Below are 56,922 nucleotides of genomic sequence, written 5' to 3'. Positions count from 1 at the left end.
ACGCGCCCTTCACGCTGGACCGTTTCTATCGAGGCCTCATCATCGACGACAAAGGCCAGGGTGCGAACCCCCGGTTGCATTAGGGTTTGAAACAGAATGCTGATCACTTGTCCCTATTGCGGCCCGCGCGATGTCATCGAGTTCACCTACCAGGGCGACGGCAACCGTGAGCGGCCGCAGCCGGCCTCGCAGGATCTCGACGCCTGGAACGCCTATGTCTACGACCGGCTGAACCCGGCCGGCGACCACAATGAGATCTGGCAGCATTCGGGCGGCTGCCGCGCGCATCTGCGCGTCGTGCGCAACACCGTAACCCATGAAATCCTGAGCACGGCCTTTGCTCGCGGCGGACACAAATCCGCGGGCCACAGGACGGAGGGCAAGCCGTGAGCTCCCGCCGTACCGAGACCGGCGGCCGCATCGACCGGCTGCGCACCATCCGTTTCACCTTCGACGGCGCGCCCTATACAGGCCATGCCGGCGACACACTCGCCTCGGCGCTGCTCGCCAGCGGCGTCACGCTGTTCGGCCGCTCGTTCAAATACCACCGTCCGCGCGGCCTGCTCGCCGCCGGCGTCGAGGAGCCTAACGCCCTGGTGACGGTGCTGCGCGGCGATGTGCGCGAGCCTAATGTCCCGGCCACCATGGTCGAGATCTATGACGGGCTCGTCGCCGTCAGCCAGAACCGCTCTCCCTCGCTCGCCTGGGACATCAGCGCCATCAACCAGCTCGGCGGCAAGATCCTGTCGGCCGGCTTCTATTACAAAACCTTCATGGGGCCGGTGATCGGTCCGCTGAAGGGCACACGCTTCTGGATGTTCTGCGAGCATTTCATCCGCCGCGCCGCCGGCCTCGGCAGAGCGGGTGTCGCCCCCGACACCTCGCGCTACGAGCGCATGAACGCCTTCTGCGACGTGCTGGTCGTGGGTTCCGGCCCAGCCGGCCTGATGGCGGCGAAGGCCGCGGCAGACCAGGGCGCCCGCGTGATCCTGGCCGACCTCGAGGCACGCTTCGGCGGCTCGGCCAACTGGTCGGGCGAGACGATCGACGGCGCGCCGGCTGCCGAGTGGGCGGGGCGCATCGTCGGCCAGCTCGAAGGCAATGACAATGTCCGCCTCCTGCCGCGCACGACGGTCTGGGGCTATTACGACGGCAACACGCTGGCCGCGCTCGAACGGGTGACCGACCATAAGGAGGTTCCGGCCAAGGGCGAGCCGCGCCAGCGCTATTGGGCGATCCGCGCCAGGACGGTGGTTCTCGCCACCGGATCGTTCGAGCGTCCGCTGGTGTTTCCGGGCAACGACCGTCCGGGCGTCATGCTGGCGCACGCGGCCGAACGCTACGCCAATGAATATGGCGTGCTGCCCGGCGCGCGGATCGCTGTGTTCACCAACAACGACAGCGCCTATCGCTCGGCCGTTGCGCTGAAGAAGGCCGGCGCCGCTGTCGTCGCCATCGTCGATGTCCGAAGGGACGTGTCGAGCGAGATGAGCAGGCTGGCGAGCGAGGCAGAGGCTGAGTTGCTCGCCGGCCATGCCGTTGTTGCGACCGAAGGCGGCAAGGCGCTCACCGGCCTCAAGGTGCAGCGCTTCGACCTGACCAACGGGGCGCTCAGCGGCGACGAACGCAGCATCCATGCCGACTGCTTGGCTATGTCGGGCGGCTGGTCGCCGACCATCCATCTCGCCAGCCAGGCCGGCGCGAAAGCCGAATGGGATCCAGGCAGGCAGGCCTTCCTGCCGCCGCAGCCGACGCAACGCTGGATCGGCGCCGGCGCTTTCACCGGTAGTTTCTCGACCGCGGAAGCCATTGCCGAGGGCCGCGCGGCTGGCCTTCAGGCCGCAGGCGGAAGCGCATCCCCAGCGCCTCTGCCAGTCGTCGAGGCAGCTCCCGGCGACCCCGATCCGGCGCCGGTCTTCGAGATCAAGGCCAAGGGCAAGAGCTTCGTCGACTTCCAGCACGACGTGACCGCCGAGGACGTGCGGCTCGCGCATCGCGAGGGCTTCGTCTCGGTCGAGCATCTGAAGCGCTACACCACGCTCGGCATGGCGACCGACCAGGGCAAGAGCTCCAACGTGCCGGGCCTCGCCATCATGGCCGAAGCGCTCGGCAAGCCGATCCCGGAAGTCGGCACGACGCGCTTCCGGCCACCCTATACGGCGGTATCGATCGGCTCACTGGCGGCCGAGCGCTTCGGCGACTTGAAGCCCGAGCGGCTGACGCCGATGCATGACTGGCACATCGACAACGGCGCGACCATGTATTCGGCCGGCCTTTGGTATCGCCCGATGATCTACGGCCTCGCCGGCGAAACGGTCGAGCAGGCCTATGTGCGCGAGGCCAGGGCGACGCGCGAGAGCGCCGGTATCGTCGACGTCTCGACGCTCGGCAAGATCGCCGTTCAGGGCCCGGATGCGGCGGAATTCCTCGACCGCGTCTACACCAACATGTTTTCGACGCTCGCGGTCGGCAAGGCCCGCTACGGCCTGATGCTGCGCGAGGATGGGCTCGCCTTCGACGACGGCACCACGTGGCGGCTCGGCGAGCAGGAATTCCTGATGACTACCACCACCGCCAATGCCGGCAAGGTGATGCAGCATCTGGAATATTTCCTCGACGTCATCTGGCCGGAGCTGAAGGTCACCGTCACTTCGGTCACCGACGAATGGGCGGGTGCCGCGATCGGCGGTCCGAAGGCCCGAGCCATCCTTGCCGCCTGCGTTACCGGCACCGCCGTCGACAACGCGACGCTTCCCTTCATGGGCATCGTCCGTGGTGAGATCGCCGGCGTGCCGGTGATGATCTGCCGCCTTTCCTTCTCCGGCGAGATGGCTTTCGAGGTCTATTCCGGCGCCGGCTACGGCACGCGCGTCTGGGAGGCTCTGATCGAGGCCGGCAAGCCGTTCGGCCTGGTCACCTACGGGCTCGAGGCGCTGGGCACGATGCGCATCGAGAAGGGCCACGTCACCGGCGCGGAGATCGACGGCCGCACCACTGCGCGCGACCTCCATCTCGACTGGATGCTGTCGAAAAAGAAGCCCTTCATCGGCTCGGCCATGATGGACCGCGAAGGCCTGATCTCGCCGGAGCGGCTACAGCTTGTCGGCCTGATCTCGCTCGACAACCGCCCGTTCAACGGCGGCGCGCATATCGTCGAGGAATTGGACGAAGAGAACCCGCACGATTCGATCGGCCATATCACGGCCTGCTGCTATTCGCCGGCGCTCGGCAAATACATCGCGCTGGCGCTGGTGAAGGATGGCAAGGCGCGCCACGGTACGCGCGCCTTCGTCTCCGACCCGCTTCGCAGCCGGTTTGGACCGATCGAGATCGTTTCCAATCATTTCTACGATCCGGACGGGAGCCGCATGCATGGTTGAGCGCCAATCGCCGCTTGAGCCGGCCTATCACCCGGGCTCACATGGCAATTTCGAGCATGGCGTCGACGTCATCCTGTCCGAGACGCGACCAGGCTCGATCCTGCAGCTCGCGGCCTGGCCGGGTGAAGAGAAGCGGCTGATGTCCGGCATATACAAGGTTACAGGCCTTGCTCTGCCGGATGGCGCCGGGGGCGGCGTCACCAACGGCATGAAGTCGGCATTCGGCTTCGCACCGGGCAAATTCACCGTGGTCGACGAAACCGAGGGCTTGGCTTCCGCGTTCACGGGCGTGATCACTCCCTCCATCGGCACGCTTACCGACCTCTCGCATGGCCGCACCGCGATCCGTATCGCCGGGCCGAAAGCGGAGTGGGTGATGGCGAAATTCTTCGCCATCGACTTCGCCTTGCCAGCCTTTCCGCTGGGTGCCGGCCGCTCGACCAATCATCACGACGTCTTCGCACAGATCCAGCGCAGCGGCGCCGACCAGTTCGACATCTATGTGTTCCGTTCCTTCGCGCGCTCGTTCTGGAAGGCCTTGTGCCACGCCAGCGAGGAAGTCGGCTACGAGGTGCACTAACAGGTAAGGCTTCGGTCCGCGCCGGCACTATTCCGCGAACGTCACCCAGTCCTCGAGCGGCGCGCGGTCGGTGCGGAATTCATTCTCGGGCTTCGAGTTGTCCTCATAGCCAAGCGCCATGCCGCAGACGACGACTTCCTCGTCGGGAATGTTGAGCACTGGACGAATCTGCCGGTGGTAAGGCGCGAAGGCCGCCTGCGGACAGGTATGCAGCCCCCTGCCCCGCGCCGCGACCATGATGTTCTGAAGGAACATGCCGTAGTCGATCCATGATCCCTTGTTCAGCCGCCGGTCGACCGTGAAGATCATGCCGACCGGCGCGTCGAAGAAGATGAAGTTGCGGTCATGCTGCGCCCGCATCTTGTCGACTTCGCGCCGGCCGATGCCGATCGCGCCGTAGAGACCGAAGCCGTTGGCGCGGCGCCGGCTGAGATAAGGCTCGAAGAACTGGTCGGGATAGTAGCGGTACTCGTCCCATTCCGCCTTCTCGGCACGGATGCCGGAATCGAGGATCGCGTCGCTGATGCGCTGCTTGACCTCGCCCTTGGTCACATAGACCCGCCAGGGCTGCATGTTGGTGCCCGACGGCGCCCGCGCCGCCACCGCCAGGATATCGCGGATCGTGCTGTCGTCGACCATGTCGGGCAAAAAGGCGCGCACGGACCGGCGCGAGGTGATCGCCTCGTCGACGGTCGCCGCATCGAGCGCCATCCGGCTATTCTTATCCAGCATGGGCCGTCCCTTCAGGCATGGCCGGAATCCGGTTTCCGCAACGACCATCCGCAGACACAAAAACTAAACTGGTCCCGACCGGACGCCCCACCCGCCGTTCGTAGGCGAGCCTTTGCATCAACCGCCAAAATCACGCAAGCAAATCTTGTGTTTCATGAAAATCCACTTGATTTTTTCATGGGCTTGCTTTCTCATGAAAATCGTTCAGATTTTTTCACGCTCAATTTCGGACAGAGACGCGATTGGCCTCGACCGCTGTCAGATCGGAACAGGATAATGGCGAACGGCTGCTGGCCGGCGATATTCGCGCGCTGCGCAAGGCGCGCGGGCTGACGCTTGCCGAGATCGCTTTGAAACTCGGCCGCTCGGTCGGCTGGATCAGCCAGGTCGAGCGCGGCCTGTCGATCCCTTCGCTCGGCGACCTCAGGGCCTTCGCCGAGCTCTTCGGCGTGCCACTTAGCCTGTTCTTCAGCCATGATGTGCCTGCCGAGAAGGAGCGTGGCGTGGTTGTGCGCGCCGGCAGCCGCCGCTCGCTTGGCACAAGCGAATCGGGCCTCGTGGAGGAGCTTCTGTCGCCTGACCTCGGCGGTAGCTTCGAGATGTTGCGCTCGGTCTTCGCGCCAGGCGCGGAACTGAAGACCCAAGCGCGCCGTCCGACGGAAGAAGCGGGTTATGTCGCGTCGGGCACTTTCGAGATCGAGATCGGCGGTGTCTGGCACCAGCTTGGCGAAGGCGACAGCTTCCGTTTCGAAGGCAAGCCGTTTCGCTGGCGCAATCCAGGCGCCGAGCCGGCGGTCGTCATCTGGGTGGTTTCGCCGCCGGTGTATTGAGTTAAAGCTTGGGAGGAAGAAACATGGCCGGTTTGCCGAGCACGGCGCGCGTGGTGATCATCGGGGGCGGCGTCGTCGGCACCTCGTCGCTCTACCACCTCTGCAAGGCCGGCTGGACCGACTGCTTGCTGCTTGAAAAGAACGAGCTGACCTCCGGCTCGACCTGGCATGCCGCCGGCAACGTGCCGACCTTCTCCTCGTCCTGGTCGCTGATGAACATGCAGCGCTATTCGACCGAGCTCTACCGCGGCCTCGCGGAGGCGGTCGACTATCCGATGAACTACCATGTCACCGGCTCGCTGAGGCTCGCCCATACCAAGGAGCGCATGCAGGAGTTCCAGCGCGCCAGGGGCATGGGCCGCTACCAGGGCATGGACATCGACGTCGTCGGCCTCGAAGAGATCAAGCGCCGCTACCCCTTCATCGAGACGCATGACCTGAAGGGCGCGCTCTACGATCCGAGCGACGGCGACATCGACCCCGCGCAGTTGACGCAGGCCCTTGCCAAGGGTGCGCGCGACATGGGCGCGAAGATCATCCGCTTCTGCCCGGTCACCGGCGTCCGCCGCGAGAACGGCGAATGGGTGGTCACGACGCCGCAAGGCGAGATCCGTTGCGAGATCGTCATCAACGCCGCCGGCTACCGCGCCGCCGAAGTTGGAAAAATGTTCGGCCGCGAGGTGCCGATGATGGTGATGAGCCATCAGTACATTTTGTTCGAGGAAATCCCCGAGCTCGCCGCCTGGACCAAGGAACAGGGCCACAAGTTGCCGCTGCTGCGCGACGTCGACACGTCCTATTACCTGCGCCAGGAGAAGACCGGCATGAATCTCGGCCCCTATGAGCGCAATTGCCGCGCGCATTGGGCGACGCATAACGATCCGATGCCGGAGGATTTCTCCTTCCAGCTCTTCCCCGACGATCTCGACCGGCTGGAGCACTATCTTGCCGACGCCGTCGCCCGCGTGCCGATCCTGGGCACCGCCGGCCTTTCGAAAGTCATAAACGGGCCGATCCCCTACGCGCCGGACGGCAACCCGCTTATCGGGCCGATGCCCGGCGTGCCGAACGCCTTCGAGGCTTGCGTCTTCACCTTCGGCATCGCGCAAGGCGGCGGCGCCGGCAAGGTGCTGGCGGAATGGGTGACCGAGGGCCAGACCGAATGGGACATGTGGTCATGCGACCCGCGCCGCTTCACGTCCTTCGCCTCCGCGCCCGACTATTGCGTCGCCAAGGGCCTGGAAATTTACGGCAACGAATACGCCATCCAGTTCCCGCGTCATGCCTGGCCGGCCGGGCGCGATCGCAAGCACTCGCCGCTGCACGATCGCATCAAGGCGCTGGGCGGCCAGTTCGACGCCTATAACGGCTGGGAACGCGCCACCTGGTACGCGAAGCCCGGCGACGACATTTCGGAGGAAGCGACGCTGACCTTCCGCCGCGACGGGCCGTGGCAGCACCGCGTGCGTGAGGAATGCCTGGCCGTGCGCGATGCCGCCGGCATCCTCGACCTGCCCGGTTTCTCGCGTTTCAACCTCGAAGGCCCGGGGGCCGCCGACTGGCTGGCGCTGCAGGTCACAGGCCTGGTGCCGAAGCCCGGCCGGATCGGCCTCGTCTATTTCGCTGACGACAAGGGCCGCATCGTCACCGAAATGTCGGTCGTGCGCCACGGCGAAGACCAGATGACGCTGATCACCGCGGCGGTGGCGCAATGGCACGATTTCGAATGGCTGAAATCGCGGATGCCGGCCGATGCTGCCTTCACGCTGACCGACCGCACCGAGGAGTACTCGACGCAGATCCTCGCCGGCCCGAATTCACGCAATATACTGTCCGAGGTCTGCGACGCCGACCTGACCTTGCCCTGGCTGACTCATCAGGAGACGACCATTGCCGGACGCTGGGCGAAGCTGGTGCGCGTCTCCTTCGCCGGCGAGCTTGGCTGGGAAATCCACACCAAGGTCGCCGACACGACGACTGTCTTCGACGCCGTCTGGGCCGCCGGCCAGAAGCACGGCCTGAAACCCTTCGGCATGTATGCGCTGGATTCGCTGCGGCTCGAGAAAGGCTACCGCGCCTGGAAGGGCGATCTGTCGACCGACTATTCGGTCCTGCAGGGCGGGCTGGAGCGCTTCGTCAAATGGGACAAGCCTGACTTTCGCGGCAAGGCGGCTTTGCTCAGCGAAAAGCAGCAAGGCGTGAAGAAGCGCTTCGTCACGCTGGTCGTCGAAAATCCCGGCGATTGCGATGCGCCCTATATGTCGACGCTCTGGCATGACGGGAAAATCGTCGGCGAGACGACCTCAGGCTGCTGGGGCCATCGCGTCGGCAAATCGATCGCGCTCGGCATGCTGCGCTCCGATTTGACCGAGCCCGGCACGGCCATCGAGGTCGAGATCTTCGGCGACCGTTTCAAGGCGGTGGTGCAGAAGGACGAGCCGCTCTGGGATCCGAAGAACGAGAGGTTGAGAGCCTGATGCCAAAACCGTCAAAGCGCATTACCGGCATCGTGCCATCCGGCAAGGACGGCTGGGAAGTCCATTTCGCCGCCTGGACCCGCAAACAGGCTGGCGAGGACATCATCGTGCTCTCGGTCGGCGATCACGACTTCGACACGCCCTCTGAAACGATCGAGGCCTGCGTCCACGCCGTGCGCGGCAGCAACCACCACTACACGCCCTTGCCCGGCCTGCCGCGCCTGCGCAAGGCGATGGCGGCAGCTTCCACCGCCTGCACCGGCATCCTGACGGAACCGGACGAGATCATCGCCACGGCTGGTGGCCAGGGCGCGCTCTACGCTGCCGTGCAGGGTGTGCTCGATCCCGGCGATCACGCCATCGTCGTCGCGCCTTACTACGCCACCTACCCCAACACCTTCAGCGCCGCCGGCGCCAGCTTCACCGTGGTCGAGACGCCGGCCGAGGACGGCTTCCAACCGCACGCCGACAGGATCCGCGCGGCGCTCCGACCCAATACCCGCGCCATCCTGATCAACACGCCGAACAACCCGACCGGGGCTGTCTATTCGCGCGAACGGCTCGAGCAACTGGCCGAAATCTGCAAGGAACGCGATCTCTGGCTGCTGTCGGACGAGGTCTACTGGACGCTCGGCGGCGGCGAGCACATCTCGCCGCGCTCGCTGCCCGGCATGGCCGAGCGCACGCTGGTCATCAACTCGATGTCGAAAAGCCACGGCATGACCGGCTGGCGCATGGGCTGGCTCAGCGGCCCGAAAGCGATGATCGCGCTGATGACCGATCTCAACCTGGTGACGACCTACGGCCTGCCGGCCTTCATCTCGATCGCCTGCGCCGAGGCGCTCGAAAACCACTACGGCGTGAAGGAAATCGCCGAGCGCTACGCCGCGCGCCGCGCGGTCTTCCTTGACGCCATACGCGGCGTCAATGACGTCACCGTGCACGGCTCCGAAGGCGGCATGTACGTCATGCTCGACATCTCCGCCATCGAACCCGACGACGAGAAATTCGCCTGGGCGCTGCTCGACAAGGAAAAGGTCGGCGTCATGCCGGGATCGAGCTTCGGCGACGCTGCAGCCGGCCATATCCGCATCAGCCTCTGTCAGCCTGAATCCGTCCTTCAGGAAGCAGCGCTTCGCGTGCGCCGCTTCGCTTCCAGCTACCGCCGCGAGGCCGCATGACCAAGACCATTCCCACCAGGGCCCGCGCCGTCATCATCGGCGGCGGCGTCTCCGGCTGCTCGGTCGCCTATCATCTGGCCAAGCTCGGCTGGACCGACATCGTGCTGCTCGAGCGCAAGCAGCTCACCTGCGGCACGACCTGGCATGCCGCCGGCCTGATCGGCCAGTTGCGCGCCTCGCAGAACATGACGCGGCTGGCGAAATATTCGGCCGACCTCTACGTCAAGCTGGAAGCCGAAACCGATGTCGGCACCGGCATGCGCCAGGTCGGCTCGATCACCGTCGCGCTGACCGAGGAGCGCAAGCACGAGATCTACCGGCAGGCCTCGTTGGCGCGGGCCTTCGATGTCGACGTGCGCGAGATTTCGCCCGGCGAAGTCAAGGAGATGTATCCGCATCTCAACGTGTCCGACGTGGTCGGCGCCGTGCATCTGCCGCTCGACGGCCAGTGCGATCCGGCCAACATCGCCATGGCGCTGGCCAAGGGCGCGCGCCAGCGCGGCGCGGCCGTCATCGAGAACGTGAAGGTCACCAAGGTCCATACAAAAAAAGGCCGCGTCTCCGGCGTCTCCTGGGCGCAGGGCGAAGACCAGGGCACGATCGAGACCGATATCGTGGTCAACTGCGCCGGCATGTGGGCGCGCGAGCTCGGCCGCCAGAACGGCGTCACCATCCCGCTGCATGCCTGCGAGCATTTCTATCTCGTCACCGAGCCTATCCCCGGACTCTCCCGCCTGCCGGTGCTGCGCGTGCCGGACGAGTGCGCCTACTACAAGGAAGACGCCGGCAAGATGATGCTCGGCGCCTTCGAGCCATTGGCTAAGCCTTGGGGCATGGAGGGCATTCGCGAGGATTTCTGCTTCGACCAGTTGCCGGAGGACATGGATCATTTCGAGCCGATCCTCGAAATGGGCGTCAACCGCATGCCGATGCTGGGCACGGCCGGCATCCACACCTTCTTCAACGGACCCGAAAGCTTCACGCCGGACGACCGCTACTATCTCGGCGAAGCACCGGAACTCGCCGGCTACTGGATGGCGACCGGCTACAATTCGATCGGCATCGTTTCGTCCGGCGGCGCCGGCATGGCGCTGGCGCAGTGGATCAGTGACGGCGAGGCACCCTTCGACCTCTGGGAAGTCGACATCCGCCGCGCCCAGCCCTTCCAGAAGAACCGCCTCTACCTCAAGGAGCGCGTCTCCGAAACGCTCGGCCTGCTCTATGCCGACCATTTCCCTTACCGTCAGATGGCGACCTCGCGCGGCGTGCGCCGCTCGCCTCTGCATGAGCATCTGAAAGCCAGCGGCGCCGTGTTCGGCGAGGTGGCGGGCTGGGAGCGCGCCAACTGGTTCGCCCGCGAAGGCCAGGAGCGCGAATATCGCTATTCCTGGAAGCGGCAGAATTGGTTCGATAACCAGCGCGAAGAGCATCTGGCAGTCCGCAACGGTGTCGGCCTGTTCGACATGACCTCCTTCGGCAAGATCCGCGTCGAGGGCCGCGATGCCCGTGCCTTCCTGCAGCGGCTCTGCGCCAACGACATGGACGTGGAACCGGGCAGGATCGTCTACACGCAGATGCTCAACGCCAAGGGAGGCATCGAGAGCGACCTCACCGTGACGCGGCTCTCGGAGACGGGCTATTTCCTCGTCGAGCCGGGTGCCACCTTGCAGCGCGACCTCGCCTGGCTGCGGCGGCATGTCGCCGACGAGTTCGTCGTCATCACCGACGTGACCGCTTCCGAGGCCGTCATCTGCCTGATGGGACCGGACTCGCGAAAGCTGATCCAGAAGGTGAGCCCGAACGACTTCTCCAACGAGGCCAATCCGTTCGGCACATTCCAGGAGATCGAGATCGGAATGGGGCTGGCCCGCGCCCATCGCGTCACCTATGTCGGCGAATTGGGCTGGGAGCTCTATGTCTCGACCGAGCAGGCCGCGCATGTCTTCGAGGCGATCGCCGATGCCGGCGCCGATGTCGGACTGAAGCTCTGCGGCCTGCACACGCTCGATTCCTGCCGCATCGAAAAGGCCTTCCGCCATTTCGGCCACGACATCACCGACGAGGACAATGTGCTGGAGGCCGGCCTCGGCTTTGCCGTGAAGACGACCAAACGCGACTTCATCGGCCGCGATGCGGTGCTGCGGAAAAGAGAGGCCGGTTTGAGCCGCCGCCTGGTACAGTTTCGCCTCAAGGACCCGCAGCCCCTGCTCTTCCACAACGAGGCGATCCTGCGCGACGGCAGGATCGTCGGCCCGATCACCTCCGGCAATTACGGCCATCATCTCGGCGGCGCGATCGGCCTCGGCTATGTGCCGTGCAAGGGCGAAAGCGAGGCGGACATTCTGGCCTCGTCCTACGAGGTGGAGATCGCCGGTGAGCGCTTCGCCGCGGAAGCATCGCTGAAGCCGATGTACGACCCGAAGGCGGAACGGGTGAGGATGTAGCGCGGTTTTCCCCTTCTCCCCTTGTGGGAGAAGGTGTCGCCGAAGGCGACGGATGAGGGGTGTTCCAGGGAACGCCAGCGTCTCACTCCGCTGGAATACCCCTCATCCGTCTCGGCGCTGCGCGCCGATCCACCTTCTCCCACAAGGGGAGAAGGGAAGTCCGGCCCTCAAAACCTTTCCAGCCTCGCCCGCACCTTATCAAGGAACGCCGCCCGGCTCTTCGGCGTCGAGGAATCCATCAGATAGTGCGCCAGGAAGAATGTCCGGCAGCGCGTGGCGCAGAGCGCCCGAATGCCGCGCAGGATCGTCTTGCGGCCCGGCTGGCCGACGACGACGCTCCACCACGTCGGTGCGCCGCAGGTGGTGATGACGCCGACCTTGGTCACATGCCTCATCAGCGACGTGATCCGCCCTCCGCCGGCCGGCAGCTTGAAGGCGATTTCGGTTGCCCAGACCCGATCGAACCAGCCTTTCAGCATCGCCGGCAGGCCGTACCACCAGGTCGGGTACACGAACAGGATCGCTTCGGCCCACATAAGATGATCGAAATGCGGCTCGAGCGCCGGATCGTCCGGGGCGCGGTCGTTATAGGAACGCCGCTCCTCGCAGCTCATCACCGGATTGAAGTTCTCGGCATAGAGATCGAGCAGCCGCACATCCCAGCCTCTCCCCTTCAGCACCTCTATCGCCGTATCGCGGATCGCCGCGCAATAGCTCTCGGGAACAGGATGGCAATAGACCACCAGCGCGCGCATCAGAATTGGTCCATGCTGGCAGCCACCTTCGCCATGAAGGTCTTGCGCGTCTCGTCGGTCGAGAGGTTCATCGAATAGTGCGCGAGATAGGAGACGGGCGCGCCGGGCTTTATCGTGGCTCGCAGCATGCGCTTTACGACCCTGCGCGGCGGATCGCCCATCAGCATCGCCCGGAACCGGCTGCCGCCATAGGTGGTGACGGCGGCAAGCTTCCGGATATTGTGCAGCGTCGGCTGCACCTTGCCGTCGACCAGCCTGAACGATACGCCGGGCAGGAAGACGCGGTCGAAGAAACCTTTCAGGATCGCCGGATAGCCGTAGTTCCAGACCGGAAACGACAGCACCAGCGCTTCGGCCCTTTTGAGGCGGTCGACGTAACCGGCGACAGCATCGCCCGGCGCGCGCTGGTCGTGGTAGCCGAGCCGTTCGGCCCGCGTCATCCGCGGATCGAAGTCCTCAGCGTAGAGATCACAGTCGTCGATCGTATGTCCCGCCGCCGAGAGCCGCTCGACGATCATCCGGTGCAGGCCGGCATTGAAGCTGGTCTCCACCGGATGAGCGAAAAGCACGAGGACGTTCATCAACTCGCCTTTTGCAGCCCCTTGAACAGGAAGGACTTGCCGGAGCGATAGTCATAGCCTGGGTTCTCCCATGCGATCATCTTGCCGGGATTGAGCAGGCCTTGCGGATCGGTCTCACGCTTGAAGGTAAGCTGAACCTCGTCCGTCTGCTTCATGCCGCCCTCTTCGAGAGTGTAGCGGTGCGGGTTGAAGATCCAGCAGCCGTTGTCCTCATGGATGCGGATGATCTCGTCGAGCCGTTCCTCCGTGGTGAAGCGGACCAGCGGCAGGCCGGCGGCGCCGATGGCGCCATCGAAGCGGATGAATTCGAGATGCGCCGGCACCTCGTCGCCGAAGCGGTCGACCATCGCCTTGACATGAGCCAGATGATCCGGCGACGGGTAGCGCACCTGCAGATAGGTGATCGTCGGATCGACCCGGATCGCCCGCAGCGTCGTGTGGTTCCAGGTCAGTTCGTAGGCCGGCGGCAATCCCTTCAGGTCGGTCTCCTGGTCGGCCCTGAAGACAATTTCGCCTTTGCTGGCCCGGACAAACGCGACGAACGCATCCATCGCGTGCGGCGCGATCATGCAGACCACGATGCTCTGCTCGCGCCTGAAGAACTTCTGATGCCGCTTGAAATAGTCGTAAGGAATGGGCGCCGCGATCGACGTGATCAGCTTGGCCAATATGCCATCCTGGACGGCGAGATCGTTGCCGAAGCCGGCCGCGTCCATGAAATCGTCGAAGCCGACAATGACGTCGATCCAGTCGTAGGAGGCCGTCAACGGCATCTCGACCTCGGTGATGATGCCGTTGGTGCCGTAGGCGTGCATGACCTTGAGCACGTCCTCGCCGATCAGTTCCATGACGCGCGGCTCGGCCTCCATCGTCACGGTCCTGAGCCGGATGACGTTGCCGAGGTCGCGCAACCCGCCCCAGCGGATCGAGCCGACACCGCCTGAGCCGCCGGCGACGAAGCCGCCGATCGATGCCGTGTTGTAGGTGGACGGCGACATGCGCAGTTCCTGGCTGGAATGCGCGCGCGTCGCCTTGTCGATATCGGCCAGCACCGCGCCCGGTCCGGTCACGACGCGCCCTGGCGCGATCGCCTTTACCTCGTTCATCTCGGCGAGGTTGAGCACCACGCCGCCCGACAGCGGCATTGCCTGCCCGTAATTGCCGGTGCCACTGCCGCGCGGCGTCACCGGGATGCCATGCCGATGGCAGGCGGCGAGCACGCGGATCACTTCCTCCTCGTTCTTCGGCGTGACGATCAGGTCGCCGGTGATATGGTCGAGCTGCTGCTTCAGCACCGGGCTGTACCAGTAGAAGTCGCGGCTCTTCTGCTGGACGATGGCCGGATGGTCGTCGATCTTGAGTCCTTGAAGATCGCGCTGCAGCGCTGCGGTATCCATCATCCCACCATCAATTCGTCGAGTTCGGTATAGTCCGGCAGCCGGCATTCGATCGCCCTGCCCGCACGCACCACGATGCGATCCGATTCGGGCCGCGACAGCAATTCGGTCCAGCTCCGTCCCTTGAAGACGATGAAGTCGGCACTGCCGCCGGCCGCGAGCGTTCCGGCATCATCGAGCCGCATCACCTCGGCCGGCGTTGCCGCCACCGCCTTCGGCCAGTCGCCGACCGGGTGGTCGAAATGCAGGATGCGCGTCGCCATCCGGTAGACTTCGAGCATGTCGAGATCGCCATAGGCGTAGAATGGGTCGCGCGTGTTGTCGGAGGCGATACAGACCTTGATGCCGCGCGCTTTCATTTCGTGCAGCAGCGTCACGCCGCGCCAGCGCGGTGTCGTTCCATTATTGCGCCTGTCCTGCAGATAGAGGTTGCACATCGGCAGCGACACCACGGCGAGGCCCGCCTTCGCCACCTTGTCCAGCGTGTCGAGCACCTCGAGATCCGGCTGGCGCGAGAGCGAGCAGCAATGGCCGACGAGGATGTTGCCCTCGAAACCGTTCCATAGCGAGGCCTCGGCGATCTTCTTCAGCGAGATCGCCGCGACGTCATCGGTCTCGTCGGCATGGAAATCGAGGTCGAGCCCATGCTTGATCGCCTGCGCAAAAACCCGGTCGAGCAGTTTCTCCAGATCGGGCACCATGTAGGTGACGACGCCGAGCACACCCTTGGCCGCGGCGACGCGCTTTGCCAGCCGCTCGAACCAGGCCTTGTCGCGCACGCCTTCGATACCGAGCAGGCAGGCGGCCTGCAGGTCGATGCGGCCGCGCCATCTCTCGCGCACCGTCTCGAACACCGGCCAGGAGATCTCCTCCTGCGGCGGCACGCTGTCGAGATGCGTCCGCAGGGCCTTGGTGCCATGCGCGTAAGCGCAGCGCAGCGAGAAATCCATGCGGCGCGCGACGTCCTCCGCGCTCCAGCGCGCCGCACGGTCGGCGCCGGTGGCGTTGAGCGCACCCATGAAGGTGCCGTCGGGATTGGGTTTTCGAGGCCAGATGTGGCCCTTGTCGATATGGGTATGGCAGTCGACGAAACACGGCAGCACGATGCGGCCGCCGAGGTCGATCGCGTCGGCCGAGGCCTTCGATCCGCCATGCGCGACGATGCTGGCAATCTTGCCGTCGGCGACGGCGATGTCGGCGAGCGCGAAGCCGTCGCTGTCGAAGGTTGCGAAGAGGCCCGGCGTCAGCGACGCATGCAGCCGGACATTGCCAAGCCGGTATGACGCTGAGTCCGGAATCAACTGCTGCGCTCCTGGGTGACGGGACGAACCATCCTACCGCTCCTGCTTCAGCGCGCTCTCGTGCCAGCGGCGCAGGATGAGATGCGACACCAGCGACAGAACCAGGAAGATCAGTATGCCGGTGAGCGAGATCAGGATCAGCGCCGCGAACAGCCTGGGCGCATTGAGCCGGTAGCCGGCCTCGATGATGCGGGAGGCAAGCCCGGACGATTGCCCCTGCGCGCCGGCGACGAATTCGGCCACCACCGCGCCGATCAGCGACAGGCCGCCTGCGATCTTCAGCCCGCCGAGGAAATAGGGCATCGCCGCCGGCAGGCGCAGATAGCGTAGTTGCTGCCAGCGTGTCGCGCCGTTGAGCTTGAACAGGTCGCGCAGATTGCGGTCGACCGAATTCAGCCCGAGCGTGGTGTTGGAGAGGATCGGGAAGAAGGCCACGATCCAGGCGCAGAGCAGGAGCTTCGTCGTCTGGTTGTTGATGTAGATGTTGATCAGCGGGAAGATCGCGACGATCGGCGTCACCTGCAGCACGATGGCGAAGGGGAAGAACGACATCTCCACCCATTTCGACTGCGCGAACAGCACCGCCAGCCCGACACCGCCGATGACGGCAAGAAGCAGGCTGAGGAAGGTTATTTTTAGCGTTACCAGCAGTGAGGAAGACAGCAGCCCGGCATCGTCGTGCAGCGTCTGCAGCACCACGCCCGGACGCGGCAGGATGTATTGTGGGATCTCGTTCCAGACGCAGATGCGGTCCCACAGCCAGATTGCCAGCACCATGATCGCCAGCGGCAGCACCCATTTGCCGATCCGCTCCAGCCGCTCCTGGCGGACGCGGCGCGCCTCTTCGGGATCGAGCTTCAGCGCGGTGTCTTCAATGGCCGTCATGATGAGGTCCGGCAGTTGAGTTGATGGCATTCACCAGCACGTCCGAGGCTTGCCGGCAAAGCGCGGCGTAGTCGGGCGAAGTCCGGAACACCTCGTCGCGCGGATAAGGCGCGTCGATGGCGAGCTCGCCGAAGACACGACCCGGCCGCGCGGCCATGACGACGACGCGGCTCGACAGGAACACGCTTTCGAAGACGCTGTGGGTGACGAAGACGACGGTGAAGCGCTCGTCCTGCCAAAGCTCCAGAAGATCGTTGTTGAGCTTGAAGCGGGTAATTTCGTCGAGCGCGGCGAAGGGCTCGTCCATCAAGAGGATGCGCGGCTTCGTCACCATGGCCCGCGCGATCGAGACGCGCATCTTCATGCCGCCGGAAAGCTCGCGCGGCACGGCGTTCTCGAAACCATTGAGGTGGACGCGCGCCAGCATCTCCATCACAGCGGGTTCCGCCCTGGCACGCGACACGCCCTTCAGCCTGAGCGGCAGCCAGACATTGTCGAAGACGCTGGCCCAAGGCAGCAGTGTCGGCTCCTGGAAGACGAAGCCGATATTCGAGCGGTCGATCGAGCCGCGCCAGTCGAGCTGCCCGGAGGTCGGCGTCGACAGGCCGGCGATCAGCCGCAGCGCCGTCGACTTGCCGCAGCCGGACGGGCCGAGCAGGCTGAGGAAATCGCCCTCCCGGATCGCCAGGTTGACCTTGCTCAGCGCCGTCACCCCGTTGGAAAAGGCCTTGCCGACATTGCGTAAGGAAAGCAGCATCGGGCTCTCGCCCGATGCCGTTGCCTTCGCCACTTTCTCCTGGATCATGTCAGGCGGGCCGCCTTACTTCTTCAGCTCCAGCCCGACACTCTTGTTGATGAAGGCAAGCGTGTAGGCTTTCTTGATGTCGATGCCCGGCTGCGCGACCTTGGCCTTGACCATCTTGTCGTAGAACCCCTGGATGCGTGCATCGGTCATGGCGCCGATGCCGAGCTTTTCCGAATCGCCGGAATCGACAATGCCGAACTTCTTCAGCTGTTCGATCGAGAAGGCGATCTGCTCGTCCGTCATGTCCGGATTGTCCTTCTTGATCATCTCGTTGGCGGCCTTGTTGTCACCGTAGAGATAATTGTACCAGCCCTTGGCCGAGCCATCGACGAAGCACTGGACGACCTCGGGCCGCTTGTCGATCGTGTCCTGCATCACCTCGATGGTCGTCGCGTAAGTATCCCAGCCGTTGTCGGCAAGCAGGAACTGGTTCGGCACGAACCCACCCTGCTTCTGCACCGCGAAGGGCTCAGACGTCACATAGCCCTGCTGGATCGACTTCTTGTTGGCGATGAAGGGCGCCGGATTGAAGGTGTAGGGCACGCGCTTGGCAGCGTCGAAGCCGAGATCGGTCACCATCCACTGGAAGAAGGTCTGCGCGCCCTCGTCGCCGAGGATATACTGGTCGGCGTTCTTCAGGTCCTCCCACTTGTCCAGCCCCTGCCCCGGCTGGGACATGATGACCTGCGGGTCCTTCTGGAAGTCGGCCGCCACAACGCGCATCGGGATGCCCTGCTGCACCGCATCGAAGGCCGAGAGCAGGTTGCCACCCATGTAGAAATCGATCTTGCCGGCAAGCAGCATCGGCCGGCCGCTGACCTGCGGCCCGCCCTGCATGATGGTGACGTCGAGGCCGCAAGCGGCGTAGGTGCCGTCGGCGATCGCCTGATAGTAGCCGCCATGTTCCGGCTCGGCCAGCCAGTTGGTGCCGAAGGTGACTTTCTCGTTGGCCGCCGCGCCCAGCGTGCTAGCCGCAAGCAGCGCGACAGCGCCCGCCAGGATCTTTTCTTTTCCGTACATAAACATCACCCTCTCTTGGCTCCGGCGCGCTGCGCGCTGGGCTCGACACCATTGGTTCAAGAAGCAAGACACATGCCACCGCCTGGGCCGCCTGCTTGCGCGGCAGTCATTGCCGAGACCGGACGGGTCATGCTGTACGGAAGGCATCGTGCCTATTTTTTGGACGCCTGTCCATAATCGCCCGGCCGGCATGCACCGCATCTTGAAGGTTTCGTCAATCCAGCCTTAGTCTGCCCGCGGACAGGAGAATGCCATGCTCAAATACCTTGCCCCCCAATCGATCAAGCCGCCCTTTGCCCGCTACAGCCACGGCGTCGAAATTCCGGCGGGAAAGCGCATTGTCCTGTGTTCGGGGCAGTTGGGCATCGGTCCGGACGACGCCGTCCCCGAGGATGCCGGCGCGCAGACGGAGCTGTGCTTCAAGAACATCGCCGCGATTCTTAGCGAAGCCGGGCTGACGCTGAACGATGTCGTGCGCATCAACGCCTTCGTCACCGATCGCGCGCATCTGCAGGCCTATATGGACGTTCGCAATCGCCTGTTTTCCGATCCGGCGCCGGCCTCGACGCTGATGATCGTCTCCGGCTTCGCCCGCCCGGAATTCAAGGTCGAGGTGGAGGTTTTGGCGGCAGGCTGACTGTTGCCCGGAACGGCCGGGCGCTTTAGACCTCCAGGCCGAGCAGCAGACCATCGGGAGACGAAAGTGACGACAAGACGTGTGTGGTGGGGCGATTACCGGACGACCGAATATGCCTCGATCGACGCGGAGGCGACCATCGCCGTTCTGCCGGTCGCGGCGATCGAGCAGCATGGCCCCCACCTTCCGGTCTCGACCGACACTTCGATCATGATGGGCATGCTGGAGACGGTGATCGCGCGCCTGCCCGATGACCTCGACATCCGTATCCTGCCTGTACAGGCGGTGGGCAAATCGAACGAGCACCTGCATGCGCCGGGGACGCTGACCCTGCCGGCTACCACCCTGGTCGACGCCTGGACCGAGCTTGGCCTGTCGATCGCCCGCGCCGGCGTCAGGAAGCTGATCGTCGTCAACTCGCATGGCGGCAACGAGGAGATCATGGGCATCATCACGCGCGAATTGCGCGTGCGCGCAAAGATGCTGGCGGTCAAGACGAGCTGGCAGCGCTTCGGTCGGCCGGCCGGCATGTATACCGAGCTCGAAGACCGTCACGGCATCCACGGCGGCGATGTCGAGACCTCGCTGATGCTGCACTTCCGGCCGGATCTGGTCGACATGGGCAAGGCCGACAAGTTCGTCTCGAACGTCGGCCGCGCCGAAAAGGAATTCACTCTGCTGCGCCACACCGGAACGCATGCCTTCGCCTGGATCGCCAGCGACCTCAACCCGAACGGCGTGGTCGGCGACGCCAGCATCGCAACAGCCGACAAGGGCAGGCTGACCGCCGAGCATCAGGCCGACGGCTTCATCAGCCTGGTCAGGGATGTGCGTAAGGCAAAGCTAACCGACTGGCTGTCGTAGCTGAAAGCGCCGGCTCAATCTTCAATGGTGAGCTCGAACGGCGTCCCTTCAAAGGCATCCGCGCCGCGCCCGATCGCTTCGATCGCCGCGATCATGCGGCCGTCCCGTCCGAGCAGCATATCCGCGACGGCGATAAGCCGCGGATTGGGCGTCGCTGACGGCGAGAGAAAACGCAGCGTCTTGGCCAGCTCCGCCTCGTCACGCTTGGGCGCTAGCGCCGCCGCGATAATATAGGCCGATGCTGTCGAGCGGCTGATGCCGGCATAGCAGTGCACGACCATCGGCCTTGCCCGGTCCCAGCGATAGGCAAAGTCGAGCAAGGCGCGAACATGCTCTTCGCCCGGCATGGTCATGCCTTCCTGCGCGACGGCGATGTCGTGCATGATGAGATGCAGGTGGTTTTCCGCCAGGATCGAAGCCGGGCGGGTAACCTCGGTGCCTGCCGCAAGCAGCGAGAGCAGCCGCTCGGCGCCGGTTCTGGCTACCGTCTCCTCGATCTTCGACAGCGGACAGACATGGATCATCGCACGATCTCCTTCGGCACATCGTCGCGCCGCGAGGCCCAGGCGGCAAGCGCGCCTTCAAGGCGCTGCCATTCCGCCTCGTTGCCAGGCAATCCTGCCCGCAAGGCTTGTGGCCGGTCGGCAAAATGACGGAGCAGGATGCCGCGTTCGCCAAGCGCCGAAAACAGCCCTGAAGCATCGGGGAAAGACAAATAGCGGAACAAACTGGTGCCGCCAGCGACCGGAACGTCGAATCCACCGAGCAGCCCATCGAGGCGCTCGGCATCGGCTGCCAGACGCCTTCGCATGTCGTCCTGCCACCTGGTGTCTGCCAATGCGCGGATACCGTATTCGAGCGCAGGTCCGGCGACGGCCCAGGGGCCGAGCTGCGCATCCAGCCGCTCCACCATCAGCTTGCCGGCCAGCGCGAACCCGAGCCTCACGCCGGCGAGGCCGAAGAATTTGCCGAAAGAGCGCAGGACCACGACGCCTCCTTCGCCGACATCGCCGGCCAGGCTTTGCTCGGTTGGACCGACATCCATGAAGGCTTCGTCGACGACCAGCAGGCCGCCCTTGGCGCTAAGGCGCGCGGCGAGATCGAGCAGGCGATCCCGCTCGACTACTCGCCCGTCCGGGTTGTTCGGGTTGACCAGCACCGCAAGGTCCGCATCCGCCAGGGCATCGAAATTGTCCACCTCCGCCACCGCATGGCCCGCGATCGCAGTGGCCCGAGCGTGCTCGGCATAGGTAGGACCGAGCACCAGCGCTTTGCCGGGCTTCACCAGCGAAGCGACGCGCGGCAGGAGGATCTGCGTGCCGGGCGCGGGCGCGACATGCGCCGCCGATGGCGCCCCGTAGGCGGTGGCGGCGATTTCGGTCAATTCGCGCAGTCGTTCGGATTCCGGCAATCGCCACAGAGCGGTGGCGGGCAATTCGAAAAGCGGGTAGGAGTGCGGATTGATACCTGTCGAGAGGTCGACGAAAGGCCGTGGCGCGTGGGGGAAGAGCGCGCTCGCCCGGCCAAGGGATCCGCCGTGATCCACCGCAGCAATCGCTCCATCAAGAAGCTTCATGTCGATCCTGATCGCTTTCCTGTCACTTGCCGTTGAACGTACCCTTGGCTATCCGGAATGGCTGTTCAACGCCATCGGCCATCCGGTAACCTGGATCGGCAGGCTGATATCCTTTCTCGATCGCAGGCTCAACCGCGCAACCGATTCCGACGAATTGCGTCGCCGCCGCGGCGTCCAGGCTTTGTTGATCATCGTGCTCGTGCCGGCCGCCATCGGCCTGACGCTGCATGTCCTGCTCTGGCTGATCTTCCCGTCCGGCCTCGTCATTGCCGCTATCCTCGCCTCCTCGCTGCTGTCGCAGAAGAGCCTTGCCGAGCATGTCGAGGACGTCGCCGACGCGCTGGAGACCGGCGGCCTGACGCTTGGCCGCATCGCCGTCTCGCGCATCGTCGGCCGCGATCCCGAAAAGCTCGACAAGGCGGGAGTCGCCCGCGCCGCGATCGAAAGCCTGGCAGAGAATTTCTCCGACGGCATCGTCGCGCCCGCTTTCTGGACCGGCATCGGCGGGCTGGCCGGCGGCGTGGCCTACAAGGCCGCCAACACCGCCGATTCGATGATCGGCCATCGCACGCCGAAACACGAGGCTTTCGGCCGCGCCGCAGCGCTATTCGATGACAGGATCAACCTGCCGGCATCGCGCCTCACCGGCATGCTGATCGTGCTGGCAGCCTTCCTGGTCAAAGGCGCCGATCCCCGCAATGCCTGGCAGGTGATGCGCCGCGACGCGAAGAAGCATCGTTCGCCCAATGCCGGCTGGCCCGAGGCCGCCATGGCCGGCGCCCTGGGCTTGTCCCTGGCCGGGCCGCGCAGCTATGGCGGCGAGATCGTCGAGGACGCCTTCATGGGCGAAGGCGGCCGTCGCGAGGCCGAAAGCACAGATATAAGGCAAGCGCTGAAGCTTTACCGCGTCGCCGATTGGCTGCTGATTGCCCTGTTCGGCATCCTGTCAGCGATCGTGATTTACCTGACCATCTTGATCGCCGGCTAAGGTGTGTTGAGGTTCAGGTCAGGCCGTTCGCAGGCCGGCATCACCTGAATATCGACACACCTTAGAATTCAATTCCCTGCTGCGCCTTCACGCCTGCCGAGAAGTGGTGCTTGGTCAGCCCCATCTCGGTGACGAGATCGGCCGCTTCGACCAGCAGCGGCTTGGCGTTGCGGCCGGTGACGATGACATGCAGACCCTCGCGGCGCGCCTTCAGCGCCGCAACCACCTTTTCCAGATCGAGATAGTCGTAGCGCAAAGCGATGTTGAGCTCGTCGAGCACGACGAGGCTGATCGAGGGATCGGCCATCAGTTCCAGCGCCTTGGCCCAGGCAGCCTCGGCGGCGGCGATGTCGCGCTTCAGGTCCTGCGTCTCCCAGGTGAACCCCTCGCCCATCGCATGCCAGACGACGCGGTCGCCGAAGGCCGCGAAAGCATCCTTTTCGCCGGTGTGCCATTTGCCCTTGATGAACTGGACGACGCCGACGCGCTTGCCGTAGCCGAGCATCCTGAGCGCCAGGCCGAAGGCCGCCGTTGTCTTGCCCTTGCCAGGTCCGGTGTTGACGATCAGCAGGCCCTTCTCGATCGTCTTGCCCGCTACCTCGGCATCCTGCACCGCCTTGCGCTTGACCATCTTGGCGCGATGGCGTTCGGCGTCCCCGTCGTCGATGATCTTGTCGTCGATTTCGGCCATGTCACTTCACCTTGAGCGGCAGCCCCGCCACCATCATCAGCACACTATCGGCAACGGCCGCGACCTGCTGGTTGAGCCGGCCGGCGGCATCGCGGAACCGGCGCGCCAGCGCATTGTCCGGCACGATGCCAAGCCCGACTTCGTTCGATACCACGAACCAAGGCCCGCGCGGACGCGACAGCACATCCGAGAGCCGCCGGCACTCGGCCTCGACATCATGTTCCGCCAGCATATGATTGGTCAGCCACAATGTCAGGCAATCGATCAGCACCGGCTGGTGATCGGGCAAAGCCTCGATCGCGCCGACAAGATCGAGCGGCGCATCAATCGTCACCCAGCCTTCGCCGCGCCGAGCGCGATGCAGCGCGATGCGCTCGCGCATCTCGTCGTCATAGGCCTGCGCAGTGGCGATGTAAGTCCAGGGCGACGGACTGGCCGTCACCAACGCCTCGGCATGCGCGCTCTTGCCCGAGCGCGCACCGCCGATGATGAAGGTCAGGCGACCCTCGGCGCGATCAGGCAAAGCTGCCGCGCAGGCTGGTCGCCGCGCCGGTGAAGCGGCCGCGCACCACGCCGACGACCGCGCCCAGCACCAGCCAGAACACCAGATCGGTGAGCGTCACCGCCACCACGAACTGGTGATGCAGGCCTTCTGGGATCGCCGTCTCGAAGCTTTCGGGCTGCGGCGCGCCGACGATGTGCGGCGCCACGATCAGCGCCACGCCAAGGATGGCCAGCGGCAGCGACTTGCGAAAGGCGATCAAGCCGAGCCCGATCGCTGTCGCGGCCACTGTCGAAGTCCACCAGATCTGGCGCGGCAAAAGCTCTGCCGCAGGCATTGCCGGCAGCTCGGGCGGCAGGCCGAGGCCGGGCGCCAGGGTGAACACGGCAAAGCCGGCCAGGCCCCAGAACACGCCCTGTCGCCAATTGCCGATGCCGCCGGCGAATTCGGAAACCGCGACCAGGATCAGCCCGAAGCCGACACCGGTGACGATGTTGGCGACGACGTTGAAGGCAAAGCGCTCGAAGCCGTCTGCCGGCGCCCAGCCCTCGTCCTCGGCCGGAGCAGCCGCTTCGGCGGGGGTCGGAGCCGCGCTGCTCATCGCGTTGTCCGCGGGAGCGGCCGAGCTCATCGCATTGTTGTTTGTGCTGGCGGCATGGTCGTGGTGATGGCCGCCGCCGGCCTTTTCATAGACTTCTGCCTTCAGGATCAGCGGCACGGTCGCATAGGCCTGCATGCAGGCGAGCGCGATGCCCGCCACGAGCCCCGCGATCGCCGCGATGAACACGACGTTGCGAAACAGATTCATGATGTCAGGCCTTCCTCAGTGGCAGGGAAACGCCATCGAGTGGCGATAGTCGTGGGCAGCGTTGTGGACCGCATCGATATGCGAGAAGCCGACGAAGCCGACGACGAAGATGCCGAGCAGCGCCGCGAGAGCGAGCTGCATGATGCGCGACTGCGAGGAGACGGAGGCGCCGAGGGAGACGGAAGCGGTATTCATGTCTTGTCCTTTCGCCCTCCACCCGAGGGCATCGAAGTCAACTTTCCTGTCGCCGGCAGGTCTCCTGGCTCGCGGATCCGCGCCCTTCCCCACCTTCCCGAGGAAAATCCTCAGTGGTTTATGGAGAGGACTACCGCACACAGTTGCGGGGGCAGCCACGGCTTTGGGCAGGAAATCCACCCCTCACCGCATTCCCTCTTGGCTCCAAAAACGGAACCGACGACGCGAGCGACTATAGGCAGAATCGCCGCAGGCGGCAAACCAAATTCCGCCATGCCGGAGCGCGATTGCGGCATGGATTCACATGCTAGGAGGCCGCGATCCTTTCGGCGACAAGCTGCTGCAGCCGCCACAGATGGGCATCGTGGATGCCACGCGCTTCGAGATTTTTGACGGTGTTGTAGAGATAGTCGGCACCGGAACCCCAATGGCCGCAGGACGTCGCCAGCCTTTCCACCACCTCGCTTTCACTGAGCGGCCCGGCATAGGTCGTACCCTTGCGATTGATGACGAAAGCGAGCGCCCTCAACGGCCCATTGTCCGTTGCGAGCTGCAGCAGGCGGGGGTGGTAGCTGGTCGGCTTGAGGGTCATCTCACGACGGAAAAGCTTGTCCAGCGCTTGCCGGCGCTCGCCACCGTTCAGGCGGAAGGCGACGCCCTTGCATTCGCCGCCGCGATCCATCGCCATCATCAGACCCGGGCTCTGCTTGGTGCCGCGCCAGCGCGTCATCTTCATGCAGAAGGAGCGGTGCCAGCCCCGTGCCACGGCGACCCGCTCCTCGACATGCTCGATTTCGGGCTTCCAGATCAGCGAGCCATAGCCGAACAGCCACAGCGGTTCGGTTGCAGGCAACTCGCCCTCGAATGCATCCAGCATCTCTTCATAGTCGCTGTCGGAGAGATGCTGCGCGTCAGGATCAGGCCCTGGATCCTCGACCGCGCGATAACAGCGGGCGACCAGTTCCTCGGTAAGCGACATCGTTCTTGCAGGCATGCCTTGCCACCCTGGCCGGCCGGCGAACCCGTCGGCGATCGCGAGCGACCTTAAAGGCGGCACCGGGACATCACAATGGCCACACGATTGACAACGGGTTTGGCCGGGTGTCGGCTGTCGGCAGCCAGGGAGAAGCCGATGCAGCCGAATCCGAGCCAACGCGATCTCTATAACGGCCTGACCCGCCTCGAGCCGACCTTGCCGTCGTCCGCCTATCGGGACGCCGACGGGTATCTGCGCGATCTCGATGCGATCTGGTACCGAAGCTGGCTGATGGTCTGCCGCGAGGCCGATCTCGCGGACCCCCTCGCCTTCCGCGCAATCCGCATCGGCTCGCAGGAGGTCGTCGTGCTGCGCGACGAGACCGGGAGCTTGCGCGCCTTCCACAACACCTGCCGGCATCGCGGCTCGCAGCTTTGCCAGGAAAGCGCAGGCCGGCTGAAGGCAAGGCTCCTCACCTGCCCCTATCACGCCTGGTCCTATTCGCTGCGCGGCGATCTCGTGCGCGTGCCGTCGAAATCGCTGCCCGAGGGATTCGACAAGACCGATTACCCGCTCTACCGCGTGGCGCTGTCGGTGTGGCGCGGCTTCGTCTTCATCAACCTTGCAAAGGATGCCGGCGGCACGGCGGAAGCCTCGTTCGATCCCGCCTCCGGCGACCTTGCCAACTGGCCGCTGGAGACGCTCGTCACCGGGCATCGGCTCAGCAAGGTGATGAACTGCAACTGGAAGATTTTCTGGGAGAACTTCAACGAGTGCCTGCACTGCCCGGGCGTCCACAAGGACCTGTCGCGGCTGGTGCCGATCTACGGCCGGGGCCTGATGGCGAGGCACGACGATCCGGAATGGGCCCGCCACGCCGACAACGACGCGCCGGAGTTTTCCGGCGGCCTGCGCGCCGGCGCCGAGACCTGGTCGCGCGACGGGCGCGTGCATGGTCCGGTCTTTGCCGGCCTGACGCCGGCCGAGCGCGCCGCCGGCCAGACCTACGCAACGTCGCTGCCCTCGATGTTCATCGTCGGCCATGTCGACTATGTCCGCACGGTGAGGCTCGCCCCGCTGGGACCCGAGCTGACGGAGCTCACCGCCGAATGGCTGTTCGCGCCCGATGCTCTTGCGCAAACCGATATCGACAACATCGTCGCCTTCGGCACCCAGGTGCTGGAGGAGGACGCCGCGATCTGCGAGGTCAATCAGAAGGGCCTGCGCTCGATCCGCCACGAGGCCGGCGTGCTGATGCCTGAGGAATACGACCTGCGCCGCTTCCACGAATGGGTGCGAGGGCGCCACGCAGAGTTCAAAACGACTTCGGCAGATAGCGCCAGGTGAAAAAGCCGCAGAAGGCGGCCAACAGGCCGAGCGTGACGAACACCGAGCCCAGCCCGAAAAAGCTCAGCACCACCGAATAGACCAGCGGCGGCGTCAGCTCGGAAAAGTCGAGATAGGTGCGGTAGACCGCCGCCATCTGCGCCCTCTCGTAAGCGCGCACCGAGCGCATGAAGGCGGTCGAGCCCAGCGCATCGAGCGCGATGGTGAAGAGCGCGCCGCAGAGCAGGAAGGCAGCGGTGAGCAGCGGCGCGGTCTCGCCGACTCCGCCTGCCGCAAAAAGCATCGCCGCCATGGCGAAATAGGCGAAGGTCATAGTCTGGCGGCCGCCGAAGCGCTTGCCCGCCTTGCCCCAGAAGATCGCCATGAACAAGAGCGCGTTGCCCGCCGAAACCAGCAGCCCGCCTGCAAGCTTGCCCTCGCCCGTGATCACCATGAACAGCGGACCATAGACGAAGAAGGTCGTCCAGAAGCAGGAGCGGCCGAAGGCGATCAGCCAGGCGAGCCTGAGCCTCGGCTGCGCGATGAAGCGGCCGATATTGGCGAGCGGATTGGCCGGCCGGCTCTTGCCGGGGCGGATCGACGGGTTGTCGCCCAGCCGGTAGGCCCAGAACAGCGCCAGCAGCGACAGCGCGAAGGCCACGACCGCGCCATGCGCGGCATAGATGCCGAAGCGCGTGTAGAGGAAGATGCCGAGCGTCGGCCCACCTGTCCAGGCGAACATCGACCACGCTATGCGCAGCGATTCCGCCTGCATGAAATCGGTCTTGCGGATGTGGTCCATGATGTAGAGGTTGAGCGTGATCGACAGCGCGCTCGCCCCCATGACGCGGCAGAGCATGCCGGCGAGTTGGCCCGGCAGTGTGTGGGTGACGAAGAAGACCGAGCCGAGCGCCAGCATCAGGCAGCCGGCCGTGTAGACCCAGCGTCGGGCGAAGCGGCGGATCAGCATCGGCATGAACAGCGTCACCGAAAGTCCGAGCAGCGACACGATGGTGTAGAGGATCGAGACGGTCTGCTCATTTTGCAGGATCTCGTAGGCCTGGATCGGGATGACGCTGGAGATCGTGGCGCGGGCGAAGGATTCGACCGCATAGAGCGAGGCGAAGGTGCGCGCATCGGCGGGCCTCAGAGCCGGAAGCCAGATCGGATGGCGCACATGGGTGGACATCGGCCCTCCGAAAGTGAATCGCTCGCCAAATCTAGTAGCGGACCGGTAGCAGGAAACCGACTCCGAAAAGCCGAAAAGCGAAGCCGGTCAAAGGCTTTCCGCCGCTGGCCTAAAGCGGCTTGCCGGGCGGCTGCGGCGGCCGCCGCCGATCCACGCTCTGTTGTTCGGCCGAACCGTGATAGTCGTTTGGCACGACTGAATCGGATTGCGAGATCATGAGCCTTCAAACGACGAGCGACCCCGTTCAGGACGCGCCGAAGCACGGCCGCATCGCCGCCATCGATATCCTGCGCGGCATCGCGCTGATCGCAATGGCGAGCTACCACTTCACCTGGGACCTCGAAAACTTCGGCTACACAGCGCCCGGCCTGACCGCTTTCGGCTGGTGGAAGCTCTACGCCCGCGGCATCGCCTCGACCTTCCTTTTCCTGGTCGGCGTCAGCCTGTTCCTGGCGCATGGCCGCCAGATCCGCTGGCCGGGCTTCTGGAAACGCTTTGCCATGGTTGCGGTCGCGGCGATCGCCATCTCGGCCGTCACCTATATCGCGACTCCGGACGGCTTCATCTTCTTCGGCATCCTGCATGAGATCGCGCTGGCCAGCCTGCTCGGTCTCGCGTTTCTCAGGCTGCCGGCGCTGCTGACGGCAATTGTCGCAGCAGCCGTGATCGCGGCGCCCTCCTATCTGCGCTCGGAAGTCTTCGACCATCCGGCGCTGTGGTGGGTCGGGCTGTCGGCGACCAACCCGCGCTCCAACGACTATGTGCCGCAGTTTCCATGGTTCGGCGCGGTGCTCGCGGGCATGGCGGCGGTTAAGCTCGCTTCAGCGTCGGGCCTTCTCGCCTGGCTGGGAACCTGGACACCCAGCCGTTGGTCGAACCCGCTCACCTTCATTGGCCGGCACAGCCTTGCCTTCTACCTCATCCATCAGCCGGTGCTGTTCGGCTCGGTCTGGCTGTTGTCGCAGGTCATGCCTCCCGCCCCTCAGGACAAGGAAGCCGGCTTCCTGCCGGCTTGCCAGGCGCAGTGCGAACAGCAGCGGGACACGAAGTTCTGTTCAAGCTATTGTGGCTGCATGCTGGACACGCTGAAGGGCGAAGGGTCTCTCGACAAGCTCTACAGCAACGACCAGTCCAGCGCCTGGAAATCGCATCTGGCCGATCTGGCGAGCACCTGCACCGCCGCGACCGAGGACGAGATGGAGGGAGGGCAGCAATGACAGGCGTCGCAAAGCCCAGACACGGGATCATTCCCTGGCCGCCCGTGATCTATGTCGTGGCGATAGTGCTGAGCGTCGTGCTCGGCATGCTCTACCCGCTGCCCTGGATCGGCGACATCTTTGGCGACATCCTGGTCGGCGCCGGCTGGGTGGCGCTCTTCGGCGTCGCAGCACTTTGGGTCACGGCGATCCGAGCCATGGTGCGCGCGAAAACCACGCTCGATCCTAATGCCGAGCCCGACCATCTGGTGACGTCGGGCCCTTTCGGCGTCACCCGCAATCCGATGTATCTCGCCAACACGCTCCTGTTGATCGGCGTTTCTTTCATCACCGGCATCGCCTGGTTCCTGCTGTTCGCCTTCCTCGCCGCCTTCGCGACGCAGAAGCTGGCGATCGAGAAGGAAGAAAAGATGCTGGCGGCGAAGTTCGGCAAGAAATACCGCGACTACGCGAAAAGAGTGCGGCGCTGGATCTGATCGTGACACAGCCTACGTTCGGCGTGATGCCTTTCCGGTGTCGGGCCACAGTTTTCTGCCGAGATAAAACAGCGCCGGGATCGACAGCATGATCGCCATGACGACAGCCGGCCCGGCCCAGGCGAAACGCATCGGTGCGATGTATTCCTCCCGAAACGCCTGACGCAGCAGCGCGGCGGTGACCGGCAGGTTCAACGCAAGAGCGTTCGCAGTGCCCGGCATATAGCGGCGCATGGCAATTGTGGCGAGGAGGTGTGGAAAGACCACATTGAGCAGCATCGCCAGCGCGTAACCTGACAGAAGATACGCGCCGAGGCTCCCTCGCCCCTGAACGCTGGCGAGCACAGCGGCAATGCCTGCAAGAAGAGTGAGCATGGACACGGCGAACCGGAATTCGCGCGCCCCGACAGGACTATGCCAACGCCCGGCCTGCTCCGACCAGGCTGGCAACAGAAGTGCTTCTTCCAGATTGTGGACGACGACTGCGGCGACAAACAGCCAAGTCAGAATCATGAACACGGTTTGATCGATCGCCAGTTCATCCCTCAGGTGTTGACGCCAAGCTCCGCCAGCCGCTCGACGCAGGACTCTTCCGCCTGGTCGAGTTCGGCCAGCGTTTCCTCGAGGTCGCGCCGCTTCTGGCGCAGGTCCTCGCGCTTTTCCTCGATGCGCTTGATCATCAGCTTGAGCTGGCCGACCTCGCCGGGCGGCTCCTTGTACATCTGGATGATCTCGCGGATCTCGGCGATCGAGAAGCCGAGTCGCTTTCCGCGCATGATCTGACGGATGAGATGCCGGTCGGAGGGGCGGAACAGCCGCGTGCGTCCGCGCCTGATCGGCTGCACCAGCCCTTCGTCCTCGTAGAAACGCAACGTCCGCGTCGACACGTCGAATTCGCGCGTCAGCTCGGTGATCGTGTAATATTCCCGCATTCTCGCTCCCACGCCCAAACGTCCAGGCATCGCCACGCAGGAGCGTCGCCCTTCCCTCCTATCAAACCCCGTCTTGCGCCGGAATCGGCACATGACCCCGAGATAACGTCGCACGGCATTTACGTAAAAGTCAATTAAGATGCCTATCCGGCTCGCTCGCCCAGGTGCAACCACCATGTGGCGAGGCTGAGGAAGGCGAGGAAGCCGATAACGTCGGTGATCATTGTCGTGAAGATCGAGGACGAAATTGCCGGATCGGCACCGAGCTTGTCGAGAAACAGTGGGATGAGGATGCCGCCGAGTGCCGCGGCCAACATATTGAGGATCATCGCCGCGGCGATGACGAAACCGAGGTCGGGATTGTGAAACCAGATGCCGGCGACCAGACCGAGGATGGTCGCAATGATCCCGCCGTTGAGCAGGCCGACCATGACCTCGCGGCGAATGACGCGGCCGGCATTGTAGATATCGAGGTCGCGCGTGGCGAGCGCGCGCACGGTCACCGTCATCGTCTGGGTGCCGGCATTGCCGCCCAGTGAGGCGACGATCGGCATCAGTGCGGCAAGCGCCACCATTTCCTCGATCGTCGCGCCGAACACGCTGATCACCGAGGCCGAGATGAAGGCCGTGCCAAGATTGACCAGCAGCCATGGAACGCGCGAGCGCGATGTCGCCGCGATGGTATCCGACAGCTCTTCGTCGCCGACGCCGCCCATGCGCAAGAGGTCTTCCTCCGCTTCCTGCTGGATGACGTCGACCACGTCGTCGATGGTGAGCACGCCGACCAGCCTCTCGTTCTCATCGACCACGGCGGCCGAGAGCAGATCGTACTGCTCGAACTCCCGCGCCGCCTCTTCCTGATCCATGGTGGCAGGGATGGCATGTCGCGTCTCGTGCATCACATCCTCGACCTTGACCGCGCGCTTGGTGCGCAGGATCTGGTCGAGGTCGATGGCGCCGAGCAGCTTGAAGCTCGGGTCGATGACGAAGATCTGGCTGAAGCGGTCCGGAAGGTTCTTGTCCTCGCGCATGTAGTCGATGGTCTGGCCGATGGTCCAGAACGGCGGCACGGCGACGAACTCCGTCTGCATGCGCCGGCCGGCCGTCTCTTCCGGATAGTCGAGCGCGCGCCTGAGCCTGATGCGCTCGGTGAACGGCAGTTGCGACAGGATCTCGTCCTGGTCCTCCTGGTCGAGGTCCTCCAGGATGTAGACGGCGTCGTCGGAATCGAGTTCCTGCACCGCCTGCGCGATCTGCTCGTTGGGCAGGTTGTCGACGATATCGAGGCGGATAGCCTCGTCGACCTCGGTCAGCGCGGAGAAGTCGAAATCGGAACCCAGCAACTCGACCAGGGCCCGGCGCTGTTCGGGATGCAGCGCCTCTAGCAGATCGCCCAGTTCGGACTGATGCAGGTCGTCGACTTCACGCTTCAGGGTCAGCGTGTCGCGGTCGGCGATCGCCGCGCCGATCTGGGCGAGGAAGGAAGAACGGACGGCCCCATCCTCGCCATAGATGTCGGCGTAGTGCTCCTCGGCGGCCCTGGCGCCGGTCGTCGTCTCTATGTCCTGGCCTTCCACCAGCGCCTCCCGCCAACAGGAATCCGGAAAGGGTGCGAATCACGTCTAGAGCATGATCCCGAAAAGTGGAAACCGCATTTCGGGAAAATCCGATGCCAACGCGGCAGATAGGGCCGTGATGCGATTCGTCTTGCGAAATCGTTGCGCTAGCACGCGGAATATTCAGCGAAATATGCGCCGTGACGCCTTCGACGCGACCTGATGGCAGGGCAATTTTCGGCTTCAGGCGACGCGACAGCGCATGTCGCTGCGGAAAGAGCGCCGCCGCGCCGTTGGGGCAGAATTGTCATCATAGCAGGTCCAGAAGGCCTGCAGACGGCGCAAGATCGACAGGACAATCGGCAGGCCTTGAACCTCAAGTCCCGGAAAACGAACGAAGCAGTTGGCTCGAGGCGCGTGCGCGTCGTCGTTGCCGAGCGCAATCCGCTCGTTGTGTCGGCGCTCCGCGAAATGCTGGAATGCGATGGGCGTTTCGAGCTGGTGAGCTCCGTTCAGAGCGGCGCGCAATTCCTCGAGCTGGCGGCGAACACCAGGTTCGATGTCGCCGTGATCGGCTGGAAGCTCGCCGACATGGACGGCGCCGACATTCTGGCGGAAGTCCAGAATCGCAAGCTCGATGTTCGCGTCACGGTGTTCTCCAACGACCACGACATCGGCATCCTGAAGCAATGCGTGCGGTTGGGCGCCCAGGGCTACTGCTTCCAGTTCGACGACCCGTCGATCATCTTCGAGACGATCCTGGCGGTCGCGCATGGGCGGATCTGCATTCCTTACATCGACATCAACAAGGTCAACGACACGCCGCTGTCGCAGCTCACCGTGCGTGAGCGCGAGCTGCTTGCGGTGCTGTCCGATGGCTGGACCAATCTCCAGATCGCGACCCGGACCGGGATCTCGGAGAACACGGTAAAGTACCATCTCAAGAATCTCTACGACAAGCTCGACGTGCGCAACCGCGCCATGGCCGTCGCGCTCTATGCGAACGAGAAGCGCCGCACCTCCAAATCGCCTTTCGGGTAGGCGGACCGGGTAGGTCCGCCCTACCCGCCCGTGGCGACAACTTACCCGGCAAGGTGTTGTTGCGACACGCCGCGCGAACGACACTCCCCTGACAATCCCAAACGATCGGAGGAGTTCGCGCATGGCCGGGTTTACCCATCTTTTCATCCCAGGACCGACCAATATTCCGGAGGAAGTCCGGCAGGCCATGAACCTGCCGATGGAAGACATGCGCGCCGCTTCCTTCCCCAATCTCACGCTGCCGCTGTTCGAGGACATCAAAAAGGTCTTCAAGAACGAGACCGGCCGCGTCTTCATCTTTCCGTCCTCAGGCACCGGCGCCTGGGAAGCGGCGATGACCAACGTGCTCAGCCCCGGCGACCGGGTGCTGATGTCGCGCTTCGGGCAGTTCTCGCATCTGTGGGTCGACATGGCCGAGCGTCTTGGCTTCGAGGTCGACGTCATCGACTGCGAATGGGGAACGGGCGTCCCGCTCGACCTCTATGCGGAAAGGCTCCGCGCGGACAAGGCGCATCGCATCAAGGCGGTGTTCTGCACCCAGAACGAAACCGCGACCGGTGTCACCAGCGACGTCGCCGGCTGCCGCGCCGCGCTCGATGCAACGAACCACCCTGCCCTTCTCTTCGTCGACGGGGTCTCGTCGATCGGCTCGATCGACTTCCGCCAGGAGGAATGGGGCGTCGACTGCGCGGTCAGCGGCTCGCAGAAGGGCTTCATGCTGCCGGCCGGACTCGGCTTCCTGTCGGTCAGCAAGAAGGCGCTCGCCGCGTCGCGGGTGGCAACCCACCGGCGCTGCTACTTCTCCTTCGAGGACATGATCCGCGCCAACGATACCGGCTACTTCCCCTACACGCCCGCCACGCAATTGCTGCGCGGCCTGCGCGCCTCGCTCGATCTCATCGCCGAGGAAGGCCTGGACAACATCTTCGCCCGCCACCATCGCCTGGCGGAAGGCGTGCGCAAGGCGGTCGACGCCTGGGGGCTGAAGCTGTGCGCCAAGGCACCGCAATGGCATTCCGATACGGTGAGCGCCGTCCTGGTGCCGGAAGGCATCGACAGCGCCGAAGTCGTCAAGCGCGCCTACCGCGCCTACCAGACCTCGCTCGGCGGCGGCCTCAACAAGGTGGCCGGCAAGGTCTTCCGCATCGGCCATCTCGGCTGGCTGAACGAGGTGATGGTGCTTGCATCGCTCTCCGCCGCCGAACTGGCGCTGCTCGACTGCGGTGTCCGCCTGGCGCCGGGTTCGGGCGTGGCGGCCGCGATCGAACATTTCAGGCGCACCGCCGCGATGCCGGTCGCCGAGGCGGCGTGAGGAGCGGACGATGAGCCACACCATCAACCACCTCAAGAAACTGAGGCTGCAACGCAGCGAGCTCGCGGTTCCGGGCTCGAGCCCGGAAATGATCGACAAGGCGGCGAACAGCGCCGCCGACTTCGTCTTCCTCGACATCGAGGACGCGGTCGCGCCGCCCGACAAGGAGCGCGCCCGCAAGAACATCATCCAGGCGCTCAACGACATCGACTGGCGCGCCAAGGGCAAGACAGTCTCGGTGCGCATCAACGGCCTCGACACCCATTACATGTACCGCGACGTGGTCGACGTGATGGAACAGGCCGGCGACCGGCTGGACACGATCCTGGTGCCGAAGGTCGGCGTTCCCGCCGACCTCTATATGGTCGAAGCGCTGGTCAACCAGATCGAGATGGCCAAGGGTTTTAAGACCCGAGTCGGCCTCGAAGCCCTGATCGAGACGGCGCTCGGCATGGCCAATGTCGAGGCGATTGCCGCCACGCCCGGTCGGCTGGAGGCAATGCATTTCGGCGTCGCCGACTATGCCGCCAGCAACAAGGCGCGCACCGTCAACATCGGCGGGCTGAACCCCGACTATCCCGGCGACCAGTGGCATTTCGCCCTGTCGCGGATGACGGTCGCATGCCGAGCCTACGGCCTGCGCGCCATCGACGGACCGTTCGGCGATTTCTCTGATCCGGAAGGTTACACGGCGGCTGCGAGACGCGCGGCTGCCCTCGGCATCGAAGGCAAATGGGCGATCCATCCCTCGCAGATCGCTTTGGCCAACGACGTGTTCTCGCCGCCGGAAAAGGAGGTCACGCGTGCCAGGCGCATCCTCGAAGTGCTCAAAGAAGCCGAGGCGCTCGGCAAGGGTGCCGCGGCACTCGACGGCAAGATGATCGACGCCGCGTCCGAACGCATGGCGCGCAACGTGCTGGTGGTGAGCGAGGCGATCGAGCGCGCCGGCCAGGCACAGGCAGCAGCCCACTGAAAGTTTTCGGGAGGATAGAATGGACATTCATGAATACCAGGCCAAAGAACTGCTCGCCCGCCACGGCGTGCATGTGCCGCGCGGCGGCCTCGCCTACAGCCCTGAGCAGGCGACCTACCGGGCGCGCGAGATCGGCGGCTCGAAATGGGTGCTGAAGGCGCAGGTTCATTCCGGCGCGCGCGGCAAGGCCGGCGGCATCAAGCTCTGCTCCAATGACGAGGAGATCTCCAACGCGGCGGAGGCCATGCTCGGCCGCAAGCTGGTGACGCAACAGACCGGCCCGCGCGGCAAGCTGATCTCGCGGCTCTATCTCGAAGAGGCGGTCGACATCGCCCAGGAGCTCTATCTCGGCTTCGTGCTCGACCGCAAGGAAGAGCGCGTCATGATCGTGGCATCGGCCGCCGGCGGTATGGAGATCGAGGACATCTCCGAAAAGAAGCCGAATTCGATCATCCGCGCCACGGTCGATCCCGGCGTCGGCATGCAGGGCTTCCAGGCGCGCGAGATCGCCTTCGGCCTCGGGCTTGAAAGCAATCTGATCGGCAAGGCCACCGAAACCATCCTCGGCTGCTACCAGGTGTTCCGCGACTACGACGCCTCGATGCTGGAGATCAATCCGCTGGTGGTGACCCGCGACGGCAACCTGGTCGCGCTCGATGCAAAAATGTCGTTCGACGAGAACGCGCTGTTTCGCCGACCGGAAATCTCGGAGCTGCGCGACAAGAGCCAGGAAGACCCGCGCGAGACCTTCGCCAGCGACCGCGGCCTCTCCTATGTCGGCCTCGACGGCAATATCGGCTGCATCATCAACGGCGCCGGTCTCGCCATGGCGACGATGGACATGATCAAGATCGCCGGCGGCGAGCCGGCCAACTTCCTCGACATCGGCGGCGGCGCCTCGCCCGAGCGGGTGGCGAAATCCTTCCGCGCCGTGCTCGGCGACAAGAATGTCGAGACCATCCTGGTCAACATCTTCGCCGGCATCAACCGCTGCGACTGGGTGGCCGAAGGCGTCATCAAGGCGATCCGCGAGGTCGGCGTCGACGTGCCGCTGGTAGTGCGGCTCTCCGGCACCAAGGTCGAGGAGGGACGCAAGATCCTGGCCGAATCTGGCGAGGCGGTAATCGTCGCCGACACGCTCGCCGAAGCCGCCGAAAAGGCCGTCGCCGCCTGGCGCGAAGCCGCCAAGAAAAAAGCAGCCTGAGGGAGGTCGAGAAAATGGCAATCCTGCTCAACCGCAGCACGCGCGTCATCGTCCAGGGTTTTACCGGCAAGATCGGCAGCTTCCATGCCGAGGAAATGAAGCGTTACGGCACCAAGCTGGTCGGCGGCGTCACCCCCGGCAAGGGCGGCCAGACGCATCTCGGCCTGCCCGTCTTCAACACCGTCAAGGGCGCGGTGCGCGAGACCCGCGCCGAGGCCAGCATCGTCTTCGTGCCGCCGCCCTTCGCCGCCGATTCGATCATGGAAGCAGCGGATGCCGGCATCAAGCTTTGCGTGTGCATCACCGACGGCATCCCCTCGCAGGACATGATGCAGGTCAAGCGCTACATGCGCCGCTACCGCTTCGAGGACCGCATGCGCCTCGTCGGGCCGAACTGCGCCGGCGTCATCACGCCCGGACAGGCGCTGATGGGCATCATGCCCGGCAGCATCTATCTCCCCGGCCGCGTCGGCATCGTCGGCCGCTCCGGCACGCTGGGCTATGAGGCCGCCTCACAGATGAAGGCGCTCGGCATCGGCGTGTCGACCAGCGTCGGCATCGGTGGCGATCCGATCAACGGTTCGTCCTTCAAGGACATTCTGCAGCTCTTCGAGCGAGACGAAGAGACCGACGCCGTGGTGATGATCGGCGAGATCGGAGGGCCACAGGAAGCGGAAGCCGCGATCTGGGCGCGCGACAACATGCGCAAACCGCTGATTGCCTACATCGCCGGGCTTTCGGCGCCGAAGGGGCGCCGCATGGGCCATGCCGGCGCGATCATCTCGGCCTTCGGCGAGTCGGCGCAGGAGAAGGTCGAGATCCTGAAGGACGCCGGCGTCGTCATCGTGCCGACCCCCGCCTCCTTCGGCGAGGTCGTGGCCGATACGCTGGCGCGGACGAAGAAGGCGGCGTGACGGCCGCATAGCCCGCAAAATGTGAAGTCTGGGTCGCCGGAAGCATCGCGGCGGCCCATCGATCGGCGAGAAATTCGATGAAACCGCGTTTGATTGTTACCCGTAGATGGCCGGCCGCCGTCGAAGCTATCCTCGCCGAGCGCTTCGACACCACGCTCAACGCCAGCGATGAGCCGCTGAGTCCTGCCGCGATGACTTCCGCCTTCGCGGATTTCGACGCGATCCTGGCAACGGTCAGCGACCGCTTGCCCGTCGCGGTGTTTCCTGAGACCGCCGCCCGCACCCGCATCATCGCCAATTTCGGCGTCGGCTTCAGCCATATCGATATCGCGGCGGCTCGCGACCGCGACATCGTGGTGACCAACACGCCGGGCGTGCTGACCGATTGCACCGCCGACCTTGCGCTTAGCCTGATGTTGGCTGTCGCGCGCCGGACCGGCGAGGGCGAGCGGCAGTTGCGGGCCGGAGAGTGGCGTGGCTGGTCGCCGACCCACATGGCCGGCGCCAAGGTGTCGGGCAAGACCTTGGGTATCGTCGGCATGGGACGCATCGGCAAGGCGACGGCCAAGCGCGCGCATTTCGGCTTCGGCATGAAGATCGTGTTCTTCAATCGCTCGCCCGTCGATGACGACGAGACGCGCGCCATGGGCGCGGTGCAGATGCAGACCTTGGACGATGTGCTCGTGGCATCCGATTTCGTCTCGCTGCACTGTCCGGGCGGCGCGGAAAACCGCCATCTCATCGATGCTCGAAGCCTGCGGTCGATGCAGCGCGGCGCCTTCCTGATCAACACGGCGCGCGGCGACGTCGTCGACCAGGATGCTCTGATCGGCGCGCTGGAAAGGCGCGAGATCGCAGGCGCGGGTCTCGACGTCTTTGCCGACGAGCCGGCCGTTCCGGAAGCGCTGAAGCGATTGGAGAACGTCGTGCTGTTGCCGCATCTCGGCAGCGCGACCGAGGAAACGCGGGTGGCGATGGGAATGAAGGTGGTGGAGAACCTGACCGCCTTCTTCGAAGGCCGCCCGGTCCCTGATCGGGTCGCCTGACGTTAATCCGGTTCAGCGCGGCGCGCTTCAAGGGCGCGGCTACGCGCTGCAATCAATGCGGACGGATCAGGAAAGCGGTTTGGAACAGAGCAGACGCATCAAATTTCGTGAGGACGAGCGCAGCCTTCTGTTGCGCCTGCTGCTTAAGGTCGCAAGCGCGCGCGCCCCCGAGATCGCCGCGGTCTTAAGCGGGCGCAGGTCGCTCGTCTCCCTCGCCCCAGAGCAGCGCATCCCGGCGCTTCAGGCGAGCGGCGTCTGGTTCCAGTTGCTGACGATTGCCGACGAGTTGCTTGCCATGCGGGCGCGTCGCGAACTCGAACAAGGCGCGGGTGCCGGCGAAGTGCCCGGATCCTTCGCCAGCGTGATCGCCCAGATGGCGGCGAACGGTCACTCTGGCGAAGAAGTCCAGGCGACGCTCGATGAGCTTTGCGTCGGCCCGACCATGACCGCCCATCCGACCGAGGCCAAACGCGTCACTGTGCTGGAGATCCACCGCCGTATCTATCGCAAGCTGACCGATCTCGACCAGCCGCGCTGGGCGCCGCGCGAGCGCGACCTGTTGGTCGCCGATCTGGAAAGCGAGATCGAGCTTCTGTGGATGACGGGCGAGCTGCGGCTGGAGCGCCCGACAGTCGAAGGCGAAATCGCCTGGAGCCTGCATTTCTTTCGCGAGGTGATCTTCGAGGCAACGCCACAGCTCTATGGCAAGCTTCAAGGCGCCTTCGAGCGCCACTATCCGGGCAAGCCGATCAGAATTCCCTCCTTCATGCGCTACGCCTCGTGGATCGGCGGCGACCGCGACGGCAATCCGAATGTGACGGCCGCGGTCACCGCCCATGCCATGGCCGAATACCACAATACCGCCATAGGCTGGTATCTGACGCAGGTGCAGCGGCTGGTGACGGTGCTCAGCGCCAGTTCGAACGTCATCGACCTGCCGACGAGCTTCAAGCCGGTGCTGCAAACGGCGCTCGATAAAAGCGGACAGGCTGACGTCATCGCCGCCCGCAACCCCGACGAGCCGCTTCGCCAGTTCGCTACGGCCTTGCTTGCCCGGCTGGTTGCGACGCGAGCCGGCGGTACGGCCGCCTACCTCTCCGCGGAGGCGTTTCGTACCGACCTGACCGCCCTGTCTTGCGTTCTCGAAGCCATCGGAGGGCGCGCGGTGGCCGGGCGTTTCGTCCAGCCCCTGCTTTGGCAGGTCGGAAGCTTCGGCTTCCGCACGGTCTCGCTCGACATCCGGCAGAACTCCACGGTCGTCAACCGGGTGCTGGCCGAGCTGTTTGCGCTGGCAAATCCCGCCGATCCGGTCGCGGCAGGCACGCCGCAATGGTCGGCGCGCATTCGCGCAGGCCTCAGCCAAGGCGAGCGGCTGGAGATCGACAGAGGCCAACTCTCGCCTGAAGCCCGTGAACTGCTTTCGACATTCTCCGTCATCGCCAAGCACATCTCGGGCTCGGATGCCGACGCTGTCGGCTCGTTCGTGCTCAGCATGACCCGCTTGGCCGACGATCTGCTCGCGGTCTATCTGCTGGCGCAATATTGCGGACTCTCGACCGCGCCCGATGGCGGCGGCACGATCAGGCTGCGGATCGTGCCGTTGTTCGAGACCATCGCCGATCTGCAGGCCGCCCCTGCCATCCTGAACGGATTGCTCGGCGTCTCGCTGGTGCGGCGGACGGTGCGGGATTTCGGCGCGCGCCAGGAAATCATGCTCGGCTATTCGGATTCCAACAAGGATGGCGGTTTCCTGGCTTCCAATTGGGAACTGGTAAAAGCGCAAAAGCGCCTCGCAGCGATCGGGCGCAAGCACAAGGTCAGGATCAGTTTCTTTCACGGTCGCGGCGGTTCTGTCAGCCGTGGCGGCGCGCCGACCGGCCGGGCGATCGCGGCGCAGCCGGCGGGCACTGTCGCTGGCAGGATGCGGGTGACTGAACAGGGAGAAGTCGTATCTTCGAAATTCGCCAATCGCGGAACCGGTCTCAACCAGCTCGAGGTTCTCGCCGCTGGCGTGCTCGCCCACGGTGCCGGGTCGCCCGGTGATGTCGGGCCGGAAACGCCGGAGTTCGATGAAGCGTTGGAAGCGCTGGCAGGCATGTCCCAGGCATCCTATGCCGGGTTGATGGCCGAGCCCGGCTTCCTCCACTATTTCAACCAGGCGAGCCCGGTCGCGGAACTGGCGCTCCTGAAAATGGGCTCGCGGCCGGATCGCCGTTTCGGCGCCAGCGGCATTGCCGACCTGCGCGCCATTCCATGGGTGTTCGCCTGGAGCCAGAACCGCCATCTGTTGACCGGCTGGTATGGCATCGGCAGCGCGCTGAGTTCTTTCGTTACAGTGCGCGGCGAAGCCGGGCGCGACCTTCTGGCCCGCATGTTCGAGCACTCGCGCTTCTTCCGCCTGATCGTCGACGAGGCCGAGAAGACGCTTTACCAGTCCGACATGGAGATCGCGCGGCTCTACGCCGGCCTGGTGTCCGATAGCGATGCGGCAGCAAGAATCCACGCCCGGATCGCCGCCGAATACGAGCTGACGCGACGCCTGATCGGTGACCTCACGGGAGGCGATCTTTCCGCGCGCTTTCCGATGTTCAAGCGGCGGTTCGACAATCTGCGCCGGCAGATGGATGACATTCACCTGCTCCAGGTCGATCTGCTGCGTGAAGTTCGGGCAAACACGGCGGACCAAAAGCGGGCGACCGACGCTCTGCTCGTGTCGATCAATTGCATCTCGGCCGGGCTTGGCTGGACGGGATAGGCCGGGGTTTGCCGAACTGCCTGTTTGGAAAACTCGAAGCGGCGGTGCGGCCCTCAGAACCTGCCACCGCATCTGTTTTGGTCCTCAGAGACAGAGACGGACGCGCCGAGCCGCTTCGATCCACGGGCTCATTCAAGAAATATCTTTTTGGGGGGAAAATGGTGCGGTCGAGAATTCTTGCACTCTGAGGAGGTTCAACGACTTGCGCAAGGTTCGGGCCGAAAATGGCCGTTGCCAGCACTTACGAACTCAAATAGCGCGCCCGAATCCAAGGTGTTGGAAATGATCTACTTTCTGAAGGCCGTCCCCTTCGTCAAAATTGGCTATACCGATAGCCTGCGAATGGGCGTCGTCGCGCGAGGCAGGCGCCCTCTTAGGAAGAGGCAGACTTAGGAAGAGGCAGAGCCCTTTGCGGAACACGATTGCAAGTCTTTTCGCCGATGTACTCCGGCACTGGGCAGTTAGCCTGCCGTTGCGCTATCTCGTTATTCCATGACCACCCCGAGCTGATCTCGTACGTACTCAAAGCATCTGCCAGATCGCGGCCTTGGCTGAACCGATAACGTCGGCCAACGGTTCCCCGGCATCGAGGTTCACCACCACAGTGCCTCCGAAGGTCAGTTGCTGCAGGGCCGGCACTCGCCTTCGAACGACCAGCGGATCCATGTCCGGCTCGCGCTTCATGATGACTTCGGGGGTGGCCTGCAGTTTGATGACGAGATCCGGCGGCAGACGACGGGCAAGCGCATAAGAGCTGGCCTCGAAACGCCGAAGCCAGGCTGGGACTTTGGCCAATCGGGGCAGCAGCGGAGCATCGTTGAAGTCTATGATCTGGTCTTGAGGGAACCTATCGGCAACGACGACCATTCCACGATCCGCACCGCGGCGCGCGGCCACCAGCTTCATCCGCTTCTCTACAGAGAGGACGCTTGCCCATACGGCAAGCAGAATACTGTAGAGGGGGCCCGGCGAACTGTCGGTCACGGTGCCATGCGAGCTGCCGGCGGGCTTGGTTCCAAGCGCCCGGGTGACGATCGGTACCAGCAACTTGAACGGCAGCAACAGCAGCGATGGCCTACCACCCCCGGTGCCGAAATATATCGGGAGCACGTCAACTTCCGACTCCAGCCACTGGCGGATCGCTGTCACAAGCGTGGTCTTGCCGCTACCGTCGATCCCGACTACGGCTACCACCATGCCGCTGCCGGGCGTACGGCGGCTCCAGGGGCGGGGCACATGCAGGAACTGCTTGTTCAGACTTCCGGCGGTCCACAAGATTACCCGGCCGATACCGCGCAGAACGGCTTCTAGGCCATTGTAGGTTCGGTACGCCGCCAGTTCTTTGCGAATCCGGGCGTGAAGGCGACGCCGGGCCATGAAGGTCTGCGTTTCGAACAATTCCTTGGCAATGGCTTCCGCGAGGTCCTTATTCACAAGCTTTGCCGCGAGACCACGGAAACTGTGCCGGTCGACCCGTAACGCCACATGCAGCCGGTCCAGTTCGAAGTTCTCCTGTAACCTTTGCCAGTGGCGAAACACGATGGGATCTCGACGCCGCAGCTCGAGGCTGGCTCGCACCACAAGCAGCAATGCCTCGCTTGCCGGATCGAGCATCCGGAGAGGCAGTGTGGGGTGTCGGATCGCCGAGGCCAGAAATAGGCGTTCCCAAGGAGGCTGATAGTTCCTCAAGATCGGTTCGCCGACAACTAAGCGGAAGTGAAGATGGAGATGGACGATGCGCCCGCTCGGCTCGTCGTAGCCAAGAAAGCTCTGGACTGCAGGATGGCCGTGGCAATTGGAGGGTTCGAAGCGCTTGAGTCCGGAGCCGAGCAAGGCCTGGGCGGCCCGATGTTGATCAGACTTCGCAACAAGTAGATCAAGGTCCGATTCACCCAGCAGGACAGCTGGAAGGCGCCTGCTGCTCCTCCAATAGCAGCATTCGACGTTGCTTCGCTCCAATGCGGTCAGCGCCGCGAGCAGGGTGCTAAGTACCTCGATCTCCCCGGCAGGCGTGGCGTTGGCATTTTTCGTTTCGCTGGCCAGGGTCGCCGGAGATTCAGGCTCACATTGCGGGACGCAGCTGGGCTGATGACCGGTGGATATCATTGCATCGAACCCCACGAATTGGGACATGCGGCTATCCCAAGCGAGCTCTGAGCTGTCCCGACCTCAAGGCTAAGGCAGCAAAGACGAGACCGGGCAAGATGTTCAATCGCTTGCGGATGTTGGTGGCCATTGCCAAGTTCCAGACGACCAGTGCGAGCGTGAAGCCGACCGCCGCTCCGGTCGCCCCGTCCATCGCTATGCCGGCTGCACAGGCGACGACGGCAGTCACGGAGCCGCCAACCATCGTCGTCGCGGCGGCCCACTCATTCTTGGTCATGGTCAGAAGGTTTAGCTGGGGTCCGCAAACCGCATTGCAGAGATAACCCATGATGAGGATTCGTGCGATCGGTGCTCCCACAGCAAAATCCTCGCCGAACCAGCTTAGGAGAGGTTCGGTGACCACCAGCAACGCCAGGGCCAATGCGAGTGCCCCGCTGAAACTCAGAACTGCTGCTCGTGAGAATAGCCGCTGCAGGCCTTCGTGATCCCCGCGGGCATGAAGATCCGCAGCAGTCGGCGAGAACATCGTGCTTACTGCGACATTCGAAAGACCGACCAGCATCGCCACGTTCAGGCATAGGGCAAAAATGCCAGCCTCGTGGACCCGGCCCGTCCAACCCAAAAGCATGACCCCCGTTCGGCTTACGAAGGCATCAAGCCCGGTAATTAGCACGGTAGGAGGGATTACAGACCGCCACAAACGCCCGGAATAACTCGCCCGCGCGTTTTGCAGGTCAGTCGGCCGCAGCTTGATTGCCGTGGCGAGGACAAGCATCGCGGTAACGGCCGAGCTTGTCACTACCGCCATCATCGCGAAAGGGGCATCCAGGGTTACCCAGCCCGAAAACGCCGCGCCACCCACCAGCGCCAACAGCAGCCCATCGCGCGCCACACGCTCGGGCAAAAGCGCGGACACCACGCCTCCAAAGGCGCGAATTAGGCTGGCGCCAAGCGTACAGGCCGTCATCAGCGGCACCGCCGCCATGGCGAGCAGCATTGCCCTCTGAAGTTCCTGGTGATTCTCTCCCGAAAAGGCGACGAGGCTGGCTCCTGTCAGTCCCGCCAGCATCGCGGCCGAGAGCGACCACGAGAGCGCGAAGATGATTACGCCGCGCGCTAGGTCCCAACGTCCAGCGGCCCTGTATTCCGGCACGAAGCGCAACAGCGACATGTTAAAGCCGAGCGTCGAGAGGGTGGCGAGAACGGTGCTCCATGCCAAGGCGTATGAGTAGGTGCCATAGCTCGTCGCGCCGACCAGCCGTGCGATTCCAAGCTGTGCCATGCTGGTGAGGCCCGCACCACCGATATAGACCAGAAGGGCGAATATGCTCGCATGCAATAGACGCCGGCCCACATCATGGGGACGCCGGTGGAACACAGTAACGGATGATCGGCCTGCGGTGCCCCCGAGTGAGAGGGTATGAGTAACCCCGTCGGCCGCATGGAGTTCAAGCGACTGACTTTCCGAGCAGTCTTCCGTGCTTCCCTTGTTATCCGCCTGTCTTGCGGCCGCCAACCCGCCACCGCGCGTGTCGTTGATGAAGGGAACCCCGGTTCGCGATAATCGCGTCTGGATTTCCTGTTCCACCTGACAAAGGCCGCTTGCGATGGACTGTTCGTCGACTGCCCCAACCGAGACGTTGCTTCGCCGCGCGCTCCGGAGAACATTACCAATCTTTTCGAAGACATCGAAAAATTGCATGTTGCCAGCGACGTCTACGTCTAAGAACCGTTCCGCAGGCGGTTCGTGCATCATTCTTGTCTGAAGCCGTGCTTCCACGACATCGCGCGGGACTGCCATCCCAACCACCAGATCAGCCCGGGGCGTAGATTCGAGCGCTCGCACGATCAACCTGTCGTCTGCGGCGCCATTGAACATTGCAAGGGACCCGATCGCCTGCACAAAGCCTTGGTCGAATATGATTATATTTGTTGATCCCTGCGCCTGTGTCCAGCAGCGTGACAGGCGAACTATGTACTGCCACATAAGAATTCGCCGTATAAGGCTCTTTGGTGGTATTGTTCTTACAATTTTATTTGCGGATGCAATATCACTGTTTCGCCAAAATGAAGAAAGAAGTGCCAGAACTGTGATGAAAATGGCGGATGATATTCGGGAGATTACCGCGAAAATGCCGAAGCGGTCCCAGCCGCCGCCTCTATCGCGGGGCAGGTAGCACAGGGTGACTTTGGCAACGTACCCATGGTCGCGCAAATGCTTGGCGAGGGCGTTCGCGAAGGTTGTTTTACCGGATCCCGCTGGTCCGAAAAGTTCAATGATCATGCCGTTTCAATCCGGAGATCGAGTTGATCGGTTCAGCCCTCTCAATGGCCCTTCAACAAAAGGTCGCCGCTATCCCTGAGTCGGTGGTTGGCGTGTTGTTTGAGATTCACCTGGGTGAGAACGGCGGAGCGGACAGATTCCAGGAGAGATTCTCTTCTGCTTCGATGAACTCGAAGACGCTGCGCGCTAAGGTTCGTGGCGTCGGCCGAAAGTCCGCAATGACTAGCCGCCGCGAACGCGCCCACGTCGTTTCTCGAACCGGCTATCAGCCGCGCCGTGCCTTTTCGGGTCAGCCACCAGTGCTCGAAGAAAGCCCGATCGTTCCTATTCTGGAAAAAAGTCGCGGCAGTCCAGAGAGAGGCGAGCCATTGCAGGCTGCAGAAGACAAGGCGCAGGACCCGCGCTCGTGCTTCCAGCAAAGAGAAGGTCCAGCCGAGCCCGTTTATCGTGCGGACGACCGGCACCTGACCGCGCACTGCCAAAGGGGTCAGCAAATTGGGCTTGGTGTCGAAGCTTTGGATGATGTCCGGCCGGGTCTCTGCCATCAACCCGCGGACCGAGCGCAACGCGCTCAATCGCGCACCGCCAATGGCAAATCGATCGAATTCAATGCGATGATGCGGAATTCCGTGGCGTGAAAACGCGGTGACGTCGTCACTCGATATGGCCGTCAGCCTAAAACCCTTTTTGCGCAGCGACAGCAGGAACGGAATATGCAGGCGGTGGTCCTCGCCTCCTATGCAAACCAGGTGGGGGTCCATCTCGCCTCTCCCGAGAGTGCGGGGCACCTCAAGCGCACGACGTGGCTGGCGACTTGATTTTTTCTCATTGCCGGTTTGCAACCCTTCCGCGTGACATCCGCCCGGATCACGCTAGGGGCATGCTTGTCCACTGTCCTCGTCCGTTTGAATGAAGCAGGGTGCCACGCGCCGCTACCAGTGTACCGAAACAGCTTCGACGAAGCAGTCGGCGGGTAGCGCGTGCGCGTTGTCGGCGCCGAACGCAATCCGCTCGTCGTGTCGGCACTCCGCCAAATGCTGGAATGCGATGGACGTTTCGAACTGGTGAACGCCGTGCAGAGCGGCAAGCAGTTCCTGGACCTGGCGGCGGAGGCCGGCTTCGATGTCGCCGTCATCGGCTGGAAGCTTGCCGACATGGACGGCGCCGGCCGTCAAAAGAAACTTTCGGGGAGGAGTTTGGTGCGGTCGAGAAGACTCGAACTTCCACGGGTTGCCCCACAGCGACCTCAACGCTGCGCGTCTACCAATTCCGCCACGACCGCACGTGGTAGGAGCCGGAACCGTCCGGCCCGGGGCCTGTAGCAAATCGCTTCCGGCGAAACAAGTGCGCCGTGCGGAATAATCGCCGCAGATATGCACAACCCTTCACGACCCGGCTTCACGCCGGCGGAACTGGACGTTTCGGCCGATTGCCGCCATATGATTGGCAAATGCATGTCGCCCAAAAGTGCAAGGCGGTTTTGGGATAACGGCATGCATAGTCGAAGATCGAAAGTTCCATGACAGAACGCAGCCAGATCGCCACGTCGTTCCTGCCCCTGCCCGGTTCGGCGCCGGTCGAATGGGTGATCGAGCCCGGATTGACCGCCTATCCGGATGCGCTCGCCTTCATGGAAGCCCGCGCCGAGGCGATCCGCAGCGGCGCGGCCGGCGAGATGGTCTGGCTGGTCGAGCATCCGCCGCTCTACACCGCCGGCACCAGCGCGCGTATCGAAGACCTGATCGAGCCCGACCGGTTCCCGGTCTTCGCCGCCGGGCGCGGCGGCGAATACACCTATCACGGCCCCGGCCAGCGGGTCGCCTATGTGATGCTCGACCTGAAGCGCCGGCGCGAGGATGTCCGCGCCTTCGTCGCAGCGCTCGAAGAGTGGATCATCGAAACACTTGCCGCCTTCAACGTGCGCGGCGAGCGGCGCGAGGACCGGGTCGGCGTCTGGGTGGTGCGGCCGGATCGCCCTGCCCTGCCCGATGGCTCGCCGGCCGAGGACAAGATCGCGGCAATAGGCATCCGGCTGCGGCGCTGGGTGAGCTTCCATGGCATCGCCATCAATGTCGAGCCGGAGCTTGGCCATTTCAGCGGCATCGTGCCTTGCGGCGTCTCGGACCACGGCGTGACCAGCCTCGTCGACCTCGGCCTGCCCGTGACCATGGCCGACCTCGACCTCGCGCTGAAATCCGCCTTCGAGGACGTGTTCGGGCCTGCCTCGGCCCCGGTCGCCGAACTGACCCGAAAGGCAGGCTAAACCCCGCTCCGGCCTAGGGTGTACTGAGATTCAGGTCAGGCCGAGTCGAAAACGTGTCAGCACACTCTACATGAGCTGCGCCGAAGCCCAGAGCACACCATAGCCGTGAATGGCAAAGACCGCGAGCAGCGCGCCGGCCATGGCCAGGCGATCGACGGCTCGGATCGGCTTCAGCTCGTGACGCGGCTTCACGCCGCTGCCCACGGTGAGCAGGCTGAGCATCGAGAACACCGCTCCGGCGATGAGCAGGAAGCCGGGCGGGAAACCGGCGCGCCAGCCGAGCGCCAACAGGGCGGAGAGCAGCAGGAAGGACGCCAGCGCGAGCGCGAGTGGCCCTGGGCAGATCTGGCGCAGCACCTGGCCGCCGTCGAACTTCCACACCGGCACCAGATTGGCGATGTTGAACAGCGACGCGCAGCCGGCAAGCGTCGCCAGCAGCAACGCCGCCAGGCGATGTCCCTCGCTGCCGGCAAGGCCGCTGGCGGCGATCAGGACGGGCACCAGGAAGGCGGAGAAGCCCGCCCCCATCAGCGCCACGAAGGCCACCTCGAAGCGGCTGTCATAGGGCCTGCCGCCGATGGCGATGCCGCCGAGCAGCGGGATGAAGATCATCCGCGCCCGGCGATGCCCGGTCAGGCGGAACGCCGCCATGTGACCCAGCTCGTGCAGCGCCACCACCGAGGTCAGGATCGCGGCCAGCGCCAGCCCGCCAGGGTTGAGCCCGAAGAACGGCCACAGGATGAAGGTCGAAAGCACGGCGAAGCCGATCTGGCTCACCGGATGCTCGAACCAGCCGCCCTTGCGATATGTTCCGGTTCTCGCCCAGACCTGCAGCTTGGCGAGTTCGCGGCGCATGGCGAAGTAGCGGAAGACCAGGAAGGCGACGCCGCGATAGCGGTCTGTTTGCGTAAGCGTCACCCGCGTCGCGTCGCCTTCGCGGACGAGCTCGGTGGTTTCACGATAGTTGGCCCAGAATGAGGGATCGAGCGCCGTGTCCTCGACGACGCGCATCGAGAAGCGGCTGCCTTCCACCACATCCTGAAACTGAGCCTTGCGTTCGATCGGTTGACCATCCCGCCCCTCCCAGGACAGTTTGATCAGCGCCGCGCCCTCGCCGTCCAGGGGTACGGCGGATAGGATTTCACCCGACCAGCCGGCGTCGCCGCCGAACGGCCACAGCGCCTGCCAGAGGCGTTTCCGATCGGCCTCGATGACGCGGCTGACCGTAACCGTGCGCAGCCCGAGCGGCGCGGTCATCAGCAGAAAGATCAGTCCGAGATTTCCGGCCACGAGGGTGACCGTGGCGATGACCGACACTGCCCTTGCTCCCTGTCTTTGGAAGCAGCCTAACGGCGGCGCGGCCAAGAAAAGCTTAACAATGGGCGGGCTCTTGCCCGCCCCAAGGACGGGCTTTTGGCCCGCCCGAAACAAGGGCGGCGAGCCGCCTGATCACATGGCGCCAATCCAGATCGCCATGGAAATGAGGAAGGTGCTCATGCAAACCAGCGAGACGACATCCTGAACCAGATCGGCCATAACTCTCTCCTGTTGTTGGTATGTTCGTAATTTGTTCTAATTTTGTTCGAATGTCAACGATCAGGGAGCGGCGTGCTGGGCCAATCCGGCGATCCGTTTGGGCACGGTTAAGGAAAGGTTGACGCAACAAGATGCGCGACCGGGACTTTAAGACATGGGCCCCGGCCGCGGGGCAGTCGTTTCCTTTCGGGCGCCTGCGCCGCCCCTCACCTGCCTGCCGGCATCCTCTCCCCGTATAGTGACGGGGAGAGGGGCGCTCTCTTCGCTGATTTCGCCAATCGTCAACGTTGCAGGATAAGCATTGAGGCCGCAGCCAGCCCCCTTCTCCCCGTCACTATACGGGGAGAAGGTGCCGGCAGGCGGATGAGGGGCAGCGCAAACGTCTGAAAGGAAGGCGGCTCAACCTACCGTGCCCCCCCAGATTTACACCTCGACACACGGGTTACAGCGGAACCACCTTGCCCTCGGCCAGCGTCACCCGCCGGTCCATGCGCGAGGCCAGCTCGTGATTGTGGGTGACGATCAACGCCGCCAGCCCCGATTGCCTGACAAGCGCCTCCAGCGCGTCGAAGACATAGGAGGCGGTCGTCGGATCGAGATTGCCGGTCGGCTCGTCGGCGAGAAGCACCAGCGGCGCGTTGGCGACGGCGCGCGCGATCGCCACGCGCTGCTGTTCGCCGCCGGAAAGCTCGGCCGGCCGGTGCTGCGCGCGCTTGCCGATCTGCATGTAGTCGAGAAGCTGTGCCGCCCGCTCCGACGCCTCCTTGGGGGGAAGTCCCTTGATCAACTGCGGCATCATGATGTTTTCGATGGCCGAGAACTCCGGCAGCAGATGATGGAACTGATAGACGAAGCCGATATCGTTGCGGCGGATCGCCGTGCGTTCTTCGTCGGAGAGCCGGCCACAGGCACGGCCGGCAAGGATCACGTCCCCCGCGTCCGGGCGCTCGAGCAGTCCCGCCGTATGCAGCAAGGTCGACTTGCCGGAGCCCGATGGCGCCACCAGCGCCACCATCTCGCCGCGACGCAGCGAAAAGTCGGCGCCGTTGAGAATAGTCAGCTTGCGGGGCCCCTGGACATAGTGCCGCTCGACGCCCTTCAGCTCGATAATGGCTTCGGCCATCACTCGTACCTCAAGGCTTCGACCGGATCGAGCCTAGCCGCCCGCCAGGCAGGAAACAGCGTGGCCAGGAAGGATAAGGCGAGCGCCATGATAACGACATAGGTGGTCTCGCGCGGATCCATCTTCGCAGGCAGTTGGCTGAGGAAATAGAGCTCGGGATTGAACAGGATCCTGCCGGTCATCCAGGAGAAGAACTGGCGGATCGATTCGATGTTGAGGCAGATGACCACGCCGAGCAGCACGCCGGCGATGGTCCCGGTCACGCCGATCGCGGCCCCCGTCATCAGGAAGATGCGCAGGATCGCGCCGCGCGAAGCCCCCATCGTGCGCAGGATGGCGATGTCATGGCCCTTGTCCTTCACCAGCATGACGAGGCCGGAAATGATGTTGAGCGCCGCCACCAGCACGATCAGCGTCAGGATCATGAACATGACGTTGCGCTCGACCTGCAGCGCCGAGAAGAAGGTCTCGTTGCGCTGGCGCCAGTCGACGAGGTCGATCGGCCGCTGCGCCGCCTGTTCGACCAGCGGCTTCAGCACGTCGACATTGTCGGGGTTGTCGACATAGATCTCGATGGTCTGCGCCCGCCCGTCCATGTTGAAATAGAGCTGCGCTTCCGAAAACGGCATGTAGACGATCGAGCTGTCATATTCCGACATGCCGACCTCGAAGATCGCCGTGATCTTGTAGCCCTTCATGCGCGGCGTGGTGCCGAGCGGGGTGACGTCGCCTTCCGGCGAGATCAGCGTGATCGTGTCGCCGAGCACGAGGCCGAGATTCTCGGCCATGCGCTTGCCGATCGCCACACCTTCGCCGGTATCGAAGCCTTCCAGCGTACCCTGCTTGATGTTGCCGGACACGATCGCGATCTTGCCGAGATCTTCGCCGCGGATGCCGCGCACCAGCGCGCCCACACCGCCGCCGACATTGCCCTGCGCCAGCACCTGTCCGTCGATCAGCGGGATGGCGTATTTGACGCCGGCAACGCCGTTGATGCGGCTCGCCACCTGGGCGTAGTCCTCCAGCGGCGAATCGAGCGGCTGCACGATCAGATGGCCGTTGACGCCGAGGATGCGGGTCAGCAGCTCGGCGCGAAAACCGTTCATCACCGCCATGACGACGATCAGCGTCGCGACGCCAAGCATGATGCCGAGGAACGAGATCGAGGCGATGACCGAGATCACCGTCTCCTTGCGGCGCGAACGCAGGTAGCGCCACGCCACCATGCGCTCGAAGCCTGAAAAGGCGCCTGCCGACTTTCGGGCTGCAGCCGCCTCGCTCATCAGGCTATACCCAGGCGCTTCTTGGCCTCGGCGATCGGCAGCGTCTCACGCTCTCCGCTGCGGCGGTTCTTGATCTCGACCTCGCCGGCGGCCACGCCGCGCGGACCGACGATCACCTGCCATGGCAGGCCGATCAGGTCGGCGGTGGCGAACTTGCCGCCGGGCCGCTGGTCGGTGTCGTCATAGAGAACGTCCTTGCCGGCCGCGGAGAGCGCCGCGTAGAGCTCGTCGCAGACGCGGTCGCATTCGACGTCGCCCGCCTTCATGTTGATCAGGCCGATATCGAACGGCGCCACCGCTTCCGGCCAGATGATGCCGTTCTCGTCATGGCTCGCCTCGATGATCGCCGCGACCAGCCGCGACGGGCCGATGCCGTAGGAGCCGCCCGAAGCGAAATGGTCCTTGCCGTCGGGCCCTGTCACCTTGGCGCCCATCGGCTTGGAATACTTCTCGCCGAAATGGAAGATATGGCCGACCTCGATGCCGCGCGCGGAGAGCCTGTCGCCCTCGGAAACGTTCGCCCACGCCGCTTCGTCATGCATCTCGTCGGTGGCCGCGTAAGGTGTCGTCCACGTCTTCACGATGCCGCCGATCTCGGCGTCGTTAGAGAAGTTCGTGTCCGCGCCAGGCACGTCGAGCGACAGATAGGCACGGTCGCAGAACACCTGGCTCTCGCCGGTTTCGGCCAGGATGATGAACTCGTGGCTGAGGTCGCCGCCGATGGGGCCGGTATCGGCGCGCATCGGAATGGCCTGCAGCCCCATGCGCGTGAACGTCCTGAGATAGGAGACGAACATGCGGTTGTAGGCGGCCTTGGCGCCTTCAAAATCCAGGTCGAACGAGTAAGCGTCCTTCATCAGGAACTCGCGCGAGCGCATGACGCCGAAGCGGGGACGCACTTCGTCGCGGAACTTCCACTGGATATGGTAGAGGTTGAGCGGCAGGTCCTTGTAGGACTTGACGTAGGCGCGGAAGATTTCCGTGACCATTTCCTCATTGGTCGGACCGTAGAGCATATCGCGGTCCTGGCGATCCTTGATGCGCAGCATCTCCTTGCCGTAGTCGTTGTAGCGCCCGCTCTCGCGCCACAGATCCGCCGACTGGATGGTCGGCATCAGGATTTCCAGCGCGCCTGCCCGGTTCTGCTCTTCGCGGATGATCTGGCAGACCTTGTCCAGCACCCGTTTGCCGAGCGGCAGCCAGGAAAAGCTGCCCTGCCCCTGCTGGCGGATCATGCCGGCGCGCAGCATCAGCCGGTGCGAGACGATCTCGGCTTCGCGAGGATTTTCTTTGAGAATGGGCAGGAAGTAGCGCGACAAACGCATGGAGTGGTCCGTAAGTGAGGATAGCGGCGCCGGAATCGGCGCAACCGAGGCTGTTTGCTCGGGCTTCATAGCCATTTCATGACGGAATGGAAACCCGAGCGCTCCAAAGTGTCGGGGTGTTCTGAACCTGATCAAAAAACGGCTGTTTGGCCGCCAAAGTGGCGCTTATGGCTTTTTGATCGATTCACAAGCAAGCCCTGCCCCACTATTGTGCAGTGCAGCACGATATTGCCCGTTTGGAGGCAAAATTCTTCGTGACATTTTCACCTGCGTTGGTCTAGTGTGCGCCGATAACCGAGAGGGCGGAGAAAAATCTGCCCTCCTACGCGGTCAAAGTCTTGGGAGGATGCGATCTAGGCGCGGTAACTCGCTGCCGCCGGACACCGGAAACGGATCGGACGCGTTTAAATTGCAAGGCCTCGTGCCTTGCATTTTTTTTGTGCAATCATCTGCTTAGCACGACAAATTACTAAACAGCATTACGTCGCGTCAGCCCATTGAAATCGGAAGCCGGCTTCCGATTTCAACCAAAACGGGCGCCTTCTGCTCAATACTTGCGGAAACTGAGCAGGGACTTTAGCGGCCGTTACTTATGACTAAAGTCCGGTATGATATGCGGGATATCGTCCAAGCTTAGGCCGCCCCCCCTCGTCAGGCCGTAGAAGATGCCGATCACGATCGCGGTGACGATCGTCGTGCGAATCGCCGCACGCAGCATATGCGGTCCTTTCGGAGCGCTCGAAACCGTGCCGAGCGTCACATCCTGGTCCTCGTCCTGCGTGCGCACGCTGAACGGCAGCACGGCGAACAGCACCAGCCACCAGGTGACGAAGAACAGCGCTACGAAAGAAACCCAGTTCATGCCTGCTCCAGTTCGACGAGCGTGCCGAAGAAGTCCTTGGGATGCAGGAACAGCACCGGCTTGCCATGCGCGCCGGTCTTCGGGTTGCCGTCGCCGAGCACGCGCGCGCCGCTCGCCTTGAGATGATCGCGCGCGGCCAGGATGTCGTCCACCTCGTAACAGACGTGATGCATGCCGCCCGACGGATTCTTCTCGAGGAATGCGGCGATCGGCGAAGCCTCGCCCAGCGGTTCCAGCAATTCGATCTTGGTGTTGCCGACATCGACGAACACCACCGTCACGCCGTGTTCTGGCAGTGCCTGCGGTTCGCTGAGCCGCGCGCCCAGTGTATCGCGATAGGCCGCGATCGCCGCAGCCAGATCCGGCACGGCAAGTGCGACATGGTTCAGGCGTCCGAGCATAAAACGCTCCGGTTTTAGGGGAGTAAGGGAGTAGGGCAGTAAGGGAGTAGGGAAAACAGTAAGCCGAAGAAATGCAAACTATTCATTCTTCCCTACTCCCCTACTCCCCTACTGCCTTACTCCCCTATTCCCTTATTCGTCACCGCGTGACGAATACAGTCACCAGCGGCTTCTTGCCCCAGGCTTCGTTGGCGGCGCCGCGCACGGCACGGCGCACCGCCTCCTGCACAAGGTCGAGGTCTTTTCGGCGCTGGCGGGGGATCGAGTCCACCGCGCCGATTGCCGCATCGAGCATCAGGTCTTCCAGCGTTTCGCCGTTGGCGTCCGCCTCGGCGACGCCGATCGCCACCAGATCGGGATCGCCGGCGAGCTCGTATTTGTCGTCGAGCACGACATTGACCGCGACATGGCCGGCGAAGGACAGCTTGCGCCGGTCGCGTATGCCCATGGCCTGGTCGGTGCCGATCAGATAACCGTCCTTGTAGAGGCGGCCGAACGGCACCTGGTCGATGATCGTGGCGGGGCCGGGCCAGAGCCTCAGCATGTCGCCGTCGCGCACCTGCGCCACCTGGCCGATGCCCGACATCGACATCAGCGAACCCTGCGCCACCAGATGCGCCGCCTCGCCATGCACCGGCACCCCGATCTGCGGCCGCACCCATTCATACATCTTGCGCAGCTCGCTGCGGCGCGGATGGCCCGAGACATGCACCAGCGCGTCGCCGTCCTCGATGATCTTCATGCCGAGGTCGATCAGCCGGTTCTTGATCTCCAGGATCGCCTTCTCGTTGCCGGGAATGGTGCGGGAGGAAAACACCACCGTGTCGCCGGCGGTCAGCGCCACCGACTTCATCTCGTCGCGCGAGAGTTTCGCGAGTGCGGCCAGCGGCTCGCCCTGGCTGCCGGTGCAGATGATCACCAGGTTCTCGCGCGGGATGAAGCCGTAATCCTCCTCGCCAATGAATTCCGGCAGGCCGTCCATGTAGCCGAGCTCGCTCGCGACATCGATGACGCGCTTCAGCGAGCGGCCGAGCACCAGGCATTGCCGGCCGGCATCGCGCGCCGCCCTGGCGATCGAGACGATGCGCCCGACATTGGAGGAAAATGTGGTCACCGCGACGCGGCCCTTGGCCTTCTCGATGACGCCCTTGAGGCCTTCGCCGACCGCCACTTCCGACGGCGAGTCGCCTTCCCTCAGCGCATTGGTGGAATCGCAGATCAGCGCCAGCACGCCCTTGTCGCCATAGGCGCGAAAACGCGCCTCGTCGGTCTTCGGCCCGATCGTCGGCGCCGGATCAATCTTCCAGTCGCCAGTGTGGATGACCGTGCCTGCCGGCGTGGTGATCGCCAGCGACATCGGCTCGGGGATGGAGTGCGCCACCGGGATGGCTTCGATCTCGAACGGCCCGATGGTGAACTTCTCGCCGGCCCGGTAGACGGAGGCCGGAATCTTCGGCGCATTCTGCTCGCCCTGCCGCTTGGCCTCCAGTAGCCCTGCGGTGAACGGCGTCATCCAGACCGGGACTTTGAGCTTCGGCCAGATGTCGAGCAGCGCGCCGTAGTGGTCCTCATGCGCATGCGTGATGACGATGCCGCGCAAGCCGTCGAGGTTCTCCTCGATGAAGCGCGTGTCGGGCAGGATGAGGTCGACGCCCGGATGCGCGGTATCGGGAAAGGTGACGCCGACATCGACGACGATCCACTCGCGCGCGTCCGCCGGTCCGTAGCCATAAAGGGCGAAGTTCATGCCGATCTCGCCGACGCCGCCGAGCGGCGCGAACACGAGTTCGGCGTTTTCTCTATTCGCCATGAATTCTTTCCTTCCTGGCCGCTCAGGCCAAGTCAATCAACCTCGCGCCGAGGCGACCGCGCCGAAATGCACGTCGCCGGCCGCGATCGTCAGAACCGATCCGTCATCGTCGCGGATCACGAAACGGCAGTCCTCGTCAATGGTCTCGAAGACGCCACGAACCACATTGCCGTCAATTCTGACAGCAACCTCGCCGCCGAGCCCGGCCGCGCGCGCCAGCCAGCGCTTCCTGATCGCGGCAAGCCCGCGTCCGTCGTCCCACAGTCTGGCGTTCTCGCTCCAGGCATCCGAAAGCGCCAGGAACAGCCTCTCGGCATCGCAATTGGCGCCCAACGCCTGCAGCGATGTCGCCGGATAGGGCAAATCCTCGGGGTAAGCCACGA

The 56,922-nt window shown here is 64.1% G+C and carries 53 protein-coding genes, 1 tRNA gene and 1 riboswitch (2 of these 55 only partly in view); of the genes, 22 read left to right on the top strand and 32 right to left on the bottom strand.

The genetic code is table 11. The features are described 5' to 3' along the window. The 4 genes in view from EJ070_RS22185 to EJ070_RS22170 are tightly spaced (at most 13 nt apart) and all read left to right on the top strand, a layout consistent with a single transcriptional unit that may run on beyond the window. A protein-coding gene (locus EJ070_RS22185) for a sarcosine oxidase subunit beta (RefSeq protein ID WP_126093262.1) crosses the window boundary here: on the top strand, positions 1–83 show its end. 1,177 nt of this gene lie to the left of the window's left edge; only the last 83 of its 1,260 coding nucleotides appear in the window; the start codon falls outside the window, past its left edge; it ends in the stop codon at positions 81–83. A gap of 13 nt (positions 84–96) precedes the next feature. Further along, positions 97–390: a sarcosine oxidase subunit delta gene (locus EJ070_RS22180; RefSeq protein WP_126093261.1), complete on the top strand. Its 294-nt coding sequence runs from the start codon at positions 97–99 to the stop codon at positions 388–390. Continuing rightward, on the top strand, positions 387–3,380 hold the full coding sequence (locus EJ070_RS22175) for a sarcosine oxidase subunit alpha (protein WP_126093260.1): 2,994 nt from the start codon (positions 387–389) through the stop codon (positions 3,378–3,380). Before EJ070_RS22180 ends, EJ070_RS22175 begins: the two co-directional genes overlap by 4 nt. Next, positions 3,373–3,960, top strand: a complete 588-nt coding sequence (locus tag EJ070_RS22170; protein ID WP_126093259.1) for a sarcosine oxidase subunit gamma — start codon at positions 3,373–3,375, stop codon at positions 3,958–3,960. Before EJ070_RS22175 ends, EJ070_RS22170 begins: the two co-directional genes overlap by 8 nt. A 27-nt stretch (positions 3,961–3,987) precedes the next feature. On the opposite strand, the gene EJ070_RS22165 is transcribed toward EJ070_RS22170, so the two are convergent. Then, positions 3,988–4,692, bottom strand: a complete 705-nt coding sequence (locus EJ070_RS22165) for a nitroreductase (protein ID WP_126093258.1) — start codon at positions 4,690–4,692, stop codon at positions 3,988–3,990. Between the two features lie 242 nt (positions 4,693–4,934). On the opposite strand from EJ070_RS22165, the gene EJ070_RS22160 reads away from it, so the two are divergent. From EJ070_RS22160 to EJ070_RS22145, 4 genes are read left to right on the top strand one after another with little or no spacing between them, the layout of a single operon-like run. Further along, complete coding sequence (locus EJ070_RS22160; protein ID WP_126093257.1) at positions 4,935–5,522, top strand: XRE family transcriptional regulator; 588 nt, start codon at positions 4,935–4,937, stop codon at positions 5,520–5,522. A gap of 23 nt (positions 5,523–5,545) precedes the next feature. Beyond that, the gene (locus tag EJ070_RS22155; RefSeq protein ID WP_126093256.1) at positions 5,546–7,999 is read left to right on the top strand and encodes an FAD-dependent oxidoreductase; all 2,454 of its coding nucleotides are present in this window, start codon (positions 5,546–5,548) and stop codon (positions 7,997–7,999) included. Beyond that, on the top strand, positions 7,999–9,180 hold the full coding sequence (locus tag EJ070_RS22150; RefSeq protein WP_126093255.1) for a pyridoxal phosphate-dependent aminotransferase: 1,182 nt from the start codon (positions 7,999–8,001) through the stop codon (positions 9,178–9,180). Before EJ070_RS22155 ends, EJ070_RS22150 begins: the two co-directional genes overlap by 1 nt. Beyond that, the gene (locus tag EJ070_RS22145) at positions 9,177–11,624 is read left to right on the top strand and encodes an FAD-dependent oxidoreductase (protein WP_126093254.1); all 2,448 of its coding nucleotides are present in this window, start codon (positions 9,177–9,179) and stop codon (positions 11,622–11,624) included. The genes EJ070_RS22150 and EJ070_RS22145 overlap by 4 nt, the downstream gene beginning before the upstream one ends. Before the next feature lie 167 nt (positions 11,625–11,791). On the opposite strand, the gene EJ070_RS22140 is transcribed toward EJ070_RS22145, so the two are convergent. The 7 genes from EJ070_RS22140 to EJ070_RS22110 are packed head-to-tail and all read right to left on the bottom strand — an operon-like array spanning position 11,792 to position 18,368. Then, entirely contained in the window at positions 11,792–12,379 is a 588-nt protein-coding gene (locus EJ070_RS22140; RefSeq protein ID WP_126093253.1) for an NAD(P)H-dependent oxidoreductase, read from the bottom strand. After that, entirely contained in the window at positions 12,379–12,960 is a 582-nt protein-coding gene (locus EJ070_RS22135) for an NAD(P)H-dependent oxidoreductase (protein WP_189350000.1), read from the bottom strand. The genes EJ070_RS22140 and EJ070_RS22135 overlap by 1 nt, the downstream gene beginning before the upstream one ends. Then, positions 12,960–14,357 carry an FAD-binding oxidoreductase gene (locus EJ070_RS22130; protein WP_126095859.1) on the bottom strand — a complete coding sequence of 466 codons (1,398 nt, stop codon included), beginning with the start codon at positions 14,355–14,357 and terminating at the stop codon, positions 12,960–12,962. Before EJ070_RS22130 ends, EJ070_RS22135 begins: the two co-directional genes overlap by 1 nt. Continuing rightward, positions 14,357–15,658: a cytosine deaminase gene (locus tag EJ070_RS22125; protein WP_126093251.1), complete on the bottom strand. Its 1,302-nt coding sequence runs from the start codon at positions 15,656–15,658 to the stop codon at positions 14,357–14,359. Before EJ070_RS22125 ends, EJ070_RS22130 begins: the two co-directional genes overlap by 1 nt. A 33-nt stretch (positions 15,659–15,691) precedes the next feature. Then, positions 15,692–16,543 (bottom strand): ABC transporter permease, encoded by an 852-nt coding sequence (locus EJ070_RS22120; RefSeq protein ID WP_126093250.1) that lies wholly within the window; start codon positions 16,541–16,543, stop codon positions 15,692–15,694. Beyond that, positions 16,530–17,348 carry an ABC transporter ATP-binding protein gene (locus EJ070_RS22115; protein ID WP_126093249.1) on the bottom strand — a complete coding sequence of 273 codons (819 nt, stop codon included), beginning with the start codon at positions 17,346–17,348 and terminating at the stop codon, positions 16,530–16,532. The genes EJ070_RS22120 and EJ070_RS22115 overlap by 14 nt, the downstream gene beginning before the upstream one ends. Positions 17,349–17,363: 15 nt before the next feature. Continuing rightward, positions 17,364–18,368, bottom strand: a complete 1,005-nt coding sequence (locus EJ070_RS22110; RefSeq protein WP_126093248.1) for an ABC transporter substrate-binding protein — start codon at positions 18,366–18,368, stop codon at positions 17,364–17,366. A 253-nt stretch (positions 18,369–18,621) separates the two neighbouring features. On the opposite strand from EJ070_RS22110, the gene EJ070_RS22105 reads away from it, so the two are divergent. Together EJ070_RS22105 and EJ070_RS22100 are read left to right on the top strand one after the other, a co-directional pair. Next, positions 18,622–19,005: a RidA family protein gene (locus tag EJ070_RS22105; RefSeq protein ID WP_126093247.1), complete on the top strand. Its 384-nt coding sequence runs from the start codon at positions 18,622–18,624 to the stop codon at positions 19,003–19,005. A gap of 66 nt (positions 19,006–19,071) precedes the next feature. After that, positions 19,072–19,869 carry a creatininase family protein gene (locus EJ070_RS22100; protein WP_126093246.1) on the top strand — a complete coding sequence of 266 codons (798 nt, stop codon included), beginning with the start codon at positions 19,072–19,074 and terminating at the stop codon, positions 19,867–19,869. A gap of 14 nt (positions 19,870–19,883) precedes the next feature. Here the strand turns inward: EJ070_RS22100 and EJ070_RS22095 are convergent, their stop codons facing one another. Further along, positions 19,884–20,393, bottom strand: coding sequence for a tyrosine phosphatase family protein (locus EJ070_RS22095; protein WP_126093245.1), 510 nt, complete (start codon positions 20,391–20,393; stop codon positions 19,884–19,886). Then, positions 20,390–21,445: a threonine-phosphate decarboxylase CobD gene (gene cobD, locus EJ070_RS22090; RefSeq protein WP_126093244.1), complete on the bottom strand. Its 1,056-nt coding sequence runs from the start codon at positions 21,443–21,445 to the stop codon at positions 20,390–20,392. Before cobD ends, EJ070_RS22095 begins: the two co-directional genes overlap by 4 nt. Here cobD and cbiB point away from each other — a divergent pair. Beyond that, a complete protein-coding gene (gene cbiB / locus EJ070_RS22085; RefSeq protein WP_126093243.1) occupies positions 21,444–22,433 on the top strand; it encodes an adenosylcobinamide-phosphate synthase CbiB in 990 nt (329 codons plus the stop codon). The genes cobD and cbiB overlap by 2 nt on opposite strands. A 61-nt stretch (positions 22,434–22,494) precedes the next feature. On the opposite strand, the gene cobO is transcribed toward cbiB, so the two are convergent. From cobO to EJ070_RS22060, 5 genes are all read right to left on the bottom strand, one after another. Next, positions 22,495–23,124: a cob(I)yrinic acid a,c-diamide adenosyltransferase gene (cobO, locus tag EJ070_RS22080; protein ID WP_126093242.1), complete on the bottom strand. Its 630-nt coding sequence runs from the start codon at positions 23,122–23,124 to the stop codon at positions 22,495–22,497. 1 nt (position 23,125) lies between these two features. Continuing rightward, positions 23,126–23,647, bottom strand: coding sequence for a bifunctional adenosylcobinamide kinase/adenosylcobinamide-phosphate guanylyltransferase (gene cobU, locus EJ070_RS22075; protein ID WP_126093241.1), 522 nt, complete (start codon positions 23,645–23,647; stop codon positions 23,126–23,128). Further along, positions 23,640–24,434, bottom strand: coding sequence for a CbtA family protein (locus EJ070_RS22070; RefSeq protein ID WP_126093240.1), 795 nt, complete (start codon positions 24,432–24,434; stop codon positions 23,640–23,642). Before EJ070_RS22070 ends, cobU begins: the two co-directional genes overlap by 8 nt. 15 nt (positions 24,435–24,449) lie before the next feature. Continuing rightward, on the bottom strand, positions 24,450–24,629 hold the full coding sequence (locus EJ070_RS22065) for a CbtB domain-containing protein (RefSeq protein ID WP_095780832.1): 180 nt from the start codon (positions 24,627–24,629) through the stop codon (positions 24,450–24,452). Positions 24,630–24,665: 36 nt separating this feature from the next. Beyond that, positions 24,666–24,865: riboswitch (cobalamin riboswitch) on the bottom strand. A gap of 71 nt (positions 24,866–24,936) precedes the next feature. Next, the gene (locus tag EJ070_RS22060) at positions 24,937–25,623 is read right to left on the bottom strand and encodes a gamma-glutamylcyclotransferase (RefSeq protein WP_126093239.1); all 687 of its coding nucleotides are present in this window, start codon (positions 25,621–25,623) and stop codon (positions 24,937–24,939) included. Between the two features lie 138 nt (positions 25,624–25,761). Between EJ070_RS22060 and EJ070_RS22055 the strand changes: the two genes are divergently transcribed. Then, the gene (locus tag EJ070_RS22055; protein ID WP_126093238.1) at positions 25,762–26,952 is read left to right on the top strand and encodes an aromatic ring-hydroxylating dioxygenase subunit alpha; all 1,191 of its coding nucleotides are present in this window, start codon (positions 25,762–25,764) and stop codon (positions 26,950–26,952) included. On the opposite strand, the gene EJ070_RS22050 is transcribed toward EJ070_RS22055, so the two are convergent. Beyond that, positions 26,921–28,120: an MFS transporter gene (locus EJ070_RS22050; RefSeq protein WP_126093237.1), complete on the bottom strand. Its 1,200-nt coding sequence runs from the start codon at positions 28,118–28,120 to the stop codon at positions 26,921–26,923. The two genes, EJ070_RS22055 and EJ070_RS22050, sit on opposite strands and share 32 nt — an antisense overlap. Before the next feature lie 215 nt (positions 28,121–28,335). On the opposite strand from EJ070_RS22050, the gene EJ070_RS22045 reads away from it, so the two are divergent. Then, on the top strand, positions 28,336–29,337 hold the full coding sequence (locus EJ070_RS22045; RefSeq protein WP_126093236.1) for a DUF1624 domain-containing protein: 1,002 nt from the start codon (positions 28,336–28,338) through the stop codon (positions 29,335–29,337). Next, positions 29,334–29,813 carry an isoprenylcysteine carboxylmethyltransferase family protein gene (locus tag EJ070_RS22040; RefSeq protein ID WP_126093235.1) on the top strand — a complete coding sequence of 160 codons (480 nt, stop codon included), beginning with the start codon at positions 29,334–29,336 and terminating at the stop codon, positions 29,811–29,813. Before EJ070_RS22045 ends, EJ070_RS22040 begins: the two co-directional genes overlap by 4 nt. 12 nt (positions 29,814–29,825) lie before the next feature. Here EJ070_RS22040 and EJ070_RS22035 read toward each other — a convergent pair whose 3' ends face one another. The 3 genes from EJ070_RS22035 to mgtE all read right to left on the bottom strand — a co-directional run bounded on the left by EJ070_RS22035 (position 29,826) and on the right by mgtE (position 32,322). Continuing rightward, on the bottom strand, positions 29,826–30,326 hold the full coding sequence (locus EJ070_RS22035; RefSeq protein ID WP_245464956.1) for an HXXEE domain-containing protein: 501 nt from the start codon (positions 30,324–30,326) through the stop codon (positions 29,826–29,828). Positions 30,327–30,358: 32 nt separating this feature from the next. Next, positions 30,359–30,745 (bottom strand): MerR family DNA-binding transcriptional regulator, encoded by a 387-nt coding sequence (locus EJ070_RS22030; protein ID WP_040969921.1) that lies wholly within the window; start codon positions 30,743–30,745, stop codon positions 30,359–30,361. Between the two features lie 143 nt (positions 30,746–30,888). Then, positions 30,889–32,322 carry a magnesium transporter gene (mgtE, locus tag EJ070_RS22025; RefSeq protein WP_126093233.1) on the bottom strand — a complete coding sequence of 478 codons (1,434 nt, stop codon included), beginning with the start codon at positions 32,320–32,322 and terminating at the stop codon, positions 30,889–30,891. 396 nt (positions 32,323–32,718) lie between these two features. On the opposite strand from mgtE, the gene EJ070_RS22020 reads away from it, so the two are divergent. The 7 genes from EJ070_RS22020 to EJ070_RS21990 all read left to right on the top strand — a co-directional run bounded on the left by EJ070_RS22020 (position 32,719) and on the right by EJ070_RS21990 (position 41,546). Further along, complete coding sequence (locus EJ070_RS22020; RefSeq protein WP_126093232.1) at positions 32,719–33,342, top strand: response regulator transcription factor; 624 nt, start codon at positions 32,719–32,721, stop codon at positions 33,340–33,342. A 121-nt stretch (positions 33,343–33,463) separates the two neighbouring features. Further along, positions 33,464–34,654, top strand: a complete 1,191-nt coding sequence (locus EJ070_RS22015) for an aminotransferase class V-fold PLP-dependent enzyme (RefSeq protein ID WP_126093231.1) — start codon at positions 33,464–33,466, stop codon at positions 34,652–34,654. A gap of 10 nt (positions 34,655–34,664) precedes the next feature. After that, positions 34,665–35,627 (top strand): CoA ester lyase, encoded by a 963-nt coding sequence (locus tag EJ070_RS22010; protein WP_126093230.1) that lies wholly within the window; start codon positions 34,665–34,667, stop codon positions 35,625–35,627. Between the two features lie 19 nt (positions 35,628–35,646). Further along, positions 35,647–36,831 carry a malate--CoA ligase subunit beta gene (locus EJ070_RS22005; RefSeq protein ID WP_126093229.1) on the top strand — a complete coding sequence of 395 codons (1,185 nt, stop codon included), beginning with the start codon at positions 35,647–35,649 and terminating at the stop codon, positions 36,829–36,831. Between the two features lie 14 nt (positions 36,832–36,845). After that, a complete protein-coding gene (gene sucD / locus EJ070_RS22000) occupies positions 36,846–37,745 on the top strand; it encodes a succinate--CoA ligase subunit alpha (RefSeq protein ID WP_126093228.1) in 900 nt (299 codons plus the stop codon). Positions 37,746–37,822: 77 nt separating this feature from the next. Beyond that, the gene (locus EJ070_RS21995) at positions 37,823–38,791 is read left to right on the top strand and encodes a D-glycerate dehydrogenase (RefSeq protein WP_126093227.1); all 969 of its coding nucleotides are present in this window, start codon (positions 37,823–37,825) and stop codon (positions 38,789–38,791) included. A gap of 79 nt (positions 38,792–38,870) precedes the next feature. Further along, on the top strand, positions 38,871–41,546 hold the full coding sequence (locus tag EJ070_RS21990; RefSeq protein ID WP_126093226.1) for a phosphoenolpyruvate carboxylase: 2,676 nt from the start codon (positions 38,871–38,873) through the stop codon (positions 41,544–41,546). Positions 41,547–42,068: 522 nt separating this feature from the next. On the opposite strand, the gene EJ070_RS21985 is transcribed toward EJ070_RS21990, so the two are convergent. The 5 genes from EJ070_RS21985 to EJ070_RS21965 all read right to left on the bottom strand — a co-directional run bounded on the left by EJ070_RS21985 (position 42,069) and on the right by EJ070_RS21965 (position 47,218). Then, positions 42,069–43,679 carry a hypothetical protein gene (locus tag EJ070_RS21985; RefSeq protein ID WP_126093225.1) on the bottom strand — a complete coding sequence of 537 codons (1,611 nt, stop codon included), beginning with the start codon at positions 43,677–43,679 and terminating at the stop codon, positions 42,069–42,071. Between the two features lie 4 nt (positions 43,680–43,683). Then, positions 43,684–45,936 carry a lipopolysaccharide biosynthesis protein gene (locus tag EJ070_RS21980; RefSeq protein ID WP_126093224.1) on the bottom strand — a complete coding sequence of 751 codons (2,253 nt, stop codon included), beginning with the start codon at positions 45,934–45,936 and terminating at the stop codon, positions 43,684–43,686. A 41-nt stretch (positions 45,937–45,977) separates the two neighbouring features. Beyond that, the gene (locus EJ070_RS21975) at positions 45,978–46,697 is read right to left on the bottom strand and encodes a glycosyltransferase (protein ID WP_126093223.1); all 720 of its coding nucleotides are present in this window, start codon (positions 46,695–46,697) and stop codon (positions 45,978–45,980) included. Between the two features lie 171 nt (positions 46,698–46,868). Next, complete coding sequence (locus EJ070_RS36360; protein ID WP_189349998.1) at positions 46,869–47,111, bottom strand: hypothetical protein; 243 nt, start codon at positions 47,109–47,111, stop codon at positions 46,869–46,871. Between the two features lie 22 nt (positions 47,112–47,133). Next, positions 47,134–47,218: transfer RNA gene (locus tag EJ070_RS21965), tRNA-Leu, on the bottom strand. A gap of 237 nt (positions 47,219–47,455) precedes the next feature. Here EJ070_RS21965 and lipB point away from each other — a divergent pair. Beyond that, positions 47,456–48,199, top strand: a complete 744-nt coding sequence (gene lipB, locus EJ070_RS21960) for a lipoyl(octanoyl) transferase LipB (RefSeq protein WP_126093222.1) — start codon at positions 47,456–47,458, stop codon at positions 48,197–48,199. A 66-nt stretch (positions 48,200–48,265) separates the two neighbouring features. Here the strand turns inward: lipB and EJ070_RS21955 are convergent, their stop codons facing one another. The 8 genes from EJ070_RS21955 to EJ070_RS21920 form a co-directional block, all read right to left on the bottom strand. Then, positions 48,266–49,516, bottom strand: coding sequence for a site-2 protease family protein (locus EJ070_RS21955; protein ID WP_126093221.1), 1,251 nt, complete (start codon positions 49,514–49,516; stop codon positions 48,266–48,268). Between the two features lie 661 nt (positions 49,517–50,177). Continuing rightward, positions 50,178–50,861 carry an ABC transporter ATP-binding protein gene (locus EJ070_RS21950; protein WP_189349996.1) on the bottom strand — a complete coding sequence of 228 codons (684 nt, stop codon included), beginning with the start codon at positions 50,859–50,861 and terminating at the stop codon, positions 50,178–50,180. After that, positions 50,858–52,141, bottom strand: a complete 1,284-nt coding sequence (locus EJ070_RS21945) for a lipoprotein-releasing ABC transporter permease subunit (protein WP_126093219.1) — start codon at positions 52,139–52,141, stop codon at positions 50,858–50,860. Before EJ070_RS21945 ends, EJ070_RS21950 begins: the two co-directional genes overlap by 4 nt. After that, on the bottom strand, positions 52,141–53,466 hold the full coding sequence (gene proS, locus EJ070_RS21940) for a proline--tRNA ligase (protein WP_126093218.1): 1,326 nt from the start codon (positions 53,464–53,466) through the stop codon (positions 52,141–52,143). The genes EJ070_RS21945 and proS overlap by 1 nt, the downstream gene beginning before the upstream one ends. 586 nt (positions 53,467–54,052) lie before the next feature. Next, a complete protein-coding gene (locus EJ070_RS21935) occupies positions 54,053–54,328 on the bottom strand; it encodes a DUF1467 family protein (RefSeq protein WP_126093217.1) in 276 nt (91 codons plus the stop codon). After that, positions 54,325–54,729 carry a methylmalonyl-CoA epimerase gene (gene mce / locus EJ070_RS21930; protein ID WP_126093216.1) on the bottom strand — a complete coding sequence of 135 codons (405 nt, stop codon included), beginning with the start codon at positions 54,727–54,729 and terminating at the stop codon, positions 54,325–54,327. Before mce ends, EJ070_RS21935 begins: the two co-directional genes overlap by 4 nt. A gap of 139 nt (positions 54,730–54,868) precedes the next feature. Then, on the bottom strand, positions 54,869–56,539 hold the full coding sequence (locus EJ070_RS21925) for a ribonuclease J (RefSeq protein ID WP_126093215.1): 1,671 nt from the start codon (positions 56,537–56,539) through the stop codon (positions 54,869–54,871). Positions 56,540–56,575: 36 nt separating this feature from the next. Next, positions 56,576–56,922, bottom strand: the final stretch of a protein-coding gene (locus EJ070_RS21920; RefSeq protein WP_126093214.1) for a biotin--[acetyl-CoA-carboxylase] ligase. Its footprint extends 475 nt past the window's final position; only the last 347 of its 822 coding nucleotides appear in the window; its start codon lies beyond the right edge, outside the window — the gene reads right to left on this strand; the stop codon is at positions 56,576–56,578.

The organism is Mesorhizobium sp. M1E.F.Ca.ET.045.02.1.1 (assembly GCF_003952485.1).
GTDB lineage: Bacteria > Pseudomonadota > Alphaproteobacteria > Rhizobiales > Rhizobiaceae > Mesorhizobium.
Note: the sequence above shows the minus strand (reverse complement) of the source record. Positions and strands in the feature narration are given on the sequence as shown.

Coding starts and splice junctions, on each gene's coding strand:
- EJ070_RS22180 (WP_126093261.1), top strand. CDS start 97: ATGCTGATCACTTGTCCCTATTGCGGCCCGCGCGATGTCATCGAGTTC.
- EJ070_RS22170 (WP_126093259.1), top strand. CDS start 3,373: ATGGTTGAGCGCCAATCGCCGCTTGAGCCGGCCTATCACCCGGGCTCA.
- EJ070_RS22165 (WP_126093258.1), bottom strand. CDS start 4,692: ATGCTGGATAAGAATAGCCGGATGGCGCTCGATGCGGCGACCGTCGAC.
- EJ070_RS22155 (WP_126093256.1), top strand. CDS start 5,546: ATGGCCGGTTTGCCGAGCACGGCGCGCGTGGTGATCATCGGGGGCGGC.
- EJ070_RS22150 (WP_126093255.1), top strand. CDS start 7,999: ATGCCAAAACCGTCAAAGCGCATTACCGGCATCGTGCCATCCGGCAAG.
- EJ070_RS22145 (WP_126093254.1), top strand. CDS start 9,177: ATGACCAAGACCATTCCCACCAGGGCCCGCGCCGTCATCATCGGCGGC.
- EJ070_RS22140 (WP_126093253.1), bottom strand. CDS start 12,379: ATGCGCGCGCTGGTGGTCTATTGCCATCCTGTTCCCGAGAGCTATTGC.
- EJ070_RS22135 (WP_189350000.1), bottom strand. CDS start 12,960: ATGAACGTCCTCGTGCTTTTCGCTCATCCGGTGGAGACCAGCTTCAAT.
- EJ070_RS22130 (WP_126095859.1), bottom strand. CDS start 14,357: ATGGATACCGCAGCGCTGCAGCGCGATCTTCAAGGACTCAAGATCGAC.
- EJ070_RS22120 (WP_126093250.1), bottom strand. CDS start 16,543: ATGACGGCCATTGAAGACACCGCGCTGAAGCTCGATCCCGAAGAGGCG.
- EJ070_RS22115 (WP_126093249.1), bottom strand. CDS start 17,348: ATGATCCAGGAGAAAGTGGCGAAGGCAACGGCATCGGGCGAGAGCCCG.
- EJ070_RS22110 (WP_126093248.1), bottom strand. CDS start 18,368: ATGTACGGAAAAGAAAAGATCCTGGCGGGCGCTGTCGCGCTGCTTGCG.
- EJ070_RS22105 (WP_126093247.1), top strand. CDS start 18,622: ATGCTCAAATACCTTGCCCCCCAATCGATCAAGCCGCCCTTTGCCCGC.
- EJ070_RS22095 (WP_126093245.1), bottom strand. CDS start 20,393: ATGATCCATGTCTGTCCGCTGTCGAAGATCGAGGAGACGGTAGCCAGA.
- cbiB (WP_126093243.1), top strand. CDS start 21,444: ATGTCGATCCTGATCGCTTTCCTGTCACTTGCCGTTGAACGTACCCTT.
- cobD (WP_126093244.1), bottom strand. CDS start 21,445: ATGAAGCTTCTTGATGGAGCGATTGCTGCGGTGGATCACGGCGGATCC.
- cobO (WP_126093242.1), bottom strand. CDS start 23,124: ATGGCCGAAATCGACGACAAGATCATCGACGACGGGGACGCCGAACGC.
- EJ070_RS22070 (WP_126093240.1), bottom strand. CDS start 24,434: ATGAATCTGTTTCGCAACGTCGTGTTCATCGCGGCGATCGCGGGGCTC.
- EJ070_RS22065 (WP_095780832.1), bottom strand. CDS start 24,629: ATGAATACCGCTTCCGTCTCCCTCGGCGCCTCCGTCTCCTCGCAGTCG.
- EJ070_RS22060 (WP_126093239.1), bottom strand. CDS start 25,623: ATGCCTGCAAGAACGATGTCGCTTACCGAGGAACTGGTCGCCCGCTGT.
- EJ070_RS22055 (WP_126093238.1), top strand. CDS start 25,762: ATGCAGCCGAATCCGAGCCAACGCGATCTCTATAACGGCCTGACCCGC.
- EJ070_RS22050 (WP_126093237.1), bottom strand. CDS start 28,120: ATGTCCACCCATGTGCGCCATCCGATCTGGCTTCCGGCTCTGAGGCCC.
- EJ070_RS22045 (WP_126093236.1), top strand. CDS start 28,336: ATGAGCCTTCAAACGACGAGCGACCCCGTTCAGGACGCGCCGAAGCAC.
- EJ070_RS22040 (WP_126093235.1), top strand. CDS start 29,334: ATGACAGGCGTCGCAAAGCCCAGACACGGGATCATTCCCTGGCCGCCC.
- EJ070_RS22035 (WP_245464956.1), bottom strand. CDS start 30,326: ATGATTCTGACTTGGCTGTTTGTCGCCGCAGTCGTCGTCCACAATCTG.
- EJ070_RS22030 (WP_040969921.1), bottom strand. CDS start 30,745: ATGCGGGAATATTACACGATCACCGAGCTGACGCGCGAATTCGACGTG.
- EJ070_RS22015 (WP_126093231.1), top strand. CDS start 33,464: ATGGCCGGGTTTACCCATCTTTTCATCCCAGGACCGACCAATATTCCG.
- EJ070_RS22010 (WP_126093230.1), top strand. CDS start 34,665: ATGAGCCACACCATCAACCACCTCAAGAAACTGAGGCTGCAACGCAGC.
- EJ070_RS22005 (WP_126093229.1), top strand. CDS start 35,647: ATGGACATTCATGAATACCAGGCCAAAGAACTGCTCGCCCGCCACGGC.
- sucD (WP_126093228.1), top strand. CDS start 36,846: ATGGCAATCCTGCTCAACCGCAGCACGCGCGTCATCGTCCAGGGTTTT.
- EJ070_RS21995 (WP_126093227.1), top strand. CDS start 37,823: ATGAAACCGCGTTTGATTGTTACCCGTAGATGGCCGGCCGCCGTCGAA.
- EJ070_RS21985 (WP_126093225.1), bottom strand. CDS start 43,679: ATGTCCCAATTCGTGGGGTTCGATGCAATGATATCCACCGGTCATCAG.
- EJ070_RS21980 (WP_126093224.1), bottom strand. CDS start 45,936: ATGATCATTGAACTTTTCGGACCAGCGGGATCCGGTAAAACAACCTTC.
- EJ070_RS21975 (WP_126093223.1), bottom strand. CDS start 46,697: ATGGACCCCCACCTGGTTTGCATAGGAGGCGAGGACCACCGCCTGCAT.
- lipB (WP_126093222.1), top strand. CDS start 47,456: ATGACAGAACGCAGCCAGATCGCCACGTCGTTCCTGCCCCTGCCCGGT.
- EJ070_RS21945 (WP_126093219.1), bottom strand. CDS start 52,141: ATGAGCGAGGCGGCTGCAGCCCGAAAGTCGGCAGGCGCCTTTTCAGGC.
- proS (WP_126093218.1), bottom strand. CDS start 53,466: ATGCGTTTGTCGCGCTACTTCCTGCCCATTCTCAAAGAAAATCCTCGC.
- EJ070_RS21935 (WP_126093217.1), bottom strand. CDS start 54,328: ATGAACTGGGTTTCTTTCGTAGCGCTGTTCTTCGTCACCTGGTGGCTG.
- mce (WP_126093216.1), bottom strand. CDS start 54,729: ATGCTCGGACGCCTGAACCATGTCGCACTTGCCGTGCCGGATCTGGCT.
- EJ070_RS21925 (WP_126093215.1), bottom strand. CDS start 56,539: ATGGCGAATAGAGAAAACGCCGAACTCGTGTTCGCGCCGCTCGGCGGC.